This window comes from Streptomyces sp. NPDC005281, from assembly GCF_040607495.1.
Lineage (GTDB): Bacteria > Actinomycetota > Actinomycetes > Streptomycetales > Streptomycetaceae > Streptomyces.
Window position 1 is genome coordinate 1 of sequence record NZ_JBEXGX010000019.1, and the last position, 56,528, is coordinate 56,528.

Genomic DNA, 56,528 nt, shown 5'->3' on the forward strand with positions numbered 1-56,528 from the left:
CGACAGCCCCCGCTTCCTGCGCCGGGCCGAGAAGCGCCTGAAGAAGATGCAGCGGGACCTGTCCCGCAAACAGAAGGGCTCCAACAACAGGGGCAGGGCCCGGCTGAAGGTCGCCCGCGCTCACGCACAGGTCACCGACACGCGCCGCGAGTTCCACCACCAGCTCTCCACCCGGCTGATCCGCGAGAACCAAGCGATCGCCGTCGAGGACCTGTGTGTCAAAGGACTCGCCCGCACGCGCCTGGCCAAATCCGTCCACGACGCCGGATGGTCCGCGTTCGTGACCATGCTGGAGTACAAAGCCGCCCGGTACGGACGCACCCTCGTGAAGATCGGCCGGTTCGAACCGACTTCCCAGGTGTGCTCCGCATGTGGCGTCAAGGACGGCCCCAAACCGCTGAACGTCCGGGAGTGGACGTGCTCGGCGTGCGGGATGGTCCTCGACCGGGACGTCAACGCGGCGGTCAACGTCGCCAAGGCCGCCGGACTGGCGGCATCAGCCTGTGGAGCGCAGGTAAGACCGGCACCCGTGCCGGCACAGCGCAACGAAACAGGAACCCGCCAGGAGCTGCCCACCGCGTCACCGCAGTGGGAGCAGACTGGAATCCCGGGCCCTTAAGCCCGAGAGGATGTCAAACTTCGGCCATGGACGAGGCCACGCTGGACTCGCTGGGATCGGGCAAGTATCTGCTGATCACCAGCTATCGCAAGAACGGTACGGGGGTCGCCACGCCCGTATGGGTGGTGCGGGACGGTACGGCGCTGTGCGCCTGGACCGTGGCGGACAGCTGGAAGGTGAAGCGCATCCGCAACCGGGCCGATGTCCTCGTCGGTCCGTGCGACGTGCGCGGCAGGCCGACGGGGGAGCCGGTCGCCGCCACGGCGGAGATCGTCGACGCGGGCGAGACCGCCCGTTATCGCAAGCTCATCGCCCGCAAGTACGGGGTGGTGGGCCGTCTCACCCTGCTGGGCAGCCGTCTGCGCCGAGGCGACAGCGGCACGGTCGGCATCCGCGTCGCCCTGTCTTCGTGACGTAGTCACCCAGCGCAATGTCCCGGGAGGGCGCGCCCTCGGCGCCCTCCCGTCGGCATGTGTGCCCGCCGACAGGCGTCCGCCGATGTCCTCGGGCCGGTGTCCATGCGGGAGTTGGCCGGATGTGTGGTGCGCGAGGCGTTGACTAGAAAGCGCTTACCGTTTACGTTCCCGTTCAACAGCGTGACCCGTGTGTGACATCTCGTGTGCGAGACATCGGATCTCTGAGCCGCACCACCTGGGAAATTCACCGATACAGCTCGCGTTCAGTCCATGAGCTTCGTTTCGTACGCCCTGCACTGTTCACATACAGGTTCGACGTCTGTGTGCATGTCCGCAGCCGTGACTCTGAAGGGACACCCCCGCATGCGTACTCGCCCCCCGCACCAGCGTTCCCGTCTCGCCGTGCTGACGGCCGGGGCCGCCACTCTGGCGGTCGCCACCGCGCTCGTGCTGCCGCAGTCGGCCGGAGCCGCCGAGACCGCGCCGATCGGCTTCGGTGCCGGGACCACCGGCGGTGGCGGCGCGAGCGCCGTCACCGTCACGACGCTCGCCGCCTTCAAGACCGCCGTCACCGGTGACACGGCCAAGGTCGTGAAGGTCAGCGGCCTGATCTCGCTCAGCGGCCAGGTCGACATCGGCTCCAACACCACTGTCCTGGGCGTCGGTTCGGCGTCCGGGTTCACCGGCGGCGGACTGCGCCTGAAGAAGGTCACCAACGTCGTCGTCCGCAACCTGAGCATCAGCAAGCCGGTCGCGCCCGCCGACGGCATCACCGTGCAGGCCTCGACGAAGGTCTGGATCGACCACAACTCCTTCTCGTCCGACCGCGACCACGGCAAGGACTACTACGACGGACTGGTCGACATCACCCACGCCTCGGACTACGTCACCGTCTCCTGGAACACCTTCAAGGACCACTACAAGGGCTCGCTCGTCGGCCACAGTGACAGCAACTCCAGCGAGGACACGGGGCACTTGCGGGTGACGTACTACCACAACTGGTTCAACAACGTCAACTCCCGTATTCCCAGCCTGCGTTTCGGCACCGGGCACTTCTACGACAACTACGTCGTCGGCGCCGACACCGCGGTGCACTCCCGCATGGGCGCCCAGATGCTCGTCGAGAACAACGTCTTCCGGAGCACGTCGGTCGCCGTCACGACGAACCGCGACAGCGACGTGGACGGTTACGCCAACCTCACCGGCAACGATCTCGGCGGGGCCACGACCGAGATCTCGCAGGTCGGCACGTTCACGAAGCCGCCCTACAGCTACACCGCCGAGCCGGCCTCGACCGTCGTCGCCTCGGTGACGTCCGGCGCGGGCACCGGAAAGCTCTGACGGTCCCCTCCGTCGAGCCTCCCCGCCCGGCCTCCCTGCTGGGCACCCCCCCACTCCCAACCCCCCACTCCCCAACCCCCACAGGAAGAAGGCATCGGGACATGACGTCATCAGCACGCTCGGGCGCGAGGCGGCGCGCCCTCACCGGCACCCTCGCCGCGCTCGGCCTCTCGGCCGCCATGGTGATGGCCGACGGAGCCCTGACACCGGCGAGCGCCGCCACCTGGCCCACCGCGACCGGCAGTCAGGCCGTCTCCTCCACCATCTCGGTCTCCGGTACCAAGGACTACGGGATGAAGCGCCTCTACGGCACCGGTGACCTGGGTACGGGCAGTCAGGACGAGGACCAGGGGCCGATCCTGGAACTGGCCGCGGGAACCGTCCTGAAGAACGTCATCATCGGCGCACCCGCCGCCGACGGCATTCACTGTCTGGGCAGTTGCACGCTCCAGAACGTCTGGTGGGAGGACGTCGGCGAGGACGCGGCGACCTTCCTCGGCTCCTCGTCGTCCAACGTCTACACCGTCAGCGGAGGTGGCGCGAAGCAGGCCAGTGACAAGGTGTTCCAGTTCAACGGCGCCGGAACGCTGAACGTGTCGAACTTCGCGGTGCAGACCTTCGGCACCTTCGTGCGGTCCTGCGGCAACTGCAAGACGCAGCACAAGCGGACGATCAATCTCAGCGCCATCGAGGCGACCTACAAGGGGAACAAGCTCGTCGGCATCAACACCAACTATGGCGACAGCGCGACGCTCAGGTCCATCAAGATCGTGGGGGACAGCAGCAAGAAGATCGTCCCCTGCCAGAAGTACACAGGCAACAACACCGGGGCGGAGCCGACGACGAACGGCAGCGGCCCCGACAGCACCTACTGCAAGTACGCGGCCTCCGACATCACCTACGGCTGACGGTCGTCGCCCGGCGGCTGAACGGTCCGGTCCTGCGCGCCGGTTCGTTCAGCCGCGTACGGCTGTCCGTTCCCGGCCCGCCGTACGCGGGATGCGCGGACGGCGGCCCCGGTGCGGCACGGCGGTGCTCAGCTCCAGCCGCCGTACGGGCCGTCGATCAGCTGGAACACCGGCTGCCGGCGCACCGGGTCCTGGGCGGTGGCGAGCTGCACCCGGTCGCCGCTGTGGACGGTGGCGGGCGACCCCATGACCCGGCCGCGCACGGTGAAGCCCTCCGCCATCTCGATGAGGGAGACGTTGCGGGCCGCCGGGGTGTTGCGGTGGATCACCGTGGAGTGGCGCACGACGCCCGTGCCCGCGCTCGCCTCGGTGCGCAGGTCGCTGCCCGCGCACACGGGACACAGAAGGCGGTTGTGCATGGCGGTGCCGCACCAGTGGCACCGCTGGAAGAGCAGGACGTCCCCGGTGCGTTCCGCCGAAGCGGTGTCGACGCGGTCCTCAAAACCCGCGTCGAGCACGTCCGTCGAGGTGTCGAGGCCCGGGTGAAGGGCGATTCCTGGGTGGTACACGATGTCATCTCCCTGCGCTCGGCCGGAGTCCGATGTGCGCGGATCGCCGTGCACGACCACAGGTTATGGCACTGAGTGTCACTCGTAAAGGCACTCTGTGCCCTCAAATTGAAGAAGAGGACCGATGGCCGGCCCGCGCTCAGTCCCGCGCGAAGGCCGACTCGATCTCCTGGACCACCCGCCACATGGGCGCTCCGCGCCGCGACACGACGACCACCACGTCCTCCGCTTCCGCGGGCGCCGGTGCGGCGGGCGTGGAGCCGAACGTGTTCTGGACGTAGCCGAGGGCCCGGTCGACGGCCGCCTCGGCGTCACCCGTCCCGTCCGAACGCAGCCAGGACCGCAGGGCGTTGTTGTGCGCGGCGACCACGGCCGCGGCGACGACGTCGGCCCGCAGCGTGTCCGTGCGGGCCCCCGCGGAGCGGCCGCGCAGATAGTCGGCTAGGGCGCGCTCGTAACGCCAGACGACCGACAGTTCGTACGCGCGCAGGCCGGGCACCTTCCTGGTGAGGCGGTAGCGCTGGACGGAGAACGTCGGGTTCTCCGCGTACATGCGCAGCACGAGCCGGGCGGCGTCGCACACCCGCTGCACCGGGTCATGGGTGCCGGCGTCCTCGGCCAGGAACGCCGTCATGTCGGCCAGGCAGCGCTCGTGGTCGGGGAAGACCACGTCCTCCTTGGACGGGAAGTAGCGGAAGAACGAACGCCGGCCGACCCCGGCGAGCGCCACGATGTCGTCGACGGTGGTCTCCTCGTAGCCGCGCTCCAGGAACAGCTGGAAGGCGGCTCCCACCAGGGCGTCCCGCATCGGCGGTTTGACGGTGGTCGCGTCGGCGGGTTCGCGGCGCCCCGGTTCCTCGTTCATGGTCGGAAACTAGCATCGAAGCCGAGGTGATGGCACTCGGTGCGCTGCTGACAGGGAACTGAGTGCCCTGGCCGTCTTCGCCGGACGTCCGTGCCGGATCCGTCCGTTTTCGCCTGACGTCCGTGTCTGACCCGTCCGTTTCCGCCGGACGTCTGTACCGGAACCCCCTTGTCATGGCTGGACGTCCGTGCCGGAACTCCCTCGTCTTGGCTGGACGCCCGTACCGGATCCGCTCGTCTTGGCCGGACGTCCGTGCCGGATCCCCTGGTATCGGCCGGACGCCCCTGTCGGAGCCGTCCGCCTCGGCCGGTCGCCCGCGGCTCGATCAGCCTCGGAACCAGCCGGCCCGCACCTCGGAGCGACCGGTTCCCCATGTGGCTGGATTGTGTTCGCTCGTGAACTTCGTTAGCGGGTGGTGAAGTTGACAGCCCATCAACGGTGATCGACTATGTGGTCGAGCCGTGCCCGAGTCGGGCAGGCGGGCCGCCCTTCACCCGGAGGCGTCGTCCCCGGGGCCTGTGCCGCCATCACCGTCGCCGACCGCCGCAGGCGCGCGACGGGGCGGCCGCCCCTGACGCGCCGCGTCATCACCCCCCGGATGGCGCGGTGAGAAGAGCCTCGGCACTCGTTCCCGCACGAGTGCCGAGGCTCGACTGCTTCCTGCCGACGCCCGCCGGTCGGCTCAGCGGCCGTTGCAGGTCGCCGAGAAGATGTCGTCGCCCGCCAGGTGCCCGTTCCGGTGGGCCTGAAGGGCGACGCTCACCAGGGTCAGCAGCAGGTCGATGTCCGAGTCGACTTCGAGATGGATGGTCAGCCAGCGGGAACCGGGCACCATGCGGATGGCCGTCGATGTCCTGAGGTGGTCCTCGAAGCGCCGGATGGCCCGGTCGGTGAGGTGCAGGTCGACATCGTGATCGGAGTGGAAGTGGATGATCTCGCACCGCGCCGCACACAGTGCGCGCCCCGTGCCGCAGCTCGGCAGGGACTCCGCGAGGTCCGGCCAGTCGGCCAGTCGCGTCATGGCTCTGGAGGCCAAGGTCATGCGCCCATCATGACGAGCGCACCTCCCGGCCACCAGGACTTGGCCGGGAGGTAATCCCTCGACCGCCTGGGAATGTCCGGTTTTCGGCTGGTAGTCGAGGACGTCTCAACTTCCGTGCCCGACCGGCACAACGCGGTGCGGCCCCGGACGCGAAGGTCCGGGGCCGCACTTGGTACCGGGAACCGGCCCCGGGGAGCCGGTCCGGGTCACGCCATCCAGAAGAAGACGGCGGTCATCCGTTTGTCGTCCATGGTGGTCCCGCAGTAGCCGGTGGCGCTGTGCATCAGGTTGGCGTTGTAGAGGAGCAGCCGGTTGTAGCGGTGCTGGACGCGGATGTCCTCGACGAAGGAGTCCGGCGGGACGAAGCGCGTCCCGAGAGCCTCGACCAGATTGCTGTGCGGCGCGACGACGACGTTGCCGCCCAGCCGGCCGCCGGGCAGGGACTGCCGGAAGAAGGCCGTTCCGCAGTCCTTGGGGACGGCGGGGTTCAGATAGAGCACCGCCGCGTAACGGCACAGGGCGCGGGAATCCGTGTGCGGGCGTGGCTCGCCCTCGTCCTTGCCGACGACCTGGACGCAGTTGTGGTTGAGCGTGGCACCCGACGGGGTCGACTGCTGCCACAGCTTCGGGGCACCGGTCGCCTTCCTCACGAGCCGCTCCACGCGGGCCAGTTCGTCCGGTTCAAGGCCGGGCATCGTCCGCAGACCCGGCCAGCTCTCCGAGGTGTACGGGTAGCCCTTGGCCCAGTCGTCCCTGCCGACGCACCGGGCCCGCACGGCGTCCGGGTCGGGCAGAACGTCGTCGAAGACCCAGTAGTCCCGATCACGGGTGGGTTTCCGGTAGGGGAGGACCGGCAACACCGGTGACCTCGGGGGTTGTGGGGGCATGCGGCCGACCTTATAGACGCGTCCGTCAGCGATCTCCAGGGAATTGGTCAACCTTCCGCCAACTCGGTTCATGGATCGTCCAAGGCCGGCGCGTCCCGCGTCGGCGAATACCCGTGCGCGAAGTCCGTGCGCAATCCGGACGCCAACAACGGCTGCGGCGAGCCGAGTTCACCTGTTCACCACGGGACACGGCGGCGGACTTCCCGCCGTGATCACTGGTGTGACCGAACGGTGAACGTCCCGGCCCGCGTCCGCGTATCACTGCACAGGGACGGCGGGAGACCGCGTGTACGGAAGGAGAGCAGTGTGTCGACACGGCCCGAACGCGGGAGGTCCACCGGGCGCTCCGTGATCGAACCCACGCGCATCGAGCGCCGCCGCCGCTCCGAGTCGCTGGCGGAGCTGCTCCGGCAGGTGCGCGAGAAGGAGGGCATGACCGACGCGGACGAGGCCTGTGAGCCCGTCTCCGCGCCGCCGCCCCTCGTACGGCTCCTGCCCGTCCTCGAGGAGGACGAGACCGAGGAACTGCCCCCGGTCCTGGAGGGGGAGGACTACACGGCCGACACCCCGCCGCCTTTCGGGGCCGGCACGGTCGGCATGTCACCCGTCGGAGGCGGGCCCTCGTCCGGGGCCGGACCCGAAGGTGCCCATGGCCTGGCGCGCGGTGCGGGCCTGCGCCGTGCCGCGATCACCCTCGCCGTCGCGGCGGCCGGCCTGACCGGCTTCGCCCTCGCCCTCCTGGTGCCGGGCGCCGGGTCGGGGGACGCAGCCGCGGGAGCCGCGGGACACTCCTCGACGGCACCGGCCGACCGAGCAGCCGGTGCCTCCGATCCGGACGGAGCCGGCACCCTCCGCGAAGGCGACAGCGGCCCCGAGGTGACGGCCCTTCAACAGCGGCTGCTCCGCGTCCCCGACGTGTACGCCAACGGCAGCACCGACGGCGCCTACGACGCCACTCTCGTCGCCGCCGTCGCCCGCTTCCAGCTCTGGTACGGCATCCGGGGCGACGAGTCCGGCGTCTACGGAAACGACACCCGGGCCGACCTGGAATCCAGGACGGCGGCCCCCTGAGACGGCCGGGGCGGTGGCGCGGTGACGGTCGCTCCCTCCGCCCCGGCCCCCCTTCGTGCTCCCGGACACCACGATGTTCGTGAGGCGGACACCCCCGCTCGCGCTCATCCGCCCACCCGGCGTCCGCGCGATCCTGGCGGGGACGGAGCGGCCTCCGGCGCGAGGGGCTGATCTGCCGTGCTTCTCCCCTACCAGCGGGGCCGGTTGCACGACCTGCCCGACGATCCGCTCGCCTACGATGCTGTCCTCGCCGCGGTCGTGGAGGAGGCCCTCGCCCGGCTCACTCCCGAGGGCAACCTCGAACATCCCGCGGCCCGTGAGGACATCGGCGACACCTCACTGGGCCTCACCTCCCTGCTGACTCTCGCCCGGCAGCGCACCGGGGATCCCCGTCTGCCGGACGACCTGCACGTCTTCGCCGTCCGGTACGGGCCCGGCGGCCCCTGCACCCCCGCGGGCGACACGCACGCAGAGCCCGAAGCGCAGATCAGGCCCCGCTGACCCGCTGCCCTGTTCCGTCGGCCGCCGCCGCGACCACCGCCGGTCCGACGACGAGGTCGGCGCGGTCGCGCGTCGCGGCGACCCGTTCGGCGTTGCGCTGATCCGTGCCGAGCACCCACGCCACCGCCGTGTCGTGGTCCTTCCCGAACTCCTCGTGGCGCGCGACCAGCCTCCCGACGCGCTCGGCCTCGTCGAGCTCGCAGAACCACACCTCGTCGAGCTGGGCACGGGCCCGCGCCCACGCGTCCTCGCGCAGCAGCAGGTAGTTCCCCTCGGTGACGATCAGACGGGCGGCCCGGGGAACGGCGATGGCTCCCGCCAGGGGCTGTTCGAGGACCCGCTCGAAGCCGGGCGCGTAGACGAGATCCTCCTCGTCCTCACGCAGCCTGCGCAGCAGCGCCGCGTACCCCGCCGCGTCGAAGGTGTCCGGAGCCCCCTTCCGGTCCCGGCGCCCCAGCCGGTCGAGCTCGGCGTCCGCGAGATGGAACCCGTCCATCGGCACATGGGCGACACGGAAGGGCCCGTCCGCGTCGAGGCGCGCGACCAGTCGCCCGGCGAGCGTCGTCTTGCCCGCCCCGGGACTGCCGGCGATCCCGAGCAGGGCGCGCCGGCCGGGCCGTACGAGCGCGGCGGCCCGTTCCACCAGCGCGTCGAAGGACGCATCAACCTCGGTCATACGAGCGCGGACACGGGCAAGGGGACAGCGATCTGCATGCCCTCCAGTATCGACGACGCGGGGCACGGGGGAAGTGCCCTGACGGGCGGACGGGCGGACGGGCGGAGGGGCAGGAACGGGCGGCGCGGTCGACGGCGGCGGAGCCCGGTCCCTGAGCCAGGGCGGTGATGTGGCGCTCGCCACCCGGTGGAGCCGGCTTGCGGGGGCAGACTCCTCGTATGACCGATCTCGGCCTGCCGAAGCAGATCCTGGCCTGCCTCTTCGACCTCGACGGGGTCATCACCAGAACCGCCGTGGTCCACGCGGCCGCCTGGAAACGGACGTTCGACGACTTCCTGCGGGAACGCGACGGCGACGGATTCCGCCCCTTCGACGACGGCGACTACGCCGCGTACGTGGACGGAATGCCACGTGCCGACGGCGTACGCTCCTTCCTCGCCTCGCGCGGCATCGAACTGCCCGAGGGAACCCCCGACGACCCGCCGGACAAGGCCACCGTCCACGGCCTCGGCAACCGCAAGAACCAGCTGCTTCTCGACATGATCCGCACCGACGGGGTCGAGGCCTACGAGGGCACGCTGCGCTACATCGAGGCGGTCCGGGCGCGCGGCCTGCGGACCGCGGTCGTCTCCTCCAGCGCCAACTGCCTGGATGTCCTGCGCTCGGTGGGGGCGGAGGCACTCTTCGACGTGCGCGTCGACGGTGTCGTCGCCGCCGAACGGCGGCTGCCGGGCAAGCCGCGCCCCGACACCTTCCTGGCCGCGGCGAAGGACCTCGGGGTCACGCCGTCCGAGGCGGCCGTCTTCGAGGACGCGCTCGCCGGCATGGACGCGGGCCGCTCGGGGCACTTCGGATACGTGGTCGGCGTGGACCGCGTGGGCCAGAGCGACGCCCTGCGCGCCCACGGCGCCGACATCGTCGTACGGGACCTGGACGAGCTGGGGGAGCGCGCGTGATCACTCACTCGTCCTACGGAGTCGAGCCCTGGGCCCTGCGCGAGAGCGAGCTGCATCTCGGGCTGCTGCCGCAGAGCGAGTCCGTGTTCGCCCTCGCCAACGGCCACATCGGCTGGCGCGGCAACCTCGACGAGGGCGAGCCCCACGGCCTGCCCGGAACCTACCTGGGCGGCGTCCACGAGGTCCACCCGCTGCCCTACGCGGAGGCGGGCTACGGCTATCCGGAGTCCGGGCAGACCGTCATCAACGTCACCAACGGCAAACTCATCCGGCTGCTCGTCGACGACGAACCCTTCGACCTGCGCTACGGACGGCTGCGCTCCCACGAACGCGTCCTCGACCTGCGCACCGGGCTGCTCACCCGCACCTGCGAGTGGACCTCACCGGCCGGCTCCACGGTCCGGGTGCGCTCCACCAGGCTGGTCTCCTTCACCCAGCGGGCGATCGCGGCCGTCGCCTACGAGGTCGAGCCCGTCGACAGCCGGATCAGGGTGGTCGTCCAGTCGGAGCTGGTAGCCAACGAGCAACTCCCCGGCCGCGACGGCGATCCGCGGGCGGCGATCGCCCTGGAGTCGCCGCTGGAGGCGGAGGAGCACTTCGCGGCCGGCACCCGGCTGCGGCTCGTGCACCGCACCCGCCACAGCGGCCTGAGGGTCGCGGCAGCCGCGGACCACACGGTCGAGGGACCCGAACGGACCGCCCTGAGCAGCGAGAGCAGCGACGACGTCGCCCGCCTCACGGTCACCTCCGTGCTGGAACCGGGCAGCGCACTGCGCCTGGAGAAGATCGTCTCCTACGGCTGGTCGGGCAACCGCTCCCTGCCCGCGCTGCGCGACCAGGCCGACGCGGCCCTCGCCGCCGCCCGGCACAGCGGCTGGCGGCAGCTCGTCGACGAACAGCGCGCCTACCTGGACGACTTCTGGGACCGCGCCGATGTCGAGGTGGACGGCGACGAGGAGATCCAGCAGGCCGTCCGCTTCGCCCTGTTCCATGTACTCCAGGCGGGCGCCCGCGCCGAACAGCGAGCCATCCCCGCCAAGGGCCTGACCGGTTCCGGATACGACGGCCACGCCTTCTGGGACACCGAGACCTTCGTCCTGCCGCTGCTCACCTACACCTCGCCCGGCGCCGTCGCCGAGGCGCTGCGCTGGCGCCAGAACACCCTCCAGGCCGCCCGCGAACGGGCCGCCCAACTCGGCCTGCGCGGAGCCGCGTTCCCATGGCGGACCATAGCGGGATCGGAGGGTTCGGCGTACTGGCCGGCAGGCACCGCCGCGTTCCATGTGAACGCCGACATCGCCGACGCCGTCGTCCGCTACACCGCCGCCACCGGCGACACGCGGTTCGAACGCGACACCGGCGTCGAGCTGCTGACCGAGACGGCACGGCTGTGGCGGTCCCTGGGACACCACGACCACCAGGGCGGGTTCCACATCGACGGGGTCACGGGGCCCGACGAGTACAGCGCCGTCGCCGACGACAACACGTACACCAACCTGATGGCCCGGGCGAACCTCCTCGCCGCCGCCGACGCCGTCGAGCGGCACCCCCGCCGGGCCGCGGAGCTCGGCGTCGACGAGGAGGAGAGCGCGGCCTGGCGCGACGCAGCCGACGCCATGCACATCCCCTACAACCACGAACTGGGCGTCCACGAACAGCACTCCGGATTCACCCGCTACCAGCGCTGGGACTTCACGGCCACCCGCCCCGACCAGTACCCGCTGATGCTGCACTTCCCCTACTTCGACATCTACCGCAAGCAGGTCGTCAAACAGGCCGACCTGGTCCTCGCCCTCTACAAGTGCAGTCCGTTCTTCGACGACGAGCACAAGGCCCGCGACTTCGCCTACTACGAGCCGCTCACCGTCAGGGACTCCTCCCTGTCGGCCTGCTGCCAGGCCGTGATCGCCGCCGAGACCGGCCATCCCGGCCTCGCCTACGACTATCTGGTCGAGGCCGCGCTGATGGACCTGGAGGACCTGGAGCACAACACCCGCGACGGCCTGCACATCGCCTCGCTCGCCGGGACCTGGACGGCCCTGGTCGCCGGCTTCGGCGGGCTGCGTCACCACGGAGACTCCCTGGAGTTCGCGCCCCGGCTCCCGGAACGGTTCAGCCGCCTCGCCTTCTCCCTGGAGATCCTCGGCCGCCGGCTGCGCGTGGAGATCGAGCAGGACGTCGCCACCTACACGCTCGCGTCCGGCGGCCCGCTGGAGATCCGCCACCATCGCGAACCCCTCACCGTCGACGCCGACAAGCCCCGCAGCCTGCCCATCCCGGCGCCCCGGCTGCGCCCCGCCCCGGACCAGCCGCCCCACCGGCGGCCGAACTCCCGGGGCTGAGACGCGGCGCGGGCCTCGGCGCGTCAGTCGCGGGTGACGGAGGGCGCGATGTCCTCGTGCCGCTCCATCGGCGCCGTGCCGGGGCCGGCGACCCGTGCGGCGGCCTCGGCCGCGGCACTGCCGCAGAACGCGGGCTCCAGGGCGCGGTACATGGTGTTGAGCACGGCCGTGTTGTTGGAGGTGTTGGCCAGGGCGGTGAGGCTGCGCTTGCCGTCCTTGGTGGTGAAGGCGTACGTGTAGTAGCCCTGCACGGTTCCGGTGTGCCCGTACACAGAGATCCCGCACGACAGGTCGCGGCGGCGCAGGCCGAGGCCGTAGGACGTGGTGCTGTTGACCCGCGTCCACTTCGTCATCTGGGTCAGCTGCGCGGCGGACATGAGCTTGCCGCGCAGCAGCGCGGAGAAGAAGACGTCCAGGTCGTGCGGGGTGGAGATGATGCCACCCGCGCTCTGCGCCCAGGAGGCCGTCTGCCGGGTGGAGTCCACCAGGGACGCCCCCGCCGTGTCGGGCGTGAGGTAGCCGTTGGCGTGGCGGCCCGGGATCGCGGTGGCGGGATGGACGTAGAAGGTGCCGGTCAGGTTCAGCGGGGTGAAGATGCGCTTCTGGTACTCGGTGGCGACGGTGTGTCCGGTCAGCTTCTCGATCAGCATGCCGGCGACGACGAAGTTGGTGTTCGAGTACGAGTAGGCGGCCCCCGGCGCGTTGGTGCGCGGCTTCCGAAGCGACAGCTTCACCAGGTCGCGGTAGCTGAACACCTTGTTGCGGACGGCCTCGAAGCCGGAGACGGACGGGGCGAACATGTCGTTGGTGTAGTCGTACAGACCGCTGCGATGGCTCAGTACGTGCCGCACCGTGATCCGGTCGTCGGGGAGCAGGCCCGGCAGATAGGTGTTGACCGGCTTGTCGAGCTTCAGCCTGCCCTCGTCGACCAGCTGGAGGAGCACCACGGCGGAGAAGGACTTGGTGACGCTGCCGACGCGGAACCGGTCGTTCGTGCTGATGGTCCGTCCGGTTGCCAGGTCGTCGACCCCTTCGACCAGCCGGTGCACCGTGCCGTTGTCGTCGATTCTCGCCATCGCGCCAGGTGCCCCCTGAGCGAGTGCCGTCCGCAGGATCGCCCGTAGACCCGCGTCGTCGGGCGCCGCGGCGGCGGCCACCGCGGTCCGTCCGGCGCCGGCGTGCTGGGTGCCCGTGGGCGTCACGGCCCCCGCGGGGGCCGCCAGCAGGGACACCATGACCGCGCCCAGCGCCGTCCCCGTAACCGCCGTTGCTGAGACCATCTGCTTCTCCCGAGTGCCATCTGCCGGTTCGACGTCCCGGCCCGAACCGCGCCGCGGATGCGGGCGACGGCACCATCTGTACGCGCTGAAGAGGCGCGCGGGTTGCATTGGCCGGGGATGATGCGCAAACGGGGAGCCGGAATCGGCGAATTGGCGGAAAGCTGCCCTACGGGTCTGACCGGTCCGCACCGGGTCCGGGATCGAGCCCGGCTCAACCGACGGAGAGGTCGGGGAGCTGACGCCGGCTCAGCAACCGTGGACGTCGGAAGGCTGACGCCGGCTCAGCCGCCGAAGAGCTGGGTCCAGTACGTGCCCGCCCTGCTGCCACCGGCCAGACCGATGCCTATGTGGGTGAAGTCGCGCTTGAGGATGTTGGCGCGATGGCCGGGACTGTCCATCCAGCCCTGGACGACCTCGGCGGGAGTGCGCTGTCCGCAGGCGATGTTCTCGCCGATGCTGCCGCGGGTGCAGCCGGCGGCGGCGGCCCGGTCCCATGGCCGGCCGCCCTCGGGGGAGGTGTGCGCGTAGAAGTCGCGGGCCACCATGTCGGCGCTGTGGGCCTGGGCCGCGGCGGTGAGCGTCGCGTCGGTGCCGAGGGGCGGCAGTCCGGCCGAGGCACGCTCGGTGTTGGTGAGCGCGATGACCTCGCGGGCCGTCTTCTCCAGGCCCGCCGGGCTGAACGCCGACGCCCACAGCGCCGTCCAGTACAGGTCGCCCGTACGTGGGTGGGGGACGCAGGCCACTCCTGCCTGGTCAAAGGCGGGATCGCACAGCGTGCGCCGTGACTGCTCGGCGGAGAGGCAGTACTCGACGAACTCGTGCGGGGTGCGCGGGCCGGAGACCAGATGCTCGCCGATCGTCAGGTAGGCATAACCGGCGGAGACGACGCGCTGGTAGACGGACACCCCGTCCGGGCTCTCCACTCCGAGCGTGCCGCGGGCCGCCATGGCGCCGGCGTGGTCCTGAGCGGCGGCGGTCAGCCGGGCGTCCAGGCGCACGGGCGGTGAACCGGCCATGGCGCGCGCGGAGTTCACGGGTCCGAGGAACCCGTCGAGGCCGGGGTTGTCCCCGGGCGTCCGCGACGGTCCGCCCCGGGAGGCCGCGACGGTCCCCGTTCCCGGTGTGCCGGCCGACGGCGTGGTGTCCTCGGTGACATCGACCCCGAAGTCCCGCGCGATGCCGGCCAGTCCGTCCGCGTAGCCCTGCCCGAGGGCACGGAGTTTCCAGGCCGTACCGCGCCGGTACAGCTCGGCGAGGAGCAGCACGGTCTCCCGCTGGGGCCGGGGCGGGGTGAACCGGGCGAGGGCGCGGCCGTCCGACGCGGTGACCTGAACCGTGGGGGAGGGCAGCCGGCCGAGGGGGGTCGTGAGGTCGGCGGGGCTGACGACGAGGGTGACACGGGACGCTCCGGGCCGCAGCCGCGGCGGATCGACGCTCAGCCGGTCGCCGGAGAGACGGACGCCGGGCGCGGCGGGCTGGTTGTAGAACACGAAGTCACCGTCGCCGCGCACCCGGCCGCTGTCGTCGGTGACGAGCGCGGACACGTCGAAGGGACCGGGGACCCTGAAGGTCAGGACCCCGTCCGGCAGAGGCGTGTTGCCCCCGGGAACCAGCTCGCTCATTCCGCCGCCCGTCGATGTCGTGATCCGCGCTCCCCGCCAGGGACGCGGAGCACGGGCCGTCGACCGCTCAACGGACCACCGGCGCCTTACGGTTCCCGCGACCGGCGCGCGGCCGGGCGGGAGCCGCGCAGGGAGGGGGCGACGGGCGGCAGGAGCGGCGCGGAGGGAGCCGCGGCGCGCAGCGAGCGCAGGGCGAGCAGCATGACGCCGATGTCGTCCAGGTAGACGGGGTCGGGCAGCAGATCGGTCGGCAGCACGAGATAGACGACGGCGCCCCAGAACACCCAGCGGGATCCGGTCGGCAATCCGGCCCGGCGCAGATCACGGCGGGTGCGGACGAGCCGGCGCAGAAGCACCAGCGCCACCGAGAGCGCGGCGGCCGCGAGTACCGCGACGATCACGAGGAGCAGGGTCCACGAGGTCGAGTCCATGGTTCCGTCCAGAGGTGTCGTCGGGTGCGCTTCCTTCCCGTGTGCCCGCTCGCGCCCAGGCTATCGCCCCGGGCAGGGCCGTCCGGGCGTGTGTTTCCGTGTGTTTCCTCACGGGTGGGTGTCGCGGCGGCAGATGACGAAGTCGTCGAAGACGTGCCGGCCGGGGCGTGAGCCGGCGGACTCGACGGCTCGGCGCAGGTCCAGCAGCTGATCCGTGGTCATCTGGAGCGGTGGCTCGTCCGGCTGGTACGTGGTGCGTACGGGGTAGTCCCGCCCCGGTTCCCGGGTCATCTCGATGTGGCAGCCGAGTACGTGGGTGACGGGACGGCGTCCGCAGAAGTCGATCAGCCGGTAGACGGTACGGGTGAAGGCCGGCCAGTCCTCGACGTACAGGCGTCCGGGGTAGACCGTGTCGCCGGTGAACAGGATCCCGGTCCAGGGGTCGTAGAACGTCACCGCGGCCTCGTGATGCCCGGGTGTGGCCAGGCATTCCAGCACCCGGCCGCCGAGGTCGACCCGGGCGACGGCGTCGGCGTCGTCACGGAAGCCGAAGAAGTCCCAGGCGCTGTCGAGGGCCGCGTCCACGACCTCGGTTCCGGGACGGCCGGTGAACTGGCCGTCCCCGGCGATGTGGTCGCCGTGCGGATGGGTGTGCAGCACCAGCAGTCCGTAGTCGTCACGGGGGTGCCCGGCCAGCCAGGACTCCATCAGCTCGTCGACGACCCGGCGCAGCGGGAAGTGCCGGGCCGAGGCGGTGGCGCCCGTGTCGATCAGGACGGCCCGCGCGGTCCCGAACAGCAGGAACATGAAGGGCGCCTCGTAGTCGACCGCCATGTTCTGGCGGAGGACCACCGTGTGCTCGTCGTAGGCGTGGACCTGGATGTCGGGGTCCGTGTTGTGCTTCGCCGAGGGCGAGCCGTGGATCCACCGCACGTCGAGCGGTGCGGCCGCCGCGGAATCACCGCCTCCACGGGCACCGTCGGTCTGCTTGCGGGCACTGTCCACGCCGTCTCCCTCGGACTCGGTCCTGCCGGGCCACGGCAGGGCCCGGGACCTCAGTTTCGCTGGTGGGCGTGGTCCACGAGCGCCTGGGACACCGTACGGATGCTCCGGGCGATGTGCTGGAGCTGCATCACCTCGGCGGCGTACATCTTGATGGAGTGCTCGATCACGCCCTCCTGAAGGCCGAGGCCGGGCAGCTCGGAGCGGGCGGTCTGAAGTGCCGTGCGGGCGACCCGTATCTCCTGCTGCACCTGGAGGTGTGCGTGGCGGGCGAGCAGGACCGGGTGCTTGTGCAGGACGGGATAGCTCGCGTAGCGGCTCGGCACCAGCTCGCGCAGCCATTTCACCGCCGATCGCTCCCAGTCGAAGCTGCCGGGGGTCTTGACCTGGCACGGCCAGTCCGAGGTGATCGGTGAATACGTCAGGGCCATGTTCATCGCTTCCGGGTTACGTCGGCGGGGGACTCTGGGGGCGGCCCCGGCATAGGGGTACCGGGGCCGCCACCACGGGTCTCGCAGGCGAGACCCGCTCGAAACCCGGGACCCGATGCGGGTAGGAGCGGAGGGCCCCGGGCGTTCATGGGTCGTGACCTGGAAGCCTCCAGGGGCACGATCCGAAAGAAGTATTTATATATGCGGCCGGAAGCGCAAGGGCATGAAAACATTCATGCGTGCTTTGATCTGAATGATCCCGTCATGCCGTGGTGGGTGCGGGTACGGGAGAAGCGTCCGCGTGGCACCGGACCGCTCCGCGTGATATCGGAACCGGGCTGCGCTCGGGCCGGGGCGCAGGGCAGGGCCGGGCGTCAGTCCCGCAGGAAGAACTGGTGTTGCTCGGCCACCTGTTCGTACTCCTCCAGACGCGCCTGGGTGCGCTCGGGATCGGCGTCCGTCATGGCCTGGAGCAGTGCCGCCGACAGCACCACGGGTGCCGCGTACGAGTCGAAGACGAGGCGGGAACCGGTGCCGGTGGCGAAGGTCACGTCCGCCTCGTCGGCCAGCGGGCCGAGACCGAGATCGGTGATCAGGGCCACCCGGAGGCCCGCGCTGCGCGCGACCCGCATGGCCGTGAGCGTCTCATGGGCGTGCCGGGGCATCCCGAAGGCCAGGACCCAGGTGCCGCCCGCCTCCCGCGACTGGAGCAGCGCGTCGTAGGCGACCGACCCGCCGCGCGTCACGACCCGCACGTCCGGATGGATTCGGCGGGCGGCGTACGCGAAGTACTCGGCCAGCGAGCCGGAGATCCGCAGCCCGAGGACCGTCAGCGGCGCCGACTCCGACAGGACCCGGCCGACGCGGATGATCTGGTCGGGATCGGTGAAGTCCCGCCGCAGGTTCTCCAGGTTCTCGATCTCGGCGTCCACCGCTGCCTGGAGCTCGTTGCTCGTGACCTCGGCCGGAGTGCCCGGTGTGCTGCCCAGGGTGCTGAGCGCGATGGCCTGGAGGCTCTCGCGCAGCGCCGGGTAGCCGCTGAAGCCCACCGCCGCCGCGAAACGGGTCACGGAGGGCTGGCTCACCCCCACCCGCTCGGCGAGGTCGGTGATCGACAGGAACGCGGCCTCGGTGATGTGCTCGATCAGATAATGGGCGATGCGCCGCTGGCCGGGGGAGAGCCGGGGGCCGTCGAACAGCTCTCTGAGCTGGGACGTGGGCGCCACGTCCGCCTCGGGCGCCGTCTTTCCCGAGGTGATCGCGGATGCCTGTGCGCGTGCCTGCTGCGCCGATGGCACCGGTGCGCTTCCTCCTTCATGTCCCACGAGAACTCAACATAGCTCACGGACCTTTCTGACCTGGGCCGGTACGGGCGCAAGCAATGCGTGCGTTCCTCGTTTCACACGTGATCGCGGGGTACCCGGACAAGCGTCACGACGTGCTCGTCCGCGGGCGCGCCTGCCTGTTCGCCGACGCGAGGGAGAGGGTTTCCATGAGCGTGCAACAACTGCCCGCGTCAACGGTCCACGTGATGCTCGGGGACTGTTCCGCGGCCGACGCCAAGAGTGTGCTCAGTGTCCTGTGCGGCCGCTTCACCGCTGACCGGAAGGGGGCGGACGAGCCCCACGAGTCCGTGAGCGGCAGACCGACGGTGTGGACCGTGCTGTTCGACACCGCCGGTGATCCCGGCGGAACTGCCGGGCCTGTCGTGGAGCTTTCGGGGCAGCCGACCGTGGAGGCGCAGGGCGGCCCCCTCGCGACACAGCGTCTGCGGGAGGCCCTCGACGTCGCCTTCACCGTGCACGAACTGGGCACGGAGGCCGGTGATCAGGAGGTTCAGATGAAGCTGCGGCTGGATTCGGGAACGGCGCACGAGACGCGGTCCGCGTGAACGCGGGGTCGCTGGCCCGTGACGGAGAGATCGGAGCGCGCCGGGCGGCCACCGGCTCGGCGCGTGACGGCGCGGCTCGTGCGGGGCTGGCCGCCCGAGGGGTGATCTACGTCCTCGTCGGCGTGCTGGCCCTGCGCATCGCTTTCGGCGACAGCGGCGGGCGGCAGGCGGACCGGGGCGGCGCGCTCCAGGAGATCGCCACGAAACCGTTCGGCGCGGTCCTGCTGTGGGCTTTGGGCGCCGGGCTCGTGGGCATGGCGCTGTGGCGGCTCTCCGAGGCACTGTTCGGCGCGGCGGGACAGGACGGCGGCAAGGCGGGCAAACGCCTGATGTCGGCCGCGCGGTGCGTGTTCTACGGGTTCGTCGCCTACTCCGTGCTGGCCTTCGCGGCCGGTTCGCGCGGCAGCGGCTCGGGCGACAGGCAGTCCCGCGATGTCACGGCCAAGGCGCTGGGGCTGCCCGGCGGTCAGTGGATCGTCGGCGCCGCCGGGGCGGGCCTGGTCGTCGCGGGCGTCTGGATCGCCGTACGGGCCGTGATGCGCAAGTACCACAAGCACCTCAAGCTCGGCGAGATGTCCCGGCGGGTGCGCAGGGCGGTCGACACGGCGGGCGTGGGCGGCGGGGCCGCGCGTGGCGTGGTGTTCGCGGGCGCGGGAGCCTTCGCGGTCCGGGCCGCCGTGCAATACCGGCCCGACCAGGCCAAGGGGATGGACGGCACCCTGCGGTCCTTCGCCGCAGCGCCGGCGGGCCCGTGGCTGCTGGCCTGCGTCGCCGCCGGCCTCGTCCTGTTCGGGCTGTTCTCGTTCGCGATGGCACGGTGGCGGAGGGTGTAGACCACGCCTGTCCGTGACGCCGGGTTGCCGAGGGTGTGAGGGCGCGTCTGTTCGTGGCGGGTGCCGTGAGGGGCCTTCGCGACACGTCCGGCGAAGGCCCCTCACGGGTGTGGACGTGTCAGGGCCGCGCGGTGAGGGCGAAGCTCTGGGCGGCCGAACCGTCACAGCCGCGCTGGGTGAGCTGGACGCTGTTCGCGGGGGAGCCCGCCGCGCTCAGGCACTTGCCGCTGTGGCGGGCGACGAAGTGATAGCGGCCCGTGCTCTCCCGCACCGGCTGCCACTGCTGGTTCTGGCCGTTCGACCAACTCCACAGCTGGAGCGCGGCGTTGTCGGCCGTCGAGCGGTCGGTGACATCGACGACCGCCTGCGGATTCAGGCGCAGTGCGATCCGCGTGTAGCCACTGTCGGTCGAGCGGAACTGGAATTGCTGCGCCTGCGTGCCGTTGCAGGCGTACTGCTGGACCGCGGTCCCGTTCGCCGTGCCGGCCGAACGGGCGTCCACGCAGGCGCCGTTGCCCGCGTCGGCCAGGGAGTACCAGGTGGTGTCGGAGATCGGGTCCGCCGGTGGCGTCGACGTGTCCGTCCCGCCGAGCCACTTGAGTCCGTCCAGCAGGAACCGGTTCTGGGTCGCGCTCGCGAACGTCGACGACAGCGTGGTGTTCGTCGCGTAGTCCATCGCGTTGTGACCGAAGTTCGCGTACAGCATCCGGTACTTCGTGTTGGTCCACAGGATCGGGTAGTAGCCGCTGTTCCACGTCTGGGCGGGGTCCGTGCCCAGCGGGAAGCTGCTGGGGTCGACCGAGGCGAGGACGCGGATGTCCGGGTTCTGCCGCAGGTCGTTGGACCAGCTGTACCACTCGCTGACCGACGAGGTGAACGTGGCGGGCAGGTTCACGGTGGAGGGATGCGTCCGGTCCTCGACCTTCAGGACGGCGGTCGTCGGCCCCCAGGTGTTGGACCTGAAGTCCCCGCTGCCCAGAAACTGGTTGTGGTACCAGGGCCAGCTCTGCGCGTCGGTGGTGAAGGCCGAGACGTGGAAGCCCATCCAGCCTCCACCGCCGCGCATGTACTGCTCGAAACCGGCGCGTTGGGCCGCGGTCTGCGGCAGGTCGTCGAGGAACAGGACGACTTGGTACGCCTGCACGCCTCCGTTGCTGAGCAGGTCCCAGTCGTTGCTGGCCGTGTAGGTGAAGCCGTTCGCCGCGGCCTGCCCGGGGAACCAGTCGTTGGCCTCGTGGACGAAGCTGATGTGGGCCGCGTCCCAGGTGCCGTTGTAGAGGGCGAGCACCTTGAACGGGGCCGCCGTGGCGCTCGCGTGCGCGGCGGGCGGCGCCGCCAGGCCGAGCAGGGTCGCCAGCAGGACGAGGAGCCGCAGGACTCCGCGCACCGGCGGTCCGGCCGTTCGATGATGCCCGGACTCTCTTCGGGATCCGCGCAGGGGGAATCTGGACATGCGGGACACTCCTGAATCAGTGGGGGGTTCATGTCTGTGAACATCGAATGCATTCATGGAGCCGTCGTGATCGGTGAACCTAAAGGTCTGCACCAAAGACGTCAAGATGTGAAACAGGCAAGCTCTTCAAATCGCCATCCGTTGCGATGAGTTGAAGGCATCGAGGGAGAGAGTTCCCCCGAACTCGACTTCTCGGCAGCGTTGTTGACCGGTGCGCCGCGGCCACGGCGTTACTTCCTGTCGCGAAGGCCGGCCAACGCTCCGGTGCCCTCGGGTGGCGGTCGCGGACCGGCGTTCACGTGTGGGGTTCCTTACAAGGTGATGACATGAGGGCGAATCGCACCCGCCTCACCCTCATCACAGGGCACTCTGGTTCCGGGTCGGCGACTCCTGTCCTGGAGAGACACGGAAATTGCCGGCCACCGCGCCGACCGGCAACGCCGGTTCGTGTCCTGCGGCAAGGGAAAGCGGCTGCCGCGGAACAGCGCCCCGGAGCACTTCCGGGGCGCCGTGCGTGCCGGACGCGGCCGGAGCGCCGGACGACGACCGCGACGGACCCGGCGGTCCCTGTGGACCCGGTGGATGACTGCGACAGCCACTGCGGACCCGGCGGACGAACGAGACAGGCCCTGCGGTCCCGACGTACGACCGCCACGACCGCGACGGCGTCTGCTGTCCCGGCGGATGGCCGGGACAACAACAGCGGCAGGACCTGCTGTCCCGGCGGACGACCGCGGTGACTGCGATCCCGGCGGACGGCCGCGACGACCGCGGCGGCTTCTGCTGTCCCGGCGGACGGCCGCGACGGACCCTGCGGCCCCGGCGTACGGCCCCGGTTCCTCCCTGATGGATCAGGCAGCCCCTCCCGCCGGTCGTGACCCCTGGTGGCGATGCGCGGGCGCCGGGCTGTTGCTCCGCCGGAGGGACCCGGCTACTTCCAACGGCCGAGCGGGGCGAGTCCGCCGTCGCCGACCCCCGGCGGGAGTGATTGCCTCGGTGCGGGGCCGCCGAACCCGAGGCCGGCCGGGCCGCGGCGGACGGATCCGCCAGAGGCCCGGGGACACCGGCCTCGTGCCGAGCGGGCCCGCCCGGGACGGGACACCGGCCCCGGTCCCCGCACACGGCGCACCGACGAACGGGAGACGGCAGTGACCTCAGGCACGGAGACAGGTGCGCAGCTGGCGGCACTGCCGTTGCTGAAGGGTCAGAAAGCACTGGTGACCGGGGCGAACTCCGGCATCGGACTGGCGACGGCGGTCGCACTGGGCCAGGCGGGCGCCGACGTCGTCGTCAACTACGTCCACGGGCAGGAAGCCGCCGAGGACGTGGTCCGGCAGATCCAGGGCTTCGGCGTACGGGCCTTCGCGTGCGAGGCGGACGTGTCCGACGAACGTCAGGTCGTCGGGATGTTCGCGCGCATGCTGAAGGAGTTCGGCACGATCGACATCCTGGTCGCCAACGCGGGCCTGCAACGGGACGCGCCGGTGACGGAGATGACCGTCGAGCAGTGGCACAAGGTCATCGACGTCAACCTCACCGGCCAGTTCCTGTGCGCCAGGGAGGCGACCAAGGAGTTCCTGCGGCGCGGAGTCGTACCGGAGGTCTCCCGCTCCGCCGGAAAGATCATCTGCATGAGTTCCGTGCACCAGATCATTCCGTGGTCCGGCCATCTGAACTACGCCGCGTCCAAGGGCGGCGTCCTCATGCTCATGCAGACCCTGGCACAGGAACTGGGCCCGCACGGAGTCCGGGTCAACGCGGTCGCCCCCGGTGCCATCAAAACCCCGATCAACCGCAGCGCCTGGGAGACCCCCGAGGCGGAAGCCGAACTGCTCAAACTGATCCCCTACCGCAGGGTCGGTGACACCGACGACATCGCCGCCGCGGTGACCGTACTGGCCTCGGACCTCATGGACTACGTCGTGGGCACGACCCTGTTCGTCGACGGCGGGATGACCCTCTTCCCCGGCTTCGCCACCGGTGGCTGAGGCGGCGGGCGCCCACGCTCCCCTCATCGTCCCGGGCGGACTCCGGCCCTCCCGGACAGCCCCGTCGCCCTCCCCGGCGGACCCCTCGCCTTCCCCGGCGACCCCGTCACCCTCCCGGGCGGACCTCTCGCCCGCCACCGCCGGCACCAGCCAATGAGGCCCGTATGAACAAGGCATTCGTCCTCCTGGCCGGCACCCCCGAGCAGCTGCTGCCCGCGCGCGAGCTGATGGCCTTCACCCTGGCCACTCACATCATCCTCGTGCCGCTCGGCGTGGCCCTGCCGTTCATCACCCTCGTCATGCACCACCGCGCCCTGCGCCGCAACGACCCGGTCGCCCTGCTGCTCGCCCGCCGCTGGTCGGCCGTCATGGCCGTGCAGTTCGCGGTCGGCATCGTCACCGGCACCGTGCTCTCGTTCGAGTTCGGGCTGCTGTGGCCGAAGATGATGGGCACCTGGGGAGACGTCTTCGGCCTCGGGTTCGGTGTGGAGGCCTGGGCGTTCTTCCTGGAGGCGGTGCTCATCGCCGTCTACCTCTACGGCTGGCGCCGCCTCCCGGCATGGCCGCACTTCTGGCTCGCCACACCGCTGCCGCTCGCCGCGCTGATGGGCGCGTTCGGCATCATCGGCGCCAACTCGTGGATGAACACCCCGCGGGGCTTCACCCTCGACTCCCAGGGCAGGCCCACGAACGTGGACATCCGGTCCGCCGTGTTCACACCGATGTTCGGCCCGCAGTACTGGCACTTCGTCGTGGCGATGTTCCTGACGGCGGGCTATGTCGTGGCCGGCGTCTACGCGGTCGGCTGGCTGCGCGGACGGCGGGACCGGTATCACCGGCTCGGGTTCTGCGTGCCGTTCACCGTCGCGGCGATCCTCACGCCGGTGCAGTTCTTCCTCGGCGACAACATCGCCCGGCAGGTCTACCAGAAGCAGCCGGTGAAGTTCGCCGCCATGGAAATGGTCTGGAAGACCGGCTCGCACGTTCCCGAGTACCTCTTCGGACGGCTCCAGTCCGACGGCACCATCAAGGGCGGCATCAAGATCCCCCAGCTGGACTCGATCCTGGCCGGGGGCAGCCCAGGCACCACGGTCACCGGGCTCACCTCCGTGCCCGCCGAGGACCGCCCCACCCCGACGCAGGCGACCATCGTCCACTGGACCTTCGACATCATGGCCGGCATCGGCAGCGCGCTGATCCTCCTCGCGCTCTGGTACGGGTGGTGCTGGCTGCGACGCCGTGACCTGCCCCGGTCGCCGTGGTTCTTCCGGTGCGCGGCGGTCGCCGGGGTGGCCAGTGTCGTCACCGTCGAATGCGGCTGGATCACCACCGAGGTGGGCCGCCAGCCATGGATCGTCTACCAGTACATGCGCGTCTCCGAGGCCGTCACGCCCACTCCCGCCCGTTCGCTGTGGACGATGTTCGGCGTCGTGGCGGTGGTCTACGCGCTGATGTTCGGCGCGTTCCTCGGCATCGTCCTCAAGATGAGCGGACGCTGGCGGCTCGCGGGCGCCACCGGGGCGGGAGGCCACGGACCGGAGGCCGACACGCCCTACGGGCCCCGGCGGGAGAGGGCCGACGCGACACAGGGCTCCGCCGCGCCCCCGGAGTCCGGTCAGCGGCCGGGACCGGGAGACACCCGATGACGGCCACGGTGGCGGCCTGGGTCCTGCTCCTCGCGACGGCCGCCTACGCCTGCGGCGGCGGGGTCGACTACGGGGCCGGCTTCTGGGACCTGGTGGCCGGCGGCACCCGGCGGGGCAGACGCCCGCGAGCCCTGATCGACGACGCGATGGAACCGGTCTGGGAGGTCAACAACGTCTGGCTGATCTTCGTCTTCGTCCTCATGTGGACCGGCTTCCCCGCCTTCTTCGAGGCCGTCTTCAGCGCCATGTGGCTCCCGCTGGCGCTGGCCGCCGTCGGTCTGGTGCTGCGCGGCGGGTGCTTCGCGCTCCGCAGGCCCACCCACCGGCTGGCCCGGCGCCGCGTCTTCGGAGCCGTCTTCGCCGTCGCCTCCGTGCTGACCCCGTTCTTCCTCGGCGCGGCGGTCGGCGGCGTGGCCTCGGGCAGGGCCGCTCCGGGCACCACCGCCACCGCCGACGCGTGGGCCAACACGACGTCCGTAGTGGCCGGGTGCCTGGCCGTCGCGGCCACGGCGTTCCTCGGGGCGGTCTTCCTCACCGCGGACGCCCACCGCTTCGACGCCCCGGACATGGTCGTCTACTTCCGGCGGCGCGCCTGGTGCAGCCTCGCCGCCGTCGGCGTCCTGGCCCTGATCGGCCTCGCCGAGACACGCGATCACACCGCGTACGTCTACCACGGCCTCACCCACGGCTTGGGGCTGCTGCTGGTGATCCTGTCGGCGGTGGCGGCCGCGGCCACCGCCTGGCTGGTCGCCGGACGGGCCGCGGGCTGGGCCAGGTTCACCTCGGTGGGCGCGGTGGCCCTGGTGATCGCCGCTTGGGGCACGGCCCAGCGGCCCTACCTCGTGCCCACCTCCCTCACGGTCCAGGAGGCGGCGGGCGCCCCGGGTTCGCTGCACTGGCTGCTGGTCGTCACGGTCATCGCGATCGTGCTCGTAGGACCCGCGCTGGTGCTGCTCTACCGCCTCGACACACGGGGTCTGCTCGAGGCCCAGACCGACGCGGACGTCGAGGGCGGCGCGGACCGCCCCGAAACGGGCTGACGGTCCGGCACCCCGGACAACGGACCGCGACGAACCGACCGTCGGCCGAAACGACCGGCAGGGAGACAGCTGTGACGGAGAATCAGATCCTCCAGGGCCTCGGACTGATCGCCGTCCTGGCCGTCGGCTCCCAGCTGGTGGCGAGCCGGCTGCGGATCCCCGCCCTGATCGTCCTGCTGCCGGTCGGCTTCATCGCCGGCGCCCTGACCGACATCGTCGACCCCGACAAACTGCTCGGGGACGCCTTCTCGCCGATGGTCTCGCTCGCCGTCGCGGTGATCCTCTACGAAGCCGGGCTCGGCCTGGACATCAGCAGACTGCACGGACACATGCACCGGGTCGTGGCACGGCTCATCTGGATCGGCGTCCTGGTCACCTGGGGCGCCACCATCGTTCTCGCGGTACCGCTGCTGGGCATGTCGAGGAGTTCGGCGGTCATGCTCGGCGTGATCCTCGTCGTCTCGGGACCCACCGTCGTCGGCCCCCTGCTCCACTTCGTGCGCCCGACCGAACGCCTCCAGCGCATCCTGATCTGGGAGGGCTCGCTGATCGACCCGGTCGGCGGCATCCTCGGCGCGCTCGTCTTCCACGCCGTCGTCGCGAGCGGCGGCAGCGATCTGCGCGGCAAGATCGGCCAGTTCGCGGCGAGTTCGGCTGTCGGACTGATCGGGGGCGCGGTGGGCGCCGCCGTCCTGTGGCTCCTCCTCAGCCGCCTGCACCTGGGCGAGGTGCTGGGCACGACGGCACAGCTCGCCGCCGCGGTCGGTGCGGCGGCCCTGTGCGACGCGATCCGGGACGACACCGGACTCATCGCCGCGGTCGTGATGGGGATGGCCCTCGCCAATCTGCCGGGCGTCTCCCTCCCGGCGCGCCGCCCCTTCCTGGAGACCCTGGTCTCGCTCATCATCGGGCTGCTGTTCATCTCGATCTCGGCCACGGTCACCCCCGCGTCCCTGCGGCACATCGTCCTGCCCACGCTCGGTCTCGTCGCCGCCCTGGTCCTGGTGGTCAGGCCACTGGTCGCGCTGCTGTCCACCGTGCGAACGGACCTGCCGCGCGGCGAGAGGGCGTTCATCGGCTGGATGGCACCCCGCGGAATCGTCGCCGCGTCCACCGCCTCGACCTTCTCCGCCACGCTCGTGGCCGACCACGTCGGCGGGGCCGAGAAGATCCTGCCCGCCACCTTCCTGGTGATCGTCACCACGGTGACGCTGTACGGACTGAGCGCGCACCCCGTCGCCCGGCGCCTGGGCGCGCTGCGCCCGGCGCGGGCCCGCCCGCTGCTCGTGGGCGGCGACCCCTGGGCGATCGACCTGGGGCGCGCGCTGCGCTCCGCCGGTCTTGACGTGCTGATGTGGGCCGGGCGGGAGGAGCAGCGCGACCTGATCCGGGCCGCCGGGCTGCGCCTGGCACCGGGCGAGCTGCTCGCCGCGGCCACCGGCGAGGGAGCCGAACTCGAAGGGATCACCGGCGTTCTGCTGCTGACCGAGGAGGACGACTTCAACGCGCTGGCCTCGGAGACCCTGCGCGGCACGGTCGACGGGTTCGTCCACAGGCTGGGGCCGCCCGGTCTCAGCCATGGGGTGGTCGCCCCCTACACGACCGGCGACACCCTGTTCGGGGCCCTGCTGAGCAGACCGGAACTGGCCCGCCGCTATGGGGGCGGCGCCCGGATCGTCTCCCGCCCGGCCGGGGACGGCATCCCGGACGGACACGCGCTGCTGTTCCTCGTACGCCCCGACGGGCGGCTGGATCCGGTCACCGGCACCCGCACCCCGCGGCCGGATCCGCGTGACACCGCGATCCTGCTCGGTCCGGCCCGGACACCGGACCCGGTGCGGGCGGACTGACGGGTCCGGCGGGTCCGGCACCCTGGGCGCGCGGTCCGGGCCGGCCACGGCGGTCTCGTCCACACCAACGGGCCAGTGCGGATTGCGGTCCGCCCGCCGGCTGGATCTCATGGTTCTCATGCAGCCACAAGCTTCCGGGCCAGACGACCTCGTACCGCCGATGGAGCGCTCGCACTGGGTGGCCTTCGCCGGAATCCTGCTGATGGTCAGCGCTCTGTTCAACCTTCTCACCGGCTTCGTGGCGGTCTTCAACCACGGCTACTACTCGAAGGTGTACTCCGGGGGCGACCGGCTGCTGATCCTCAACTACACGGCCTGGGGCTGGATCTTCGTCGCCCTCGGCATCGTCATGGCCCTGTTGAGTCTCGGTGTGCTGGTGGGCTCCAGGGGCGCGCGGCTGGCGGGCGTCTGCCTGGCCGCGATCTGCCTGGTCGCACAGATGATCTTCCTGCCGGTCTACCCGTGGTGGTCGCTGTTCACGATGCTCGTCTCATTGCTGGTCATCTACGGCCTGCTGGTCGAGCCCAAGCATGTGCACGGGGCCAGGGTGTAGCCGGCCCGCCTCCGCCCGTCCGCCGCAAGCCGGCTCGGCCACCCGGCCACCCGGCCACCCGGCCACCCGGCCACCCGGCCGCGCGGCCGCGCGTCAGCGCGTCCGCCGCGTCCGCTCAGTCGCGCCGCCGGTCGAGTGCCTCGTCCAGTGTGGTGGCGGCCATGATCAGCGACAGATGGGTGAACGCCTGGGGGAAGTTGCCCAGTTGCTCGCCGCTGGGGCCCACCTCCTCCGCGAAGAGGCCGACGTGGTTCGCGTACGTGTGCATCTTCTCGAACGTGTAGCGCGCCTCGGCCAGCCTGCCGGAGCGCGCGAGCGCGTCGACGTACAGGAAGGTGCACAGACTGAAGGTGCCCTCCGAGCCGCGCAGGCCGTCCGGGGAGGCGGCGGGGTCGTAGCGGTAGACGAGGCTGTCGGAGACCAGGGTCCGGCCCATCGCGTCGAGGGTCGACAGCCAGCTCGGGTCCTTCGCGCCCAGGAAGCCGACCCGGGGGATGAGCAGCAGCGAGGCGTCCAGGACATCGCCTTCGTAGTACTGGACGTACGCCTTCTCCTTCTCGTTCCAGCCGCGCTCCATCACCTGTTCCAGGATGGTGTCCCGTGCCCGGGTCCAGAGCGCGGTGTCCGCGGGGCGGCTCCAGTCGCGGGCCAGTCGCAGACCGCGGTTGAACGCGGACCAGCACATCACCCGGCTGTACGTGAAGTCCTTGCGCCCGCCGCGGGTCTCCCAGATGCCCTCGTCAGGGCGGTCCCAGTTGTCGGCCAGCCAGTCCAGGGTGCGGGTGACGGCCTTCCAGCCCGCGTAGTCGGCCTGGATGCCGATCTCACGGCTCTCCGAGAGGCCGTAGAGGGCTTCGCCGTAGATGTCGAGCTGGAGCTGGCCGGAGGCCGCGTTGCCGACGCGTACGGGGAAGGAGCCGCGGTAGCCCTCGAAGTGCTCCAGGATCTCCTCGCTCTCCAGGGGTGTGCCGTCCACCCGGTACATGATCTGGAGCGCCTCGCCCTCCTGGTCCAGGCGTTCCATCAGACGTTCGCGCAGCCAGTGGGTGAACGCCGTCGCCTCCTCGACGAACCCGAGGTCGAGCAGGGCGCGCAGCGACAGGGATCCGTCCCTCACCCAGGTGTAGCGGTAGTCCCAGTTGCGCTCGCCGCCGATCTGTTCCGGCAGTCCCGTCGTGGCCGCCGCGACCGGGGCGCCGCTGGGCGCGTAGGTCAGGAGCTTGAGGGTGATGGCGGAGCGGTGCACCATGTCGGGCCAGCGGCCCCGGTAGCGGGAGTTGCGGACCCAGCTCTGCCAGAAGTCGATGGTCCGCGCCAGGCCCTCCTCGGCCTCCGGCACGGTGGGCACCGGCGGCGCCGTGGCGTCGGGACCGTCCACGGTGAACACGGCCGCCGCCGTCTCACCGGCCTTCAGCGTGACCGTGCTGCGGACGTCCAGGCCGTCCCGCTCCAGGGGGAAGGTGCTCTGGAGGAACGCGGTGATCCCGGGGCTGCGGAACGCGGCGCCGTCGGGGCCGAGAGCGAGCTCGTGACCGGCCCGCCCGTAGTCGAAGCGCGGGCGGCACTCCAGGGCGAACTGCACGGTTCCCCGTACCGTCCGGACGACCCGGACGAGCCGGTGCCGGGCGGAGGCGGTCCCGGAGGGGTCGGGCGGCATCCAGTCGAGGACCTCGCCCACCCCGTCGGGTGACATGAAACGGGTCACCAGCACGGCCGTGTCCGGGTAGTAGAGCTGCTTCCAGGCGCCCTCCGGGTGCGAGGGCGCGAGCCGGAAGCTGCCGCCGCGGTCGTGGTCGAGGAGCGCGGCGAAGATGCTGGGGGAGTCGAATCGCGGGGCGGCGAACCAGTCCACGACGCCCTTGGAGGAGACCAGAGCGGAGCACTGGAGATCCCCGACCAGGCCGTGGTCGGCGATGGGCGGATAGCGGTCCATGCTGATCCAATCTCGAGGATCCAGGCATCTTCACTATCCGACATGCCGGGCATGCGCGCTTGTCCGCTCCCGGAGGGGCAGCCGCGCGGGGCGCCGGCCCGCCCGCGCGGCTGGATTGCCGAACGCCGGGTGGCCGGGGTTACTGGAGGGGACCGTTCCATGTCGACGAGGCGCGCGCCGGTGTCCGGGGAGGTACCCGCATGGACCTGATCCATGTGCGCATGGTGAGTCCCGCCCGGCTGACCGACGCCGTGACCGCCCTGCTCGCGGGCGACCCCCGCGTCGTCAACCTCGTGGTGCAGCCCGGAATCGCCAGGAAGCCGGACGGTGACGCCCTCGCCTGCGACGTGCTGACCGGAGGGGCGAACGACGTGCTGCGCGGTCTGCGGGAGCTGCGTCTCGACGAGGTGGGCTCCATCGTCATCGAACCCGTCGACATGGCGTTCGCCGGCCACACCGTGCGGGAGGGTGCCGCGCGGCTCGGGGTGCTGGGCCGGGCACCGGTCTGGGAGGAGGTGGAGGCCCGCATCCGCGCGCAGGGCACCTACGCGCCGAGCTTCTACCTCTACCTGGTCGTCGCCGGCCTCATCGGCGCGGTCGGCATCGTCACCAACTCCCAGATCCTCATCGTTGCGGCGATGGTCGTCGGGCCCGAGTACGGCGCCATCGTCAGCGTCGCGCTGGGCATCGACCGGCGCTCGGGGCGGCGCGTCCGCGAGGGGCTGACCGCCCTGACGGCCGGGTTCGCGCTGGCCATCGCCGTCACGTTCCTCTTCGGCCTGGTGATCCGCGGCTTCGGCCTGGAGTCCCGGGCGTTCGACCTGAACGTACGTCCGGTCTCCCGGCTGATCTCCACGCCGGACTTCTTCTCGGTGGCGGTCGCCACGCTGGCGGGGATCGTGGGCGTCGTCTCCTTGACCGAGGCCAGGACGAGCGCGCTGCTGGGCGTCTTCATCTCCGTCACCACCATCCCGGCCGCCGCCGACTTCAGCGTCTCCGCCGCCTTCGGCAGCTGGACCGAGGCACGCGGGGCGCTCATCCAACTCCTCATCAACGTCGTCGTGTTGATCGTGGTGGGCACGCTCACGCTACGGGGCCAGCGCGCCGTCTGGCGCATGGCGGGGCGGCGTGAACGGCGTTCGGCCGACGGGTGACGGCCGTACGGGCGCGTGATGGCCCCACCGGAGCGCGAGGACGCGCGGAACGGGGACGTCCGGTCGGGCCCGGGGGAAGTGACAGACTGACGCCCATGGACGAGCGCGCATTCGACAGGTCGGGCCAGCATGCTTCCGTCATCGGTCTCGGCACCTGGCAACTGGGAGCCGACTGGGGCGAGGTGAGCGACAAGGACGCCCTGGCTGTGCTGGAGACGGCGGCGGAGTCGGGAGTGACCTTCTTCGACACCGCCGATGTGTACGGCGACGGGCGGAGCGAGGAGACCATCGCCACGTTCCTGCGTGGCCGGCCGGACCTGCACGTCATGGTCGCCACCAAGATGGGCCGTCGCGTCGACCAGCTCCCGGAGAACTACGTCCTCGACAACTTCCGTGCCTGGAACGACCGTTCGCGCCGCAACCTCGGCGTCGACCGCCTCGACCTGGTGCAGCTGCACTGCCCGCCGACACCCGTGTACTCCTCCGACGCGGTGTACGACGCCCTCGACACGCTGGTCGAGGAGGAGCGGATCGCGGCGTACGGCGTGAGCGTCGAGACGTGTGACGAGGCACTGGCCGCCATCGCCCGCCCGAACGTGGCGAGCGTGCAGATCATCCTCAACCCCTTCCGTATGAAGCCCCTGCGCCAGGTCCTGCCGGCGGCCCGGGAGGCGGGCGTCGGCATCATCGCGCGGGTTCCGCTGGCCTCCGGACTGCTCTCCGGCAAGTACACCAAGGACACGGTCTTCGCCGCCGACGACCACCGGACGTACAACCGCCACGGCGAGGCCTTCGACCAGGGCGAGACCTTCTCCGGCGTCGACTTCGCGACGGGCGTGGAGGCGGCGGCCGAGTTCTCCGGCCTCGCCCCCGAGGGGTACACACCGGCGCAGCTCGCGCTGCGGTGGATCGTCGCGCAGCCCGGCGTGACCACGGTCATCCCGGGAGCCCGGTCACCCGAACAGGCCCACGCCAACGCGGAGGCCGCGAAGCTGCCGGCGCTGTCCCGCACGACGCTGGACGCCATCGAGGAGCTCTACGAGCGCCGGATCAAGGAGCAGGTCGAGAGCCGCTGGTGACAGCACGCGGGACCCGGCGGCGCGCCGCACCAGCCCTCCTGGAACGCGTGCCGCCGGGTTCCGCGCCGGCCTTCCCGGAGCGCGTGCCGCGGGGTTCCTTATCCGTGCGGTGCCGTCGTCGCGTTGTCAGGCCGATTCCCGCCGGGCCGCCAGCGCGTCGAGCTGCCGGTCGTGCACGCGGCTGAGCGCCAGCACCGAGACGGTCGCGCCGATCAGGGCGCAGAACATGTCCCACTGGGTGTCCCACACATCGCCCTGGGTCGCCAGGAAGGCGTCCGCGCCATGGCCGCCGATCACCGCGGCCGCCCACTCGAACATCTCGAAGAGGGCACTGAAGGCGAGGCACGCGCACACCGTCAGCGGCGCCAGCCACCTGCTGCCGCGCAGCGGTGAGGTCCTCGTGAGCAGCTCCCGCACCAGGACGGCCGGCACGAAGCCCTGCATGAGATGTCCGAACCGGTCGTACGGATTGCGGTCGAGCCCGAACGTGTCGCGCACCCAGTCGCCGAGCGGCACCTGCGCGTAGGTGTAGTGGCCGCCCACCGCGAGCACCAGCGCATGCGCCGCGAGCAGGCAGTACAGCAGGCTCGTCAGCGGGAACCGCAGTCCGCTGAGCACGACCAGCGGCAGCCCGACGAGCACCCACACGGTCTCCAGCAGCCAGGTCGTCCCGTCGTGGGCGTGCCACGCGGAGAGCGCCATGCCCGCGACGACCACCGCCAGGAGCACGGCCGGGAGGGCCCCCCGCGGGGCGCGTTCGGAGAGGGCGGGGTGCGGACCGGGCGGGGCGAGGGCTGATCCGGGCATGGCGGGCTCCTTCGTCCAGGTGGCCCCATCGTGGTGCAGCGCGGGGGGAGGTGGCATGAGTACGGGTACTCACCCGGCCCATGTGTCGTGGCGCTCACCCGTTCCTGTCGCGAAATGACGAACATGTTCGTGCCGTACTTGTTCGCAACGAACATGTTCGTTATCGTGAAGGAGTGACAGGACAACCCGCCTCCCGCCCCAGCCGCCGCGAGCGCCCGGCCAAACCCGCCCTGACCAGGGACGGCATCGTCGCGACCGCCGTGGCGCTGATGCGCGCCGAAGGACTGCGGCGCGTCACCATGCGCCGTCTGGCACAGGAACTCGACACCGGACCCGCCTCGCTCTACGTCTACGTCCGCAACACCGCCGAGCTGCACGCGGCCGTGCTCGACGACCTGCTCGGCGGTGTCGACCTGCGCCCGGCACGCACGGACGGCGACTGGCGCGACCGGCTCGTGCGGGTCCTCACCTCGTACACGGCCGTCCTGTTCGAGCACCCGGGACTCGCCCGCTCGGCCCTGGTGGCCCGCCCTCACGGCGAGCGCTATCTGGACCTGGTCGAGACGCTGCTGTCCCTTCTCGACGAGGGCGGTGTCCCCGGCGACCGGGCGGCCTGGGCGATCGATCTGCTGCTCCAGTTCGCCACCGCCACGGCCGCGGAGCACGCCGCCGGGGAGGAGGGTCCGGCCGAGACCGAGGGTGAGTGGGCCGCGCTCGCCGCGGCGGTGCGCGGTGCCTCTCCCGGGCGGCACCCCCGGATCGCGGCGCTGGGCACGGAGCTGCTCTCCGGTCCCGGCGAGCTCCGCCTGGACTGGGGCTTCCACGTCCTGATCAACGGCGTCCTGGGCACACCCCGCCCCGACGCGTCCGGGGCGAAGGCTCCGGACGCGTCACCCGACACTCCGTGAGCGTCACCCGCCGACGGTCGCTCCCGGGCGCCCCCGTCGCCGGGAGCCGACGGTCACCCCCGTACCGAGGAGATCCGCCATGACGAACACCCACCACCCCATCGCAGTGATCGGCGCCGGTCTCGGCGGCCTCACGCTCGCCCGCGTCCTGTGCCTGAACGGCATCGAGGCCGCCGTGTACGACCTGGACGCCTCCGCGACCGCCCGCCCTCAGGGCGGCATGCTCGACATGCACGAGGACGGGGGCCAGGCCGCGCTCCGCGCCGCCGGTCTCCACGACGGGTTCCGCGAGCTCGTCCACGTGGGCGGCGAGGCCATGCGCATCCTGGACAAGCACGCCAACGTCCGGATGGAGGACGCCGACGAGAACGAGTCGCGCCCCGAGATCTCCCGCGGTGCCCTGCGTGATCTGCTGCTCCGCTCGCTGCCCGAGGGCACCGTCCGCTGGGGCGCCAAGGTGACCGCCGCCCGGCCGACCGGGGACGGCCGGCACGAGGTGACCCTCGCCGACGGAAGTACGTTCACTGCCGACCTGCTGATCGGTGCCGACGGCGCCTGGTCGAAGGTACGGCCGCTGCTCACGGACGCCACCCCGCTCTACTCCGGACTCTCCTTCGTCGAGATGCACCTGCTCGACGCCGACACCCGTCACCCGAAGGGCGCGGAGGTCGTCGGAGACGGGATCCTGTTCGCGCTCGGCGAGGAGAAGGGCCTGCTCGGCCACCGTGACCCGGACGGCTCCCTGCACGTCTACGCGGCCCTGCGCACGCCCGCCGACTGGGCGCTCTCCGGCGCCGTGGACTTCACCGACGCGGAGGCGGCCAGGCGGAGCCTGCTGGAGCACTTCGACGGCTGGGACGAGAGCCTGCGCTCCCTCATCGCGGAGGCCGACGGCGAACTCGTCACCCGGCCGATCCACGCCCTGCCTCCCGGCCTGCGCTGGGAGCGCGTCCCCGGCGTCACCGTGCTCGGCGACGCCGCCCACCTGATGTCCCCCTTCGCCGGTGAGGGCGCCAACCTGGCGATGCTCGACGGCGCCGAACTCGCCGCCGCCCTCGTCGCCCACCCCGGCGACACCGAGAAGGCCCTCACCGTGTACGAGGAGGCACTCTTCCCGCGCTCCGGGAACTCGGCCACCGAGTCCGCCGCGAACCTCGCCCTCTGCTTCGGCCCCGACACTCCGCAGACCCTGGTCGACCTGATGAACCACTACCGGAGCGAAGCCGGCTGACGTACGGCGAGCGTGACAGGGCGGGCCGGCTCACTCCCGGCCGGCCGCCCCGCGCAGCGCCGCGATGGCGGTGCCGATCGCCTGCTGGAGCTCCTCCAGGCGCTGCACCATGTCGTCCTCGTAGATGTCGTCGGCGTCGTCGAAGGTCAGCTCATCGAACACCTTCGTGGCCTTCTGGAGACTGCTGTAGAACTTCGTCCGGCGCTCCTGGACACGCAGTTCGGGGTCGGCCTCCACCGTCTCGACGACGAGGTTCCGCATCGTGTCGTACGCCTCCGTGGCCCACTCGCCCGCGTCCTCGCCCTCGTCGAGCTCGTCGAGGAGCGACAGATGCCGCTCGGCCTCGGAGCGCAGCTCCGCCGGAGCGTCCAGGGTCTGTCCGGCCGGTGTCCTGATCTGGCCCTTCTCCGCGATCTGGCGTACGTAGCCGATGCGGTCGGCGGCCCTGTTCTCGGTGGCGACCGCCTTCTTCAGTTCGTCCGTCCGGGAGATGTCGCGGGCCAACTCGGTCTGGAGCGCCGGGTCTTCCTTCACACGGTCCAGCAGGGCCGCCCGCGCCGCCTTCGCCGTGGAGGGGTCGGCGAGGATCGCGGCCCGCAGCGCGGTCGGGTTCTCGGCCACCTCCAGGGCCTTGGTGGGCCGGATGCCCTCGGCCTCGGCGGCCTCCGAGATGGCGGTGCCGCGCTCGGACGCGGCACTGGAACGTGAGGCGTAGTAGGCCGACCAGGCGTCCCCGTCCGGCAGTTCGACGTCGGCGCCGGGGGCGAGGGTCTCGAAGTGGGGGACCAGGCCGTCGTCCGCGGCCCTGTCCCAGGCCTTGTAGTAGCGCATGACCCGCTCGGGCGAGCATCCGGCCAGTTCCGCGAACTCCTTCGCGGACACCTTCCGCGTCTCGTCGGCGGACTGTCCGCCGGGACGGACACTGCGTGCCACCTTCAGCGCGAAGGCCCAGCCGCCGTTGCGCGCGTAGGCGCCGAAGTCACGCGCGTCGCGCTCGACGGGGTCCGGCGCCTCGGTCCGTGCGGCGGATTCTTCGGGCGAGGTGATGGCTGCGGTCACCGGGAACTCTCCTGGGATGGTGGGGCGTTGATGTCACAGAGGATGAACCTATGGCCTAAGGTCTGCGTGGAATCAAGGAGATACGCGTAGACCGCGACCAAGCGGACAGCCCAGTAAATCCGAAATGTGCAAGCCAGAAACGACGCGATGTGATGACCTTCACCCCGATGTGGCAGAAAGTGATGAATTCCTTACGGCCGTGTCACGTACGGGTGTGTATTGGCCATCGCGCGACCGCGGGAGGATCTTTCGTGCGACCGTTCACTCTCAACTACGCCCGGCCCTCAGGGCAGTCGGCCGCAATACCCCCGTACCACTTCGATGTGTCCCTGCAACTGAACGTGCTGCCGGACGGCAGACCCGCCGTCAGCGACCGCGCGTTGCTGATGGCGACCGGCACCACGACGTCGACCGCCGGTTCCCAGACGCACTTCGACGACTGACGGATGCCGCGCGCATGACGGTTCTCATACTCACGGCCGAACAGGACGTCACCGCCGACATGGTGGTGGCCAGACTGCATGAGCGGGGCGTGCCCATGGTGCGTCTCGATCCCGCCGACCTGCCCGGCAAGGCGGTGCTGTCAGCCGACTACGCCCACGGTGACTTCGACGGCTATCTGTCGGTCAACGGCCATGTGCTCAGCATGGGGGGCCTGCGCTCCGTGTGGGTGCGCAGGCCGGGCGAGCCGGCGGCCCATGCCGCCGAGCCCTCCGCCTGGCTCACCGCCGAGACCAGACAGGCCCTGTTCGGCATGCTCTACTCGGCCTCCACCCGCTGGATGAACCACCCGCGCCGTGCCGAACAGGCCCGGCACAAGCCCTGGCAGCTCCGGGTGGCCCACAGCAGCAGATTCGCCGTGCCGCCCACCGTCATCACGACCGCTCCCCGGGTGGCTCAGCAGTTCGTCCAGGAACACGGGGACGTGGTGGTGAAATCGGCCTCGGGGCCGCCGCCGGGCCAGCCTCCGGCGGCCCTGCCCACCACACTGGTCGGACCCGGCACGGACTTCTCCGGAGTGGCGGCCGGTCCCGCGCTGCTCCAGCGCTACATTCCCAAGCGCGCCGACATCCGGCTCACCGGGATCGGCACCCGGATGTTCGCCGCCCGCAAGGCCGCCGAGCCCGGTCAGGTCGACGGCCGGTTCGGCGAGACGGAGAACGGCTGGGAACCCGTACCGGTGCCCCATCGCATCGCCCGTTCGGTCCACGACTACCTAGCCTTCACCGGACTCGCTTACGCGGCCTTCGACTTCGCCGAGGACGCGGACGGCATCTGGTGGTTCCTGGAGTGCAACCAGGGAGGCCAGTTCGGCTTCATCGAGCTGGAGACCGGACAGCCCATCGCCGACGAGGTCGCGGCGTGGCTGGCGCAGCGAAGGCCCGGCCTTCGCATCCCGGAAGGACACTGACGTGAGATCTCGGTGACGGCCGATCACTTCACGCCCGTGCGGAAGGAGTCGAGGACGACCCTCAGCGCCTGCCGGTCGGCGGCGCTGTCCCAGTCGTCCGCCGGGGTGGTCCAGCGCAGCGAGAAGCCCCGGTGGTCGCCGATGAGGAAACCGCGGCCGAGGGTGCGCACCCGTACGCCCCCGGACACGGAGTACCACTCCATGTCGGCGCCCTTCATGCCGTGATACGTCACCGGCTGGATGGCGCCCACGCGTTCGTAGCCGGTGGTCGCGGCGCGCAGGGACGGCTCCAGGGCACTCCAGACGGCGACCGGGTCCGGCCCCAGCTGGGTGCTGTAGGTGACGGCCAGGGTGCGCGGATCGCCGCTCGCCCCGAAGGTCACCCGGTAGGCGAGGTCGTCGGAGGACTGTGTCTCCACGGGCTTCCAGCCCACCGGCAGGGCGACGGTGAAGCCCTGGGGTGCCCGGTAGAGGGAGAAGCCGGACGGCAGCGTCGCGCCGGCGGTGGGCGAGGGGGAGGGAGACGGCTTCGAGGACGCCGTGGGCGTGCGGCCGCTGGGCGTGGCGGTGGGCGTGGCGGTGGGCGTGCCGGCGGCGCCGGGGACCGAGGCCGACGCGTCGGCGGCGGCCCGTGACGGGGCCGGACCGGAGGCGGAGGTGTCGTCCGTGCCCGGCAGCCCGCCCATCAGGGCGAACACCCCTACGGCGACGACCGTGACGGTGAGGGCCGCGGCCAGCAGAACCGGCCGGCCGGCCGGAAGGCGGCCTCCCCGGGTGCGCCCGGGGCGCCGCGGGCCCTCGCCCTCCGCATCCCCGCCGCGGTCCCCGACGGGGTCGAGGAGGTCGGGCAGCGGCTCCGGAGGTGTGACCTCCTCGAAGTTCTGCCGGAGGATCCGCGTCAGCGCCTCGCGCACGACGGCTTCGGGCACCCGCTCCACGGGATCCCAGCGCAGCAGGCCCAGAATGGCGGGCGCGAGCGGGCCCGCGTGCCGCGGCGCCCTGACCGGAAGCCGGTCCACCGCCCGGAGCGTGGCCTGCGGATCGCCCCGGTCCCGTACCACCGGCCGCCCCTCGACGAGCTCGTACATCATCGCGCCCAGCGCCCAGAGGTCCGCCGGTGGTGCGCCGCTCTCGCCCCGGGCCTGTTCGGGTGAGGCGTACGAGGGCGCGGTCGTCCGGGGCGCGGCGGCGGAGGGTGTCAGGCCGAAGCCGGTCACGGTGACCGTGCCGTGCTCGTCGGCCCACACCTGGCTCGGGCCGAGTTCGCCGTGCGCGACTCCCTCGTGATGCGCGGCGGTGAGGACGTCGAGGACGCCGAGCCCGATGACGGCCGCCCGCACATGGTCGACGCGGCCGCCGACGAGCAGTTCGGTCAGCGGGGTGCCCGGGGGCCGTTCCGTGACGGTCCACACGAAGCCGGGCTCCTCCGCCACTTCGAGGACCGCGGCCACTCCTCCGTGGCAGGCCGGACCGAGGATCTTGGCCGTGCCCAGGATCCGGTCCGCGGCGGGCCCCGGTGTCTCCTCGCCCGGGTCCCCGGCGGCCCCTGAACGGGTCAGGACGACGGGACGTCCGAAGGCGATGTCCTCGCCGTGCCACAGGACCCGGCCCTCCTCGCGCAGAAGGACGTCGAGCAGCCGGTATCTCCCGGCGATCAACTCGCCCGTGGAGTCTTGCGCCTTGGCCATCGTCATCCCTCGTCGTGTACCGGACACTCGCCTTTCCCAGAAGTACGCGGGACGTGACGAAGAGTGTTCAACGGGAGACGGTTGGAGATGTGTGTTTTTTGCCCGGTCGCGGCGTCGTCGCGCACCCGTACGAACAGTTCAGGCCTGTGTTTCCGGTCTGTTCACCGCCCCGACTCCTTGCCCTGCCGACGGTCGGGGATCCGACGTGTTCGCCAACTCCCTTCTTGGTGGCGGGAGTTGAAATGAGACCGGCAGCCGGAGGTGTCCGTGCGGCGGGAACATGGACACCGGGGAGCCGCCCGGGAAAGATGTCAGATGCACACAATGCTCTCCGCCCGCCCCGTCCAGCCGCCACCCACCGCCCGAGCCACCCGGAGGACGTCCGTATGAGTGCCCGACCGCTGCCTGTCAGCCCGCCCGCCGAGCAGGGGGTCGACGCCTCGGGCATCACCGCTTTCCTCGACGCCGTCGAGGCGAACCCGGACATCGAACCGCACAGCCTGATGATCCTGCGCCACGGGCACCTCGTCGCGTCAGGCTGGTGGGCGCCGTACACGCCCGAACGGCTCCAGCTGCTCTACTCGCTCAGCAAGAGCTTCACCTCCACGGCCGCCGGCTTCGCCGTGGCCGAAGGCCTGTTGGACCTCGACCGCCCGGTGATCTCGTACTTCCCCGAGTTCGAGGCCGACATCACCGATCCGCGCAGCCGCGCGATGCTCGTCCGGCACGTCGCGGCCATGGCCAGCGGCCATCTCACCGAGACCTGGGCCGACGCGTTCCGGCTGGACCGGTCGGAGACGGTACGCGGCTTCCTGCTGATCCCGCCGGACCGCGACCCCGGAACTGTCTTCGCCTACAACCAGTCCGCCACCTACACCCTCGCCTCGATCCTCCAGCGCGTGACCGGTCTTTCCCTGACGGACTATCTGCGGCCCCGCCTGTTCGAGCCGCTGGGCATCGGGGAGACCGCCTGGACGCGCAACCGGGCCGGCCGCGAGATCGGCTTCAGCGGGCTGCACGCCGCCACCGACGCCGTCGCCCGGCTCGGCCAGCTGTATCTGGACGAAGGCGTCTGGGAGGGGCGGCGGCTCCTGCCGGCCTCCTGGATCGCGGAGGCGACCCGGGCACACGTCGCGAACGCGGACGGCACCCCCGAGGGCGCACGGTCGGACTGGCAGCAGGGCTACGGACTCCAGTTCTGGCGGGGCCGGCACGGATACCGCGGCGACGGGGCGTTCGGGCAGTTCTGCGTCGTACTGCCCGAACACGACGCCGTGATCGCGACGACCGCGGCGACCGACCGGATGCAGGAACTGCTGGAGCTGATGTGGCGCCATTTGCTGCCCGCGTTCGGGGCGGCACCGCCGCCGGCCGCGAGCGGGCGCGACGAGGCGCTGCGCGGGCGGCTCGCCCGGCTCACCATCCCGCCGGTCGAGGCCGCTGCCGAGCCGTCGGAGCCCCGAGACGCCTGGTCGCAGGCGGAGTTCGTGCCCGCCGGAGGCGTCTGCGCGGCCCAGCGGACGCTGACGGGCGTGCTCGTCGCCGGGGGAGACGCCGGGGGAGACGCCTGGGAAGGCACCGAGGGAGACGCCGGGGGAGACAAGGGCATCCGAGTCACCCTGGTCGAGGGCGAGCAGCGGCTCGAACTGCGGATCGAAGGACCGGAATGGAACGTCGAGCCGGGCCCGGTACCGACGGCGGTGAGCGGGGGCTGGACCACCCCGGACACCCTGCGCGTCGACGTGCTCTTCCTGGAGACCCCGCACCGGCTGACCGTGGAGTGCGCCCTTCCCGGCCGCACCTTCACGGCCCGCTGGCACACGACCCCGCTCGGCGCCCGTTCCCTGCACTCCCTCCGGGCACCGTCGCAGTCGCCGTCAACCGGTCCTCGGAAAACGCCACACCTCGCCACCCCTTCCGCCACGTAGAGATATCCACCACCATGCATATGCCGAGGTCCTGAGCGGCGGCAGCGGGTCTCCGACCCGCGCCGCCCGTGCGGCTGCCGGGCGAGGGAACCATCTCCGGGGTGATGCATGACGAACCTGATGTGGACGCGGAGCGTGGAGTGGCTGGCTGCGGCCGCCACGAATCCGAGAGCGTGCAAACGCCAGTGGGACCAGGGGAGCGGTGGTGTGCTCCTGGAGGCCGGGCGCTACTGGGACGTGCTGAGCGTGCCCGAGCAACTCGGGCTGCTCGCACTCGACATCCTGTGGTCCCACCCGCTCCAGGTGCCGGGGCCGACGCTGGTCGACTGCGCGTCCGAGCGTGTGGGCTTCTTCATGCCGCCCGACCCCACGAGCCGGTGGGAGGGCTCGGGGCTCCGCCACCTCGGCAGGGGCTCGTGGATCGCCGTCCCGCCGCCGTACCGTTCCGCGGGACCGCTGGAGTGGATCGTGCCGCCGGACGGGACGGGCGCGCTGCATCCCGTACTCCCTCTGGAACTCGCGCTACGCCAGGCCAACGGCACCCTCGCGGTCCTGGCACCGCCGACCGGGGAGTAGACCCGGGGCGCGGACCAGAGGGTGGACAGGACCAGGGCGTCGACCTCACCGCCCGTCGGGCAGGGGAGCGGGCCGCATCCCGGAAAGAGCCCGGTCCGTCACCCGGTTCCGTAGAAGTGCGCCTGGCCTCCGCGCCACTTCACCCAGGCCGGATCGTCCAGCAGATCCTCCGCGTCGGGCAGTCCCGCCCGGCCGAGAAACTCCAGCAGATCCTCGTCAGAAAACGCCACGCCGAGGTTCTCACCCCGCGCGGTCACCTCACGGCCGCTGGTATCCAGGGCCGGATGCACAACCAAAGGAGCCCGTCCGGACATACATCCAGGATCGTCCTTCGCGCCGCGCCGCGCATCCCGGCGGTCCGACCCGGGCGTACGCCGGTCCCCGGACGGCGTGAGAGTGGTTGTATTCAGTACGGAGTGCGGTGCCGGTTCCCTGGGTGAGGAGCTTTCGATGAGTGCGATGGACCTGTCGGCGATCGAGGCGGAGCGTGAGCGGATCAGGGAAGCCCATCTGAAACCGGAGAGGCCGCCCGGCACGGCCCGGGGCGTGCACCACGTCGCGCTGCTCTCCGCGGACGTGGAGCGGACCGTACGGTTCTACCAGGGCGTCCTGGGCTTCCCGCTCACCGAGATGATCGAGAACCGGGACTACAAGGGCTCGACCCACTTCTTCTTCGATCTCGGCAACGGCAATCTGCTCGCCTTCTTCGACTTCCCCGGCCTCGACCTCGGCCCCTACGCGGAGGTCCTCGGCGGACTGCACCACCTCGCCATCTCGGTCGAACCCGGCACCTGGCGCGAACTGCGCGAGCGGCTCGACGCCGCCGGGGTCGAGTACATGGAGGAGAGCGGCACCTCGATCTACTTCCGTGACCCCGACGGCGCCCGGATCGAACTGCTCGCCGATCCGCTCGGCGAGATGTACGGCAACAAGGTGCTGTGAACCCCAGGTCGGGGGCCGGCGCCCGGGCCTCAGCTCAGCAGCTCGGCCCAGTTGTCCGGAACACGCCCGGCGGGGCCGGGTACGGGCTGGTCGAGCGGACGGCTCACCGGGGGAGCGAGGTCGGGACCCGCCTCGTAGAGCTCCGAGGTGTCGTAGTCCCAGAACCAGTCCTCGCCCGGCTCGAAGCTCTGGATGACCGGGTGCCCGGTACTTCGCGCGTGCGCGGTGGCGTGTTTGGCCGGGGAGCCGTCGCAGCAGCCGATGTGCCCGCACTGGGCACAGCGCCGCAGATGCAGCCACCATCCGCCGGCGGCGTCGCACTCCGTGCAGCCGGTGCCGCTCGGCGGTACGGACGGGTCGATTCCGTTCGGTGTGCTCATGACGGCTCCTCGGAGGATTCCGCGGCGGTCAGGGGAAGACGCACCTGGAAGCGCGTGTCGCCGGGCACGGACTGCACCAGCAGACTGCCGTGGTGCTTGTTGACGACGATCCGCCAGGAGATGTCCAGGCCGAGTCCGGTCCCCTCGCCCACCGGCTTGGTGGTGAAGAACGGGTCGAAGATCCGGTCGCGGATCTCCTCGGGCACTCCGGGGCCCGTGTCACGGAACTCGACGAGCACATGGTCGCCGTCGGGAGCGGTGTGCACCGTCAGCGTCCCCTCGCCGGCCATCGCGGAGGCGGCGTTGTCGATGAGGTTCGTCCACACCTGGTTCAGCTCACCCGGATAGGCGGGGATCCGGGGCAGCGCCCGGTCGTACTCCTTGACGACCTTGATGCCGGAGCCCATCTTGCCGGCGAGCATCATGAGGGTGCTGTCGAGCAGATCGTGCACGTCGGCGACCTGGTAGGGCGCGCGGTCCAACTGCGAGTACTGCTTGGCCGCGTCCACGAGATGCGAGATACGGGTGGTGGAGTCCTCGATCTCGTTCATCAGCAGCTCGGTCTCGACCGTGTAGTTGAGCCACCGGACCGCGCCTTCGAGAGTCGGCCCGTCCACGGCCGCCGCGACCTGGTCCAGCCAGTCGGTGTCGAGACCCGCCTGCACGAACGTCGGGGCGAGCTGCCAGCCGCCCGCGATGTCGTGGTCGTCGAGCCAGTCGGCGAGCGCGTCCTCCCGGTCGGAGGCCTCCAGCGGGGTCAGCGGGGTGGCTTTGGCGACCTGTTCGGCGGTCCGCTCCTGGATCTCGACCAGCGTCTCCAGAGCGTCGCGCGCGTACGGTCCCGAGGCGATCATCCCCAGCTTCTGCCGCATGTGGGCCACTCGGTCACGCAGCGCCGAGGTGGCCCGTACGGCCGCCGCGGCCGGGTTGTTGAGCTCGTGCGTGAGCCCGGCCGACAGCGAGCCGAGTGCCAGCAGCCGCTCACGCTGCCCGACGGTGCGCTGGGCGTTCTGGCTGCCGAAGAACATGCCCTCCAGCAGATGGACGGCCATCGGGAACCAGTCCCGCAGGATGGCGGCGAACGTCGCCGCGGGCAGGACGAAGAACCGGGACGGCTCGGTGACCCGCATGGAACCCTTGTACTGCGCGTCCCCCGGGTCGCTGAGATAGGCCTGCATGGCCCCCGCGTACACCCCGCGTTTCGAGGTGCGGCTGATCTCCACGTCGTCCGCGCCGACCCGGCGCGACATCACGACCGTGCCCTCCAGGAGCACGTAGAAGCAGGTCGCCGGGTCACCCTCGGTGTAGACGGGACCCGGGTCGAACTGCTCCGTCCGCCCCTCCCGGCACAGCCGGTCCAGCTGGTCGGCGTCGAGCTTCTCGAACAGGAACAGGGTGCTGAGTTCCGCCGCGTCGCACGGCACCGGCCGCCCGGTCACGACTGCTCCAGATAACGGTGGACGAGCATGACGGCCATGGCTCCCTCTCCGACCGCGGACGCGACCCGCTTCGCCGACTCGGCGCGCGCGTCCCCGGCCACGAACACGCCGGGCACATTGGTTTCCAGGTGGTACGGAGGCCGGTCCAGCTCCCAGCCGCGGGGCGGCTGCCCGTCGGGTGTCATGTCCGGGCCCGCCACGATGAATCCGCGGCCGTCCCGCAGGACCGTGCCCTCCAGCCAGTCGGTGAGCGGGGCCGCGCCGATGAACACGAACATCCACTGCGCGTCCACGAGTTCGGTGTGGCCGCTCTCGACGTCGCGCAGTGTCAGCTGCTCCAGATGGCCGTCGCCGTGCGCGGAGTCCACGACCGTGCCGGTGCGCACCGAGATGTTCGGCGCGTCGGAGATCTGCTCGATCAGGTAGTGCGACATCGAGGCGGACAGCGAGGAGCCGCGCACCAGGATGGTGACGGACTTGGCGCCCCGGGCCAGATACATCGCCGCCTGGCCGGCCGAGTTCGCGCCGCCCACGATGTACACGTCGTGTCCCTGGCAGGCGGCCGCCTCGGTCAGCGCCGAGCCGTAGAAGACACCGCAGCCGGTCAGCTCGGCCAGGCCCGGCGCCTTCAGCTGCCGGTACGACACACCGGTCGCGAGGATCACCGCGTGGGCGGAGATCGCGGAGCCGTCGGAGAAGCGGATGGTACGCGAGGCCCCGGTGATCTCCAGCCCCGTCACCTCACGCGCGGTGAGGATCTCGGCGCCGAACTTGGCCGCCTGCCGCCGAGCCCGGTCGGTGAGCTGCCCTCCGGAGACGCCGTCGGGGAAGCCGAGGTAGTTCTCGATGCGTGAGCTCTGGCCCGCCTGCCCGCCGGTCGCGGACCGCTCCACGAGCACGGTGCGCAGCCCCTCGGACGCGCCGTACACGGCGGCCCCGAGCCCGGCCGGACCGCCGCCGATGACGACGAGATCGTAGAACTCGGACGCCGGGGTGGTGGCGAGCCCCACGTGCGCCGCGATCTCGGGGTCCTCGGGCTCGACGAGCGGGGTGCCGTCCGGGGTGACCACCAGCGGCAGCCGTTCACCGTCCTGCCCCGCGGCGCTCAGCAGACGCCGGCCCTCGGGGCTGTCGGACGAGTACCACCGGTAGGGCACCTGGTTGCGGGCCAGGAACTCCCGGACGCCCGAGGAGCGGGCCGACCACCGGTGCCCGACCACCTTGCAGGCGCCCACGGGCCGGTAGTCGCTGGCCCGCCACGCGTCCAGGAGGTCGTCCACGACCGGATAGAGCTTCTCCTCCGGCGGGTCCCAGGGCTTGAGGAGGTAGTGGTCGAGGTCGATCACGTTGATCGCGTCGATCGCCGCGTTGGTGTCCGCGTACGCGGTCAGCAGCACCCGGCGCGCGCCCGGATACACGTCGAGGGCCTGTTCCAGGAACTCGATGCCGTTCATCTGGGGCATCCGGTAGTCGGCGAGGATCACGGCCACCTGGTCACCGCGCAGTTTCAGCTCGCGCAGGGCTTCCAGCGCGGCGTCCCCGGACTCGGCGCGCACGATCCGGTGGCCCTCGCCGTAGCGGCGCCTGAGGTCACGGGCGACGGCTCGCGAGACTCCCGGATCGTCGTCGACGGTCAGAATGACGGTCCGCGCCGGACTGGCGGCCTGGGTCATACGTCTCCCCCTGAGCAGGTCAGTTGCGTTCCGGCCGAGCGGACACCGCGAGGCACCGCAGGGCGGGTACAGGGCCAATCGTATGTACGATCGGTCACCTTTGCTCGGGAACCGGGTACCGGCCGGGCGGTTCCGGCGCGTCCGAGAGGGCCGGCAGCGGGGTACGGGCCGTGGGGAGGATGTTCGTGACGTAGTCCTTCACGGCCGCGTCCAGGCCGATGTCGTGCTGGGCGCGCTCGGACAGGAACCAGCGGTGTTCGAGAAGCTCGTGGTAGAGCTCGGCCGGGTCCATGGAGCCGCGCAGGTCCTGGGGCACCGCGCGGACCGCGGGCCGGAACACGTCCCGCACCCAGCGGTGGGCGAGCACCTCGGGCCGGGCGGAGTGCGGATGTCCGCCGTCCCGGCCGGGCCGGGTGCCGGTGCCCGGCGCGTAGTCGTCCTGGGTGGCCATCCAGCTCTCCAGGTCGTTCAGGAGCCGGCGGGCCTGGTTCTCCTCGGTGTCGAGGCCGGTCAGCCGCAGCAGCTGACGCTGGTGGTGGCCCGCGTCGACGACCTTGGGCACGAAGGTGACGGTGTCGCCGTTGGACGAACTGGCTATCTGCATCTCGGCGACGTCGAAGCCGAGGTCGTTGAGCCGTCGTACGCGGCGGTCGATGTAGTGGTACTTGCCGGCCGGGTAGACGGAGGTGCGGGTCAGCTCCTCCCACAGGCCCTGGTAGCGGGCGCAGATCTCCCGGCCGAACTCGATCGGGTCCACCGAGGGGTGCAGGGCGCCGGCCGCCTCCAGGTCGAGCAGTTCGCCGCTGATGTTCACCCGGGCGAGATCGAGGTCGTACTCCCGCTGGCCGGAGCTGAGCCGCGGATGCAGATCACCGGTCTCGGCGTCGACCAGGTAGGCGGCGTACGCGCCCGCGTCGCGGCGGAACAGCGTGTTGGACAGCGAGCAGTCGCCCCAGGCGAAGCCGGCCAGGTGCAGCCGCACCAGCAGGACGGCCAGCGCGTCCATCAGCCGGTGCATGGTGGCCGGCCGCATGGTCGTCTCGAACATCGACCGGTACGGCAGTGAGCCGCCCAGATGCCGGGTGATCAGCACCGACTCCAGTGGCTCCCCGGCCGTGTCCGTGCGGCCGGTGACCACGGCGAGCGGGTCGACCGCGGGTATCCCGAGCCGGTCCAGACCGAGCAGCAGCTCGTACTCGCGCACCGCGGGCCGTTCGGCGAGTTCCTTGACGGCCACCACCTCGTCCCCGGCGCGGGCGTAACGCACCACGTGCCGGGAGATGCCGCGCGGAAGCGGCACCAGAACGTGCTCGGGCCACTCCTCGAGCGGCAGCTGCCACGGCAGTTCGAGCAGGAGCGCGGGATGCTCCGGGTTGGTGGCACTGAATTGCAAAGCCATGGCCGGGCTGCCCTCACATCGGTGTCGAACGCTTTTCCGGCCCAGCATCTACGAATGATCGGGCAGGCGGAAGACGCGCCGGGCGTTGCCCGACAGGAACAGCGCGGTGGTCTTCTCGTCCAGGCCCAGCTCGTCGAGGTGCTCCAGGGCCCGACTCGGCTCGATCATCGGGTAGTTGGAGCCGAACAGGACCTTGTGCCGCCCCCGGCCGCGCAGATACGCGACCAGTTCCGGGGGATAGCGGCGGGTGGTGTAGGCGCTGGTGTCGATGTACACGTTCGCGTGTTTGTCGGCGACCGCGATCATCTCCGTGGTCCAGGGGTAACCGATGTGACCGCAGACGATGGTCAGTTCGGGGAAGTCGAGCGCGACCTGGTCGATGTACGGGATGGGCCGGCCGGTCTCGGAGGGGCGCAGCGGTCCGGTGTGCCCGACCTGGGTGCAGAAGGGGACGCCGAGTTCGGCGCAGGCGGTGTACAGCGGGTAGTAGAGCCGGTCGGTGGGCGGCAGTTGCCACAGCCACGGAATGATCCGCAGGGCCACGAAGCCCAGTTCCTCGACGGCACGGCGCAGTTCGCGCACCGCGGCGACGGGGCGGGTGAGATCGGCGCCCGCGACACCGCGCAGCCGGCCGTCCGACCGCGCCACGAAACCGGCGACCTCGTCGTTGGTGATCAGCGCGCCCTGGGGTCCGTACCAGGCCGAGGCCAGACCGGTGTCCACGTCGGCCGCCGCCAGCGCCGCCACCGTGACCTGGACCGGCAGTTCCTCCTCCAGTGTCCTCATGCCGGTCCAGCGGCGCAGGGACTCGAACATCTCGTGGTTGGAGTGACGGAGAGTGGGGTGCTGCATCCAGGCGTCGACGACCGGCATGGTCCTGCCCTCCCTGAGCCGATGGCTGAGCGCTTGCTTATCGTCGACCCTAGGATGTCCGGCGCTCGAAGGCCAGTGCCTGCCACGGCATCAGCCACCCGGCCTGTCGACGCTGCGGGTCCAGTCGTCCACCGCGTCCACGAGTGCGGTCAGGGCCGAGACCAGACGCGGGAATCCGGCGCCCACGGGGCCTCCTGGCTCCTTCATGTACGTGTCCCGCCGGATCTCCACCATCAGTGCCGTGACCTCCGGCTCCCGCTCGTAGTACCGCAAGGGGACGTACGCACCCGAGAACGGGCTGTCGATCCCCACGCCGCCCAGCCCGGCGAACGCCTTCTCCGCGAGCGCGAGCAGTTCCGGCGGAGTATGGAAGGAGTCGGTCCCCAGGCACACCGGCGGCCGGGGCCCGTCACCGTGCAGTTCGTAGGGCAGCCGGGCCGTCGGATACGAGTGGACGTCGATGATCACCGCCCGCCCGGTGGCGGCGAGCCGGCCGGTCACGGCCTCCGTCATGGCCCGCGCGTACGGATGGAACCAGCGGTCGATCAGCGGCCGTGGATCGGCGCCCGCGGGACGCAGCGGCGCCCGGTGTGTCGTCCGCGTGTAGACCGCGCCCATCCCGACCGCGAGCATCTCCTCCCGCTCGTCCGGGAAACGCTCGGGATCGACGACCAGCCGGGACAGCCGGTTGACGAACCGCCACGGCGTCAGCCCGGCCGCCTCGGCGGCGGCCGCGGCCAGTTCGGCAGTGTGCGCGTCGGTGATGTGGTCCAGCTCGCTCTCCAGCGCCGTGTCGTCGAGGAGGACGCCGTCACGGACCGGTGCGGGGATCTCCCGGGAGGAGTGCGGCACATGCAGGATCACGGGCGAGTGGACCGCTCCGGGCAGCAGCGCGAAGGAGTCCGGGGTGTCCGGGGAACCGAGGATGTCGTTCATAAGGGATCACTGTCGCAGCCGGGTCCGACAGTGGGCGGGACCGAGGCCCCGCGGTGTGGCCTCGGCGGCCACTTCGCCGGGTGGCCTCAACGGCTGCCGCCGTGGCGCGCGTAGTGGTCGATGAGTGCCGTACGGGTCGTCTCGAGCCGGTGGGCCAGGATGGCGCCGATCGTCCGGGTCAGCGACAGCTCCAGTGACGGATCCTGGTCGCACAGGGCCCGTACCTCTCCGGCGTCGAACTCGTAGGCGCGCACCGGGCTGAACGCCTCCGCGCCGAAGTCCCAGGTGTGCGGCCGGAACAGCCACGACCAGCCCAGCAGGTCACCGGGCCCGAGCTGGGCGACGGTGATCCGTCTGTCGGCGATCACCCGCTGGTACAGGGAGACCGTTCCGGAGCGGACCACCCAGAAGCGGTCGGCGGTGCCACCCGCCTCGAAGATCTGCCCGTCCGCGGGGAAGGACACCTCGCGGGCCACGCTCATCAGCCGATCGCGGTGTTCGGGGGAGAGCGCGTGCAGGAGCTTGAGAGCAGTGGGCATCGCGGACCTCCATCGGGTCGCCGCACTGCCACGGGGCGGCGGCCTGTCGTGCGGGGGCGGCCTGTCGTACGGGTGGTGTCCCGTCATCCTCCATTGGAGCCCGAACGGAGTGATCCGTCGCGCCGTGGGCCGGACGGCTTCGGCCCGGGGCGGTCGCGGGCGTGCCTGCGGGCCGTCATCCGGCGGACCGGGAGGTCACCGAGAAGCGAGCACCGTCGGGGTCGATGACGAGGGCTTCCACCGAGCCGATGCCCTGCTGGTGCGCGGTACCGCCGTGGGCGCGCGCCGCGCGGACGCAGGCCTCCACGTCGTCGACCGCGAAGTGGATCTGCCAGTGCGGCCGCAGCGCGGGGTCGGGGGCGGCGCCCAGCGCGCCCGAGTGGATCCGGGCCACCACGTCGCCGAAGCTGCGCAGGACGACCTCGTTCTCCTCGTAGTCGACCTCGCAGCAGCCGGGGACCGAGGACGCCCAGCCCAGCACCTCGCCGTAGAAGATGGCGGCGTCGAAGGCGTCGCGGGTGTGCAGCCGTACGAACGAGGGCGCCGCGTTGCGCCAGCGCTCCCAGCCGGACACCAGCTCGCCCTCCCAGATGCCGAAGACAGCGCCGTCACGGTCGGCCAGCAGCGCGGCCCGGCCCGGCGGCAACGAGATAGGGCCCACCGCTGTCGTGCCGCCGCGTTCCTGGCTGCGGGCGACGGTCTCGTCGGCGGAGCCCACGGCGAAGAACGCGGTCCAGGCGACCGCCGTATGCGCCACGAAGTCGACCTGGGCGATCCCGGCCACCGGAATCCCGGCGACGCTGGCGACACGGTACTGCTCGCCCAGCCTGGTGCCCGGGGTCCACCTCCAGCCCAGAACCGCGCTGTAGAACTTCTGGGAGGCCCGCAGGTCGCGGGTGGTGAGACTGACCCAGCACGGCGCGCCGAACACCGACTGGCTGGTCACGACATCGGTGTGGAGTGTTCCGTCGCTCTTCATCGCCGCCCGTCCTGACCCGATTGGCCGGCAGCGGTCTCGCGGGGTCCCTCGTGGGGGTTCCCGGACGTGAGATCAGCCGTGAGAGGCCTTCCGTGCCGGAAGGCCTCCGACGGCGTCAATAGCACCTGCGGATCCGCTGTCCCATCACCAACAGCATCTCCCGCTTCGGCGCCGCGCGCACCACGCGACCGTCAGCCGCGCGGACGCTCCAGCGTGAGCAGCAGACCTTCCACGGCGCCGGGGCCTATACGACCCTTGACGTCCGCGGCCGTGATCGCCTTGAGCGCCCACCCGTCCTCGGCGTGCTTGTTCAGGACCTTTTCCAGCTTGTCGCTGTCCAGCGCGTCACCGATCAGCGATTCGCGGAACGTGACGACCTTGTATTCGAAGGTGTACGGGGTGCTCATGGTTGTGGAGCTCTCCTGCGTGTCGGAAGGCATGGCCGGCCCCACCCAATCACCCTTCGCGGCTGCGGCACAGGGACGAACAGGACTGATGGGACAGCTTCGTTGAAAATTCAGGAAGCATCGTGTCCGAGAGGCGTCCTGACGGCCGGCCTCAGAGGGCGCCCGGCGAAGGCGTCGTAGCGTGGACTCGGGTCGATGAGTCGACGGGTCGATAGGTCGGTGAGCCGGTGGGCCGACGGGCCGGCGGAAAGCCGCGACGGCGGATTCAGGGAGCGCGATGTGCTGGAGTGCGACGGCCGATCTGGCGGCCGGTGCCGGGATCGCCGCGGTCGGGGCCGCCTGCGTGATCCGGGCCCGGCGCAGGACGGACCTCCCGCTGGCCGCGCTGCCGTTGCTGCTCGGCGCCCACCAGATCGTCGAGGCCCGGGTCTGGGACACCGGGGGCGGGGCGGGTTCCGTCACCGTGGCCTGGGCCGTGATCGCCCTTCCGCTGCTGGCGGTGTGGGTGCCCGCGGGCGTGCTGTGCGCGGCACCGGACCGCGCCCGGCGCCGGCTGCTGCTCCCGCTCGCGGCCGGTGTCGTGACGGCGGCCGCGCTCGCCCATGCCCTGGCCGCCCGTCCCGTACGGGCCGAGATCCACGGTCACACCATGGGCTACGTCGTCGATCTGCCCCGGTCCGAACTGGTCATCGCGGGCTACCTGTTCGCCACCGTCGGCGCCCTGCTGCTCTCCGGCGACCGCGGGCTCGTGCTGCTCGGCGTCCTGACCGGGGCGGGTGCGCTGGTCTGCTGGTCGCTGTGGGAGCTGACGTTCGTCTCGACGTGGTGCGCCTGCGCGGCGGTCGTCTCGGTGACCCTGCTGGGCTGGGTGAACTCGCGGAAGGCACTCGCCCCGCCGGAGCGAGTGGAACACGCGTGATGTGACACGTCGCGCGGAATGCGGGTGATCCGGTTCGGCACCGGTGATCCGCCGCATCCCGGGTACGCGGCGAACCGTGGATGACCTGACGAGTTCCTCATACGTGTCGGCCAGGGTCGAGGCATGATCAACTCAGCACACCGTCTCAGGGCGGCGATCGTCGCCGTCTCCTTCCTCCTCGTCGGCTGCGGCGGCACGGCCGAGAAGCTCGGAGCCGGCGGCTCACCGGCGCGTCACGGCGAGGCGACCCCGGCGCCGGGACCGGCCGCCTCGCGCTCGGCGGCACCGGGGGGACTGCCGGGGCTCGGCCCCGCCGCCCTGGCCGCGATCCCGTCGCGGACCCGTCAGGTCGTCCTGGTGACCGGCAGGGGCAGGAACTCCTCCCGGTCCACCGTGGTGCTGTACGAGCGCACGGAGGCGGGCTGGCGGGCCGGCCCGAGCCGGCTCGCGCACAACGCCCTGAAGGGCTGGACGCATCACCATCGCGCCGGTGACCTGCGGTCCCCCATAGGCGTGTTCACCCTGACGGACGCCGGCGGGCTGCTGCCCGACCCCGGCACCCGGCTCCCGTACGACCGCTCGGGCGCCTTCACCTCACCGGGAACGGGCTTCGAGGGCGAGCCGCTGGCCGGCTCCTTCGACTACGTGGTCGCCGTCAACTACAACCGCAAACCCGGCACCACACCCCTGGACTGGACCCGGCCCATGGGCGCGGGCCGCGGCGGGGGCATCTGGCTGCACGTGGACCACGGAGGCCCCACCCACGGGTGCGTCGGTCTGCGCGAGGACGACATGGTGGAGCTGATGCGCGCACTGGACCCCGGACTCCACCCCGTGGTGGTCATGGGGGACGCGGCCTCCCTGGCGCGCTGACCCCGGGGTTGTCGCGTGATCCGCCCGGCCCGCGCCGGACCCCACCCGCAGTGTCCCCCGGAGTTGTCAGGAAGGTGTCAGGGTGTGGGAAGCCCCTCGTACCGGCCGATCCGCGGCCCGGAGCCCCTAACATCGGCCGCGTGTGCGCACATGTGCTGGTCGCGGAGGACGACGAGAAGCAGGCTGAGCTGATACGCCGGTCGCTGCTGGGCGAGGGCCATACGGCGGCCGTGGTCCACGACGGCGCGGCCGCACTCGAGGAGGTCCGCCGGCACCGGCCCGACCTCGTCGTCCTCGACCTGATGCTTCCGGTCATCGACGGCTTCGGAGTCTGCCGGGCGCTGCGGGAGAACGACGACATCCCCGTCCTCATGCTGACCGCCCGCTCCACCGAGGACGACGTCCTGCTCGGCCTGGAGCTCGGCGCGGACGACTACATGACCAAGCCGTACAGCCCGCGCGAGCTGATGGCCCGTATCCGTACGGTGCTCAGACGCGGCGGACGGCCCGCGGGGGAACGGCGGGCCGATCCGGTCGTCAGGGCCGGAGGCATCGCGGTGGACCCGCGACGGCATACGGTCCTGTGCGACGGCTCACCGGTGGACTGCACCCCGGGCGAGTACGAGATCCTGCTCGCGATGGCCGCCGAACCCGAACGGGTCTTCTCCCGGAGGCAGTTGCTGCATCACACCCGGGGCATCGACCGGGCCTCGACCGAGCGGGCCATCGATGTGCACATCATGAACCTGCGCAGGAAGATCGAGGCGGACCCGCGCCGGCCGACGCGCCTCGTGACCGTGTTCGGCGTCGGATACAAGCTCAGGAGCGACCGGGCGTGAGCCGCGCGCTGCCCCTGCGCAAGAGTCTGCTGGTGCGGCTGCTGATCACCTCCGTGCTCATCGCCCTGTGCTCCGTGGCCGCGACCGCCTGGCTCGCGGTGCAGACCACCACCCGGGCCATCCAGGAGGAGCAGGGCCAGGTGCTCGCCGAGGACATGGACATCCTCCGGCAGCTCAGCGGATACGCGGCCACCCACCCCGACTGGTCCGGTGTCGCCGGGACACTGCGCGCGATCTCGCACAGGACCGGACGGCGAGTCGCCCTGACCGCCGGCGACCGCACCCCCTTCGCCGACTCCGCCGCCCGCGGGACCTCCCTGCCGCCCCGGGCCGCCGCCACCGTCGATCCGCTGCGCACCGACACCTACACGGAGCCCGGAGCGCAGCTCACCGGTGTCGACCCACGCGCCGTGGGACCGTACCGGCTGACGACGGCCGAGCGCCTCGAGGTGGCCAAACTGGCCGTGGTGCGCCAACTCTGCTTCGACCGCTACGGAGTTCGGACCCGCACGGAGCGGACGCCGAGCGGCCGGACCGTGCTGAGAGGTGTCGACGGGACGCTCGACCCCGGCTTTGTGCCGATGGAGTGCGCCGACGGAAGGCTCAACACCCCCACCCCGACCGAACAGAAGGCCCTGGACGCCCTGTCGGCGCTCGGCCGGACGTGTCTGGACCGGCACCGAGCCGACTTGGGCCACCCGTTGGCACTGCCGTTGGAAGCCGTGAGCGGAGCCGGCCCGGTTCCCTACCTGACGGGCAAGAGAGCGGTCGACCGGGACGGGCCACTGGCGCGGACCGCGAACGCCTGTATCGCCGAGGCCCGGCGCGCTCAACTCGAGCCCTATGTCGCCCCGGCCGCCGAGCTCTTCCTCGGCACGGGGGACAGGCCCGTCCCCCGCTTCGACATGTCGGCCGCCAACAAGGCCAAGGTCTTCGGCGTCGCCGGACTCGTCCTCGCCCTCACCGTGGCCGTGACCGCGCTGGTCGCCACCCGGCTCGTACGCCCCCTGCGCGCGCTGACCCAGGCCGCGCAGCAGCCGCCCGAGCGCCATGTACGGGTGCCCGTCACCACCCGGGACGAGACCGGCATCCTGGCGCTCGCATTCAACGAACTGACCGATCGCCGCGAGCGGTTGGAGGCGCAGCGCAAGGCGATGGTCAGTGACATCGCACATGAACTGCGCACTCCGCTCACCAACATCCGCGGCTGGCTGGAGGTGGCCCGCGACGGCCTCGTGGACCCCGATCCGGAACTGCTGTCCTCCTTGCACGAGGAGGCCGTGGTCCTGCAACGTGTCATCGACGACCTCCAGGACCTCGCGGCCGCCGACGCGGGCACGCTGCGACTGCACCGCGAGGAGGTGCGCGCCGACGAACTCCTCGAACAGGTCGCGGCGGCACACCGGGTGGGCGCCGAGGCGGCCGGCATCCGGCTGGTGACCGAGGTCGACGGCACACCATGGCTGGACGCCGACCCCGTACGGATGCGGCAGGCGCTCGGCAATCTCGTGTCCAACGCGACCCGACACACCCCGGCCGGCGGCACGATAACCCTCTTCGCGCACCGCGACGCGGACGAGGTCGTGTTCGGGGTGGCCGACACCGGCGCCGGCATCGCTCCCGCGGATCTGGCGAGCGTCTTCGACCGGTTCTGGCGGGCGGAGAAGTCCCGCAGCCGGCGCACCGGCGGCAGTGGCCTGGGCCTCGCGATCGTCCGGCAACTGGTCGCCGCCCACGCCGGAACCGTCTCCGTCACCAGCGAGGTCGGCACCGGTTCGGTCTTCACCATGCGCCTGCCCCGCGCGCGAACACCCGCCACACGTGCCGCCGGTTCCGGCTGAGGAGTATCTGAGAGGCCGTCAGTAGTCCACCGGGTCCCGGCGGAACAGGGTCGTCCACGGGAACGGCTCACCGGGCGCGGATTCCCGGGAACCCCGTGAGTCGTTCGGCGAGGTCAGCGGAACACGTTGTCCGAGTCGTCCAGGATCGACGGGTCGCCGATCGCCGCCTCCCGCGGAACGCGTGACGAGGTCTGGTACATCGCCTCGATCTCGGCCGCGTACCGCTGGGCGATCGCGTCCCGGCGCAGTTTCAGCGAAGGCGTCAGCAGCCCGTTGGACAGGTCGAAGGGCTCGGGGAGGACACGGAAGACGCGGATGGACTCGGAGCGGGACACGGTGCTGTTGGCCGCCGCGACCGCGCGCCTGACCTCCTCGCGCAGCTCGTTCTCCTCACGCGCGTCCCGGGCCGGTGACTCACCCTTGGCCCGGGCCGCCCGCCAGTGCGTCACGAACTCGGGGTCCAGGGTGATGAGGGCGCCCACACAGGGCCTGTTGTCGCCCA

General features: G+C 71.3%; 54 protein-coding genes and 1 pseudogene (1 of these 55 running past the window's edge). 28 read left to right on the forward strand and 27 right to left on the reverse strand.

Features of this window, described 5'->3' with window-relative positions; genetic code table 11:
• The 4 genes from ABZV42_RS25345 to ABZV42_RS25360 all read left to right on the forward strand — a co-directional run.
• Nucleotides 1-619, forward strand: a 619-nt coding sequence (locus tag ABZV42_RS25345) for an RNA-guided endonuclease TnpB family protein (protein WP_356053657.1), incomplete at its 5' end; no start/stop codon positions are given.
• 26 nt (nt 620-645) lie between these two features.
• Nucleotides 646-1,032 carry a PPOX class F420-dependent oxidoreductase gene (locus ABZV42_RS25350; protein ID WP_356053659.1) on the forward strand — a complete coding sequence of 129 codons (387 nt, stop codon included), beginning with the start codon at nt 646-648 and terminating at the stop codon, nt 1,030-1,032.
• Between the two features lie 366 nt (nt 1,033-1,398).
• Nucleotides 1,399-2,376: a polysaccharide lyase family 1 protein gene (locus ABZV42_RS25355; RefSeq protein ID WP_356053661.1), complete on the forward strand. Its 978-nt coding sequence runs from the start codon at nt 1,399-1,401 to the stop codon at nt 2,374-2,376.
• Between the two features lie 101 nt (nt 2,377-2,477).
• Nucleotides 2,478-3,284 carry a pectate lyase gene (locus tag ABZV42_RS25360; RefSeq protein WP_356053663.1) on the forward strand — a complete coding sequence of 269 codons (807 nt, stop codon included), beginning with the start codon at nt 2,478-2,480 and terminating at the stop codon, nt 3,282-3,284.
• Nucleotides 3,285-3,412: 128 nt separating this feature from the next.
• Here ABZV42_RS25360 and ABZV42_RS25365 read toward each other — a convergent pair whose 3' ends face one another.
• The 4 genes from ABZV42_RS25365 to ABZV42_RS25380 all read right to left on the reverse strand — a co-directional run bounded on the left by ABZV42_RS25365 (nt 3,413) and on the right by ABZV42_RS25380 (nt 6,647).
• The gene (locus tag ABZV42_RS25365; RefSeq protein ID WP_355990530.1) at nt 3,413-3,802 is read right to left on the reverse strand and encodes a hypothetical protein; all 390 of its coding nucleotides are present in this window, start codon (nt 3,800-3,802) and stop codon (nt 3,413-3,415) included.
• A gap of 190 nt (nt 3,803-3,992) precedes the next feature.
• The gene (locus ABZV42_RS25370) at nt 3,993-4,661 is read right to left on the reverse strand and encodes a TetR family transcriptional regulator (RefSeq protein WP_356053789.1); all 669 of its coding nucleotides are present in this window, start codon (nt 4,659-4,661) and stop codon (nt 3,993-3,995) included.
• 739 nt (nt 4,662-5,400) lie between these two features.
• Complete coding sequence (locus tag ABZV42_RS25375) at nt 5,401-5,760, reverse strand: luciferase family protein (protein ID WP_355990496.1); 360 nt, start codon at nt 5,758-5,760, stop codon at nt 5,401-5,403.
• A gap of 206 nt (nt 5,761-5,966) precedes the next feature.
• The gene (locus tag ABZV42_RS25380) at nt 5,967-6,647 is read right to left on the reverse strand and encodes a DUF6445 family protein (RefSeq protein ID WP_356053665.1); all 681 of its coding nucleotides are present in this window, start codon (nt 6,645-6,647) and stop codon (nt 5,967-5,969) included.
• Nucleotides 6,648-6,953: 306 nt separating this feature from the next.
• On the opposite strand from ABZV42_RS25380, the gene ABZV42_RS25385 reads away from it, so the two are divergent.
• Nucleotides 6,954-7,718 (forward strand): peptidoglycan-binding protein, encoded by a 765-nt coding sequence (locus ABZV42_RS25385; RefSeq protein WP_356053667.1) that lies wholly within the window; start codon nt 6,954-6,956, stop codon nt 7,716-7,718.
• A gap of 177 nt (nt 7,719-7,895) precedes the next feature.
• A pseudogene (locus tag ABZV42_RS25390) lies at nt 7,896-8,120 on the forward strand (hypothetical protein); the annotation flags it as partial.
• Between the two features lie 85 nt (nt 8,121-8,205).
• Here ABZV42_RS25390 and ABZV42_RS25395 read toward each other — a convergent pair.
• Entirely contained in the window at nt 8,206-8,895 is a 690-nt protein-coding gene (locus tag ABZV42_RS25395; protein WP_356053669.1) for a nucleoside/nucleotide kinase family protein, read from the reverse strand.
• Between the two features lie 218 nt (nt 8,896-9,113).
• On the opposite strand from ABZV42_RS25395, the gene ABZV42_RS25400 reads away from it, so the two are divergent.
• Nucleotides 9,114-9,851, forward strand: a complete 738-nt coding sequence (locus ABZV42_RS25400; protein WP_356053671.1) for a beta-phosphoglucomutase family hydrolase — start codon at nt 9,114-9,116, stop codon at nt 9,849-9,851.
• Entirely contained in the window at nt 9,848-12,193 is a 2,346-nt protein-coding gene (locus ABZV42_RS25405) for a glycosyl hydrolase family 65 protein (protein ID WP_356053672.1), read from the forward strand. Before ABZV42_RS25400 ends, ABZV42_RS25405 begins: the two co-directional genes overlap by 4 nt.
• A 23-nt stretch (nt 12,194-12,216) precedes the next feature.
• Here the strand turns inward: ABZV42_RS25405 and ABZV42_RS25410 are convergent, their stop codons facing one another.
• From ABZV42_RS25410 to ABZV42_RS25435, 6 genes are all read right to left on the reverse strand, one after another.
• Nucleotides 12,217-13,473, reverse strand: coding sequence for a serine hydrolase domain-containing protein (locus tag ABZV42_RS25410; protein WP_356053675.1), 1,257 nt, complete (start codon nt 13,471-13,473; stop codon nt 12,217-12,219).
• A gap of 281 nt (nt 13,474-13,754) precedes the next feature.
• Entirely contained in the window at nt 13,755-15,095 is a 1,341-nt protein-coding gene (locus tag ABZV42_RS25415; protein WP_356053677.1) for a CAP domain-containing protein, read from the reverse strand.
• Nucleotides 15,096-15,181: 86 nt separating this feature from the next.
• Nucleotides 15,182-15,526 carry a YkvA family protein gene (locus tag ABZV42_RS25420; RefSeq protein ID WP_355990514.1) on the reverse strand — a complete coding sequence of 115 codons (345 nt, stop codon included), beginning with the start codon at nt 15,524-15,526 and terminating at the stop codon, nt 15,182-15,184.
• Nucleotides 15,527-15,634: 108 nt separating this feature from the next.
• Nucleotides 15,635-16,531 carry an MBL fold metallo-hydrolase gene (locus tag ABZV42_RS25425; RefSeq protein WP_356053679.1) on the reverse strand — a complete coding sequence of 299 codons (897 nt, stop codon included), beginning with the start codon at nt 16,529-16,531 and terminating at the stop codon, nt 15,635-15,637.
• 50 nt (nt 16,532-16,581) lie between these two features.
• A complete protein-coding gene (locus ABZV42_RS25430) occupies nt 16,582-16,965 on the reverse strand; it encodes a hypothetical protein (RefSeq protein WP_339133349.1) in 384 nt (127 codons plus the stop codon).
• 368 nt (nt 16,966-17,333) lie between these two features.
• Entirely contained in the window at nt 17,334-18,257 is a 924-nt protein-coding gene (locus ABZV42_RS25435; protein WP_356053681.1) for a MurR/RpiR family transcriptional regulator, read from the reverse strand.
• 194 nt (nt 18,258-18,451) lie between these two features.
• Here ABZV42_RS25435 and ABZV42_RS25440 point away from each other — a divergent pair, with 194 nt between their 5' ends.
• Nucleotides 18,452-18,850 (forward strand): hypothetical protein, encoded by a 399-nt coding sequence (locus ABZV42_RS25440; protein ID WP_356053683.1) that lies wholly within the window; start codon nt 18,452-18,454, stop codon nt 18,848-18,850.
• Nucleotides 18,847-19,683 carry a DUF1206 domain-containing protein gene (locus tag ABZV42_RS25445; protein WP_356053685.1) on the forward strand — a complete coding sequence of 279 codons (837 nt, stop codon included), beginning with the start codon at nt 18,847-18,849 and terminating at the stop codon, nt 19,681-19,683. Before ABZV42_RS25440 ends, ABZV42_RS25445 begins: the two co-directional genes overlap by 4 nt.
• A gap of 118 nt (nt 19,684-19,801) precedes the next feature.
• On the opposite strand, the gene ABZV42_RS25450 is transcribed toward ABZV42_RS25445, so the two are convergent.
• On the reverse strand, nt 19,802-21,136 hold the full coding sequence (locus ABZV42_RS25450) for an RICIN domain-containing protein (RefSeq protein ID WP_356053687.1): 1,335 nt from the start codon (nt 21,134-21,136) through the stop codon (nt 19,802-19,804).
• Between the two features lie 1,148 nt (nt 21,137-22,284).
• On the opposite strand from ABZV42_RS25450, the gene ABZV42_RS25455 reads away from it, so the two are divergent.
• The 5 genes from ABZV42_RS25455 (at nt 22,285) to ABZV42_RS25475 (ending at nt 28,213) form a co-directional block, all read left to right on the forward strand.
• On the forward strand, nt 22,285-23,124 hold the full coding sequence (locus ABZV42_RS25455; RefSeq protein WP_356053689.1) for an SDR family oxidoreductase: 840 nt from the start codon (nt 22,285-22,287) through the stop codon (nt 23,122-23,124).
• Nucleotides 23,125-23,288: 164 nt separating this feature from the next.
• Nucleotides 23,289-24,770: a cytochrome ubiquinol oxidase subunit I gene (locus ABZV42_RS25460; protein WP_355989039.1), complete on the forward strand. Its 1,482-nt coding sequence runs from the start codon at nt 23,289-23,291 to the stop codon at nt 24,768-24,770.
• The gene (locus tag ABZV42_RS25465; protein WP_355989036.1) at nt 24,767-25,810 is read left to right on the forward strand and encodes a cytochrome d ubiquinol oxidase subunit II; all 1,044 of its coding nucleotides are present in this window, start codon (nt 24,767-24,769) and stop codon (nt 25,808-25,810) included. The genes ABZV42_RS25460 and ABZV42_RS25465 overlap by 4 nt, the downstream gene beginning before the upstream one ends.
• 71 nt (nt 25,811-25,881) lie before the next feature.
• Nucleotides 25,882-27,660, forward strand: a complete 1,779-nt coding sequence (locus ABZV42_RS25470) for a cation:proton antiporter (RefSeq protein WP_356053691.1) — start codon at nt 25,882-25,884, stop codon at nt 27,658-27,660.
• A gap of 118 nt (nt 27,661-27,778) precedes the next feature.
• Nucleotides 27,779-28,213, forward strand: a complete 435-nt coding sequence (locus tag ABZV42_RS25475; protein WP_356053694.1) for a hypothetical protein — start codon at nt 27,779-27,781, stop codon at nt 28,211-28,213.
• A gap of 115 nt (nt 28,214-28,328) precedes the next feature.
• Here ABZV42_RS25475 and ABZV42_RS25480 read toward each other — a convergent pair whose 3' ends face one another.
• A complete protein-coding gene (locus ABZV42_RS25480) occupies nt 28,329-30,152 on the reverse strand; it encodes a glycoside hydrolase family 15 protein (RefSeq protein ID WP_355989044.1) in 1,824 nt (607 codons plus the stop codon).
• A gap of 194 nt (nt 30,153-30,346) precedes the next feature.
• Between ABZV42_RS25480 and ABZV42_RS25485 the strand changes: the two genes are divergently transcribed.
• Nucleotides 30,347-31,300 (forward strand): DUF389 domain-containing protein, encoded by a 954-nt coding sequence (locus ABZV42_RS25485; protein WP_356053696.1) that lies wholly within the window; start codon nt 30,347-30,349, stop codon nt 31,298-31,300.
• Nucleotides 31,301-31,395: 95 nt separating this feature from the next.
• Nucleotides 31,396-32,379, forward strand: coding sequence for an aldo/keto reductase (locus tag ABZV42_RS25490; RefSeq protein WP_356053698.1), 984 nt, complete (start codon nt 31,396-31,398; stop codon nt 32,377-32,379).
• A gap of 126 nt (nt 32,380-32,505) precedes the next feature.
• Here the strand turns inward: ABZV42_RS25490 and ABZV42_RS25495 are convergent, their stop codons facing one another.
• Complete coding sequence (locus ABZV42_RS25495) at nt 32,506-33,186, reverse strand: DUF2238 domain-containing protein (RefSeq protein ID WP_356053700.1); 681 nt, start codon at nt 33,184-33,186, stop codon at nt 32,506-32,508.
• 173 nt (nt 33,187-33,359) lie between these two features.
• Here ABZV42_RS25495 and ABZV42_RS25500 point away from each other — a divergent pair, with 173 nt between their 5' ends.
• Both ABZV42_RS25500 and ABZV42_RS25505 read left to right on the forward strand, forming a co-directional pair.
• Nucleotides 33,360-34,094 carry a TetR/AcrR family transcriptional regulator gene (locus ABZV42_RS25500; RefSeq protein ID WP_356053702.1) on the forward strand — a complete coding sequence of 245 codons (735 nt, stop codon included), beginning with the start codon at nt 33,360-33,362 and terminating at the stop codon, nt 34,092-34,094.
• 79 nt (nt 34,095-34,173) lie between these two features.
• The gene (locus tag ABZV42_RS25505) at nt 34,174-35,325 is read left to right on the forward strand and encodes an NAD(P)/FAD-dependent oxidoreductase (RefSeq protein WP_356053704.1); all 1,152 of its coding nucleotides are present in this window, start codon (nt 34,174-34,176) and stop codon (nt 35,323-35,325) included.
• A 30-nt stretch (nt 35,326-35,355) separates the two neighbouring features.
• Here ABZV42_RS25505 and ABZV42_RS25510 read toward each other — a convergent pair whose 3' ends face one another.
• Nucleotides 35,356-36,384, reverse strand: coding sequence for a hypothetical protein (locus ABZV42_RS25510; protein WP_355989016.1), 1,029 nt, complete (start codon nt 36,382-36,384; stop codon nt 35,356-35,358).
• A 251-nt stretch (nt 36,385-36,635) separates the two neighbouring features.
• Between ABZV42_RS25510 and tgmA the strand changes: the two genes are divergently transcribed.
• On the forward strand, nt 36,636-36,827 hold the full coding sequence (gene tgmA, locus ABZV42_RS25515; RefSeq protein WP_037617579.1) for a putative ATP-grasp-modified RiPP: 192 nt from the start codon (nt 36,636-36,638) through the stop codon (nt 36,825-36,827).
• A gap of 14 nt (nt 36,828-36,841) precedes the next feature.
• A complete protein-coding gene (gene tgmB / locus ABZV42_RS25520) occupies nt 36,842-37,795 on the forward strand; it encodes an ATP-grasp ribosomal peptide maturase (protein ID WP_355989012.1) in 954 nt (317 codons plus the stop codon).
• A gap of 23 nt (nt 37,796-37,818) precedes the next feature.
• On the opposite strand, the gene ABZV42_RS25525 is transcribed toward tgmB, so the two are convergent.
• Complete coding sequence (locus ABZV42_RS25525) at nt 37,819-39,483, reverse strand: serine/threonine protein kinase (protein WP_356053706.1); 1,665 nt, start codon at nt 39,481-39,483, stop codon at nt 37,819-37,821.
• Between the two features lie 386 nt (nt 39,484-39,869).
• Between ABZV42_RS25525 and ABZV42_RS25530 the strand changes: the two genes are divergently transcribed.
• A complete protein-coding gene (locus ABZV42_RS25530) occupies nt 39,870-41,411 on the forward strand; it encodes a serine hydrolase domain-containing protein (protein ID WP_355989006.1) in 1,542 nt (513 codons plus the stop codon).
• Between the two features lie 108 nt (nt 41,412-41,519).
• A complete protein-coding gene (locus tag ABZV42_RS25535) occupies nt 41,520-41,987 on the forward strand; it encodes a hypothetical protein (RefSeq protein ID WP_355989003.1) in 468 nt (155 codons plus the stop codon).
• Nucleotides 41,988-42,085: 98 nt separating this feature from the next.
• Here ABZV42_RS25535 and ABZV42_RS25540 read toward each other — a convergent pair whose 3' ends face one another.
• Nucleotides 42,086-42,301, reverse strand: coding sequence for a hypothetical protein (locus ABZV42_RS25540; protein WP_037617573.1), 216 nt, complete (start codon nt 42,299-42,301; stop codon nt 42,086-42,088).
• A gap of 136 nt (nt 42,302-42,437) precedes the next feature.
• On the opposite strand from ABZV42_RS25540, the gene ABZV42_RS25545 reads away from it, so the two are divergent.
• The gene (locus ABZV42_RS25545) at nt 42,438-42,929 is read left to right on the forward strand and encodes a VOC family protein (protein WP_355989000.1); all 492 of its coding nucleotides are present in this window, start codon (nt 42,438-42,440) and stop codon (nt 42,927-42,929) included.
• 29 nt (nt 42,930-42,958) lie between these two features.
• Here ABZV42_RS25545 and ABZV42_RS25550 read toward each other — a convergent pair whose 3' ends face one another.
• From ABZV42_RS25550 to ABZV42_RS25590, 9 genes are all read right to left on the reverse strand, one after another.
• On the reverse strand, nt 42,959-43,309 hold the full coding sequence (locus ABZV42_RS25550; protein WP_355988997.1) for a UBP-type zinc finger domain-containing protein: 351 nt from the start codon (nt 43,307-43,309) through the stop codon (nt 42,959-42,961).
• A complete protein-coding gene (locus tag ABZV42_RS25555) occupies nt 43,306-44,748 on the reverse strand; it encodes an ATP-binding protein (protein WP_355988995.1) in 1,443 nt (480 codons plus the stop codon). Before ABZV42_RS25555 ends, ABZV42_RS25550 begins: the two co-directional genes overlap by 4 nt.
• Nucleotides 44,745-46,421 carry an FAD-dependent oxidoreductase gene (locus tag ABZV42_RS25560; RefSeq protein WP_355988992.1) on the reverse strand — a complete coding sequence of 559 codons (1,677 nt, stop codon included), beginning with the start codon at nt 46,419-46,421 and terminating at the stop codon, nt 44,745-44,747. The genes ABZV42_RS25555 and ABZV42_RS25560 overlap by 4 nt, the downstream gene beginning before the upstream one ends.
• A 94-nt stretch (nt 46,422-46,515) precedes the next feature.
• Nucleotides 46,516-47,820, reverse strand: coding sequence for a DUF4032 domain-containing protein (locus tag ABZV42_RS25565; RefSeq protein ID WP_356053708.1), 1,305 nt, complete (start codon nt 47,818-47,820; stop codon nt 46,516-46,518).
• A gap of 48 nt (nt 47,821-47,868) precedes the next feature.
• The gene (locus ABZV42_RS25570) at nt 47,869-48,693 is read right to left on the reverse strand and encodes an amidohydrolase family protein (protein ID WP_356053710.1); all 825 of its coding nucleotides are present in this window, start codon (nt 48,691-48,693) and stop codon (nt 47,869-47,871) included.
• Between the two features lie 90 nt (nt 48,694-48,783).
• A complete protein-coding gene (locus ABZV42_RS25575) occupies nt 48,784-49,629 on the reverse strand; it encodes an N-formylglutamate amidohydrolase (RefSeq protein WP_355988983.1) in 846 nt (281 codons plus the stop codon).
• An 86-nt stretch (nt 49,630-49,715) separates the two neighbouring features.
• Complete coding sequence (locus ABZV42_RS25580) at nt 49,716-50,168, reverse strand: cyclic nucleotide-binding domain-containing protein (RefSeq protein WP_355988980.1); 453 nt, start codon at nt 50,166-50,168, stop codon at nt 49,716-49,718.
• A gap of 175 nt (nt 50,169-50,343) precedes the next feature.
• A complete protein-coding gene (locus ABZV42_RS25585; RefSeq protein WP_355988977.1) occupies nt 50,344-51,147 on the reverse strand; it encodes a VOC family protein in 804 nt (267 codons plus the stop codon).
• A 191-nt stretch (nt 51,148-51,338) separates the two neighbouring features.
• Complete coding sequence (locus ABZV42_RS25590) at nt 51,339-51,554, reverse strand: DUF4177 domain-containing protein (protein ID WP_261706275.1); 216 nt, start codon at nt 51,552-51,554, stop codon at nt 51,339-51,341.
• A gap of 277 nt (nt 51,555-51,831) precedes the next feature.
• Between ABZV42_RS25590 and ABZV42_RS25595 the strand changes: the two genes are divergently transcribed.
• From ABZV42_RS25595 to ABZV42_RS25610, 4 genes are all read left to right on the forward strand, one after another.
• A complete protein-coding gene (locus ABZV42_RS25595; RefSeq protein ID WP_355988973.1) occupies nt 51,832-52,473 on the forward strand; it encodes a DUF6629 family protein in 642 nt (213 codons plus the stop codon).
• Between the two features lie 123 nt (nt 52,474-52,596).
• Nucleotides 52,597-53,346 carry a L,D-transpeptidase family protein gene (locus tag ABZV42_RS25600; RefSeq protein ID WP_356053712.1) on the forward strand — a complete coding sequence of 250 codons (750 nt, stop codon included), beginning with the start codon at nt 52,597-52,599 and terminating at the stop codon, nt 53,344-53,346.
• Between the two features lie 140 nt (nt 53,347-53,486).
• A complete protein-coding gene (locus ABZV42_RS25605; protein ID WP_355988967.1) occupies nt 53,487-54,185 on the forward strand; it encodes a response regulator transcription factor in 699 nt (232 codons plus the stop codon).
• A complete protein-coding gene (locus ABZV42_RS25610) occupies nt 54,182-56,026 on the forward strand; it encodes a HAMP domain-containing sensor histidine kinase (RefSeq protein WP_356053714.1) in 1,845 nt (614 codons plus the stop codon). Before ABZV42_RS25605 ends, ABZV42_RS25610 begins: the two co-directional genes overlap by 4 nt.
• A gap of 113 nt (nt 56,027-56,139) precedes the next feature.
• Here the strand turns inward: ABZV42_RS25610 and ABZV42_RS25615 are convergent, their stop codons facing one another.
• A protein-coding gene (locus tag ABZV42_RS25615; protein ID WP_355988961.1) for an AMP-dependent synthetase/ligase crosses the window boundary here: on the reverse strand, nt 56,140-56,528 show its final stretch. Its footprint extends 1,513 nt past the window's final position; only the last 389 of its 1,902 coding nucleotides appear in the window; the start codon falls outside the window, past its right edge; its stop codon occupies nt 56,140-56,142.

Coding starts and splice junctions, on each gene's coding strand:
- ABZV42_RS25460 (WP_355989039.1), top strand. CDS start 23,289: ATGAACAAGGCATTCGTCCTCCTGGCCGGCACCCCCGAGCAGCTGCTG.
- ABZV42_RS25600 (WP_356053712.1), top strand. CDS start 52,597: ATGATCAACTCAGCACACCGTCTCAGGGCGGCGATCGTCGCCGTCTCC.
- ABZV42_RS25350 (WP_356053659.1), top strand. CDS start 646: ATGGACGAGGCCACGCTGGACTCGCTGGGATCGGGCAAGTATCTGCTG.
- ABZV42_RS25565 (WP_356053708.1), bottom strand. CDS start 47,820: ATGGCTTTGCAATTCAGTGCCACCAACCCGGAGCATCCCGCGCTCCTG.
- ABZV42_RS25525 (WP_356053706.1), bottom strand. CDS start 39,483: ATGGCCAAGGCGCAAGACTCCACGGGCGAGTTGATCGCCGGGAGATAC.
- ABZV42_RS25475 (WP_356053694.1), top strand. CDS start 27,779: ATGCAGCCACAAGCTTCCGGGCCAGACGACCTCGTACCGCCGATGGAG.
- ABZV42_RS25590 (WP_261706275.1), bottom strand. CDS start 51,554: ATGAGCACCCCGTACACCTTCGAATACAAGGTCGTCACGTTCCGCGAA.
- ABZV42_RS25595 (WP_355988973.1), top strand. CDS start 51,832: ATGTGCTGGAGTGCGACGGCCGATCTGGCGGCCGGTGCCGGGATCGCC.
- ABZV42_RS25530 (WP_355989006.1), top strand. CDS start 39,870: ATGAGTGCCCGACCGCTGCCTGTCAGCCCGCCCGCCGAGCAGGGGGTC.
- ABZV42_RS25560 (WP_355988992.1), bottom strand. CDS start 46,421: ATGACCCAGGCCGCCAGTCCGGCGCGGACCGTCATTCTGACCGTCGAC.
- ABZV42_RS25420 (WP_355990514.1), bottom strand. CDS start 15,526: ATGGACTCGACCTCGTGGACCCTGCTCCTCGTGATCGTCGCGGTACTC.
- ABZV42_RS25495 (WP_356053700.1), bottom strand. CDS start 33,186: ATGCCCGGATCAGCCCTCGCCCCGCCCGGTCCGCACCCCGCCCTCTCC.
- ABZV42_RS25400 (WP_356053671.1), top strand. CDS start 9,114: ATGACCGATCTCGGCCTGCCGAAGCAGATCCTGGCCTGCCTCTTCGAC.
- tgmB (WP_355989012.1), top strand. CDS start 36,842: ATGACGGTTCTCATACTCACGGCCGAACAGGACGTCACCGCCGACATG.
- ABZV42_RS25585 (WP_355988977.1), bottom strand. CDS start 51,147: ATGAAGAGCGACGGAACACTCCACACCGATGTCGTGACCAGCCAGTCG.
- ABZV42_RS25580 (WP_355988980.1), bottom strand. CDS start 50,168: ATGCCCACTGCTCTCAAGCTCCTGCACGCGCTCTCCCCCGAACACCGC.
- ABZV42_RS25550 (WP_355988997.1), bottom strand. CDS start 43,309: ATGAGCACACCGAACGGAATCGACCCGTCCGTACCGCCGAGCGGCACC.
- ABZV42_RS25465 (WP_355989036.1), top strand. CDS start 24,767: ATGACGGCCACGGTGGCGGCCTGGGTCCTGCTCCTCGCGACGGCCGCC.
- ABZV42_RS25575 (WP_355988983.1), bottom strand. CDS start 49,629: ATGAACGACATCCTCGGTTCCCCGGACACCCCGGACTCCTTCGCGCTG.
- ABZV42_RS25440 (WP_356053683.1), top strand. CDS start 18,452: ATGAGCGTGCAACAACTGCCCGCGTCAACGGTCCACGTGATGCTCGGG.
- ABZV42_RS25490 (WP_356053698.1), top strand. CDS start 31,396: ATGGACGAGCGCGCATTCGACAGGTCGGGCCAGCATGCTTCCGTCATC.
- ABZV42_RS25505 (WP_356053704.1), top strand. CDS start 34,174: ATGACGAACACCCACCACCCCATCGCAGTGATCGGCGCCGGTCTCGGC.
- ABZV42_RS25410 (WP_356053675.1), bottom strand. CDS start 13,473: ATGGTCTCAGCAACGGCGGTTACGGGGACGGCGCTGGGCGCGGTCATG.
- ABZV42_RS25395 (WP_356053669.1), bottom strand. CDS start 8,895: ATGACCGAGGTTGATGCGTCCTTCGACGCGCTGGTGGAACGGGCCGCC.
- ABZV42_RS25540 (WP_037617573.1), bottom strand. CDS start 42,301: ATGTCCGGACGGGCTCCTTTGGTTGTGCATCCGGCCCTGGATACCAGC.
- ABZV42_RS25570 (WP_356053710.1), bottom strand. CDS start 48,693: ATGCCGGTCGTCGACGCCTGGATGCAGCACCCCACTCTCCGTCACTCC.
- ABZV42_RS25370 (WP_356053789.1), bottom strand. CDS start 4,661: ATGCGGGACGCCCTGGTGGGAGCCGCCTTCCAGCTGTTCCTGGAGCGC.
- ABZV42_RS25545 (WP_355989000.1), top strand. CDS start 42,438: ATGAGTGCGATGGACCTGTCGGCGATCGAGGCGGAGCGTGAGCGGATC.
- ABZV42_RS25430 (WP_339133349.1), bottom strand. CDS start 16,965: ATGAACATGGCCCTGACGTATTCACCGATCACCTCGGACTGGCCGTGC.
- ABZV42_RS25355 (WP_356053661.1), top strand. CDS start 1,399: ATGCGTACTCGCCCCCCGCACCAGCGTTCCCGTCTCGCCGTGCTGACG.
- ABZV42_RS25380 (WP_356053665.1), bottom strand. CDS start 6,647: ATGCCCCCACAACCCCCGAGGTCACCGGTGTTGCCGGTCCTCCCCTAC.
- ABZV42_RS25535 (WP_355989003.1), top strand. CDS start 41,520: ATGACGAACCTGATGTGGACGCGGAGCGTGGAGTGGCTGGCTGCGGCC.
- ABZV42_RS25485 (WP_356053696.1), top strand. CDS start 30,347: ATGGACCTGATCCATGTGCGCATGGTGAGTCCCGCCCGGCTGACCGAC.
- ABZV42_RS25360 (WP_356053663.1), top strand. CDS start 2,478: ATGACGTCATCAGCACGCTCGGGCGCGAGGCGGCGCGCCCTCACCGGC.
- ABZV42_RS25450 (WP_356053687.1), bottom strand. CDS start 21,136: ATGTCCAGATTCCCCCTGCGCGGATCCCGAAGAGAGTCCGGGCATCAT.
- ABZV42_RS25375 (WP_355990496.1), bottom strand. CDS start 5,760: ATGACCTTGGCCTCCAGAGCCATGACGCGACTGGCCGACTGGCCGGAC.
- ABZV42_RS25415 (WP_356053677.1), bottom strand. CDS start 15,095: ATGAGCGAGCTGGTTCCCGGGGGCAACACGCCTCTGCCGGACGGGGTC.